The organism is Bradyrhizobium canariense, from assembly GCF_900105125.1.
Taxonomy (GTDB): Bacteria; Pseudomonadota; Alphaproteobacteria; order Rhizobiales; family Xanthobacteraceae; genus Bradyrhizobium; species Bradyrhizobium canariense_A.
In genome coordinates this window covers 561,441-617,746 of the sequence record NZ_LT629750.1, presented here as the reverse complement: position 1 = coordinate 617,746, position 56,306 = coordinate 561,441, and the positions used below count along the sequence as shown (strand labels likewise).

The 56,306-nt window shown below is 58.9% G+C and carries 59 protein-coding genes and 2 pseudogenes (2 of these 61 cut by a window edge); 22 read left to right on the top strand and 39 right to left on the bottom strand.

Annotated elements, in window-relative coordinates:
• Positions 1–633 carry the beginning of a TAXI family TRAP transporter solute-binding subunit gene (locus tag BLV09_RS03040; protein ID WP_146686276.1) on the bottom strand. Its footprint begins 852 nt before the window's first position, so 633 of the gene's 1,485 nt are visible here — the first part of the coding sequence; its start codon is at positions 631–633; the stop codon falls past the left edge of the window.
• Between the two features lie 227 nt (positions 634–860).
• A complete protein-coding gene (locus BLV09_RS36955; protein ID WP_167558610.1) occupies positions 861–1,025 on the bottom strand; it encodes a hypothetical protein in 165 nt (54 codons plus the stop codon).
• Positions 1,026–1,135: 110 nt separating this feature from the next.
• Here BLV09_RS36955 and BLV09_RS03035 point away from each other — a divergent pair, with 110 nt between their 5' ends.
• Complete coding sequence (locus BLV09_RS03035) at positions 1,136–1,915, top strand: enoyl-CoA hydratase/isomerase family protein (protein ID WP_167558609.1); 780 nt, start codon at positions 1,136–1,138, stop codon at positions 1,913–1,915.
• A 137-nt stretch (positions 1,916–2,052) separates the two neighbouring features.
• Here BLV09_RS03035 and BLV09_RS03030 read toward each other — a convergent pair whose 3' ends face one another.
• Positions 2,053–2,352, bottom strand: a complete 300-nt coding sequence (locus tag BLV09_RS03030; RefSeq protein WP_100382466.1) for a hypothetical protein — start codon at positions 2,350–2,352, stop codon at positions 2,053–2,055.
• Between the two features lie 220 nt (positions 2,353–2,572).
• Here BLV09_RS03030 and BLV09_RS03025 point away from each other — a divergent pair, with 220 nt between their 5' ends.
• Complete coding sequence (locus BLV09_RS03025; protein ID WP_100382467.1) at positions 2,573–3,244, top strand: helix-turn-helix domain-containing protein; 672 nt, start codon at positions 2,573–2,575, stop codon at positions 3,242–3,244.
• A gap of 109 nt (positions 3,245–3,353) precedes the next feature.
• Here the strand turns inward: BLV09_RS03025 and BLV09_RS37830 are convergent.
• The 11 genes and pseudogenes from BLV09_RS37830 to BLV09_RS02975 form a co-directional block, all read right to left on the bottom strand.
• A pseudogene (locus BLV09_RS37830) lies at positions 3,354–3,526 on the bottom strand (type III glutamate--ammonia ligase); the annotation flags it as partial.
• A 292-nt stretch (positions 3,527–3,818) separates the two neighbouring features.
• A complete protein-coding gene (locus BLV09_RS03020; protein ID WP_146686274.1) occupies positions 3,819–4,460 on the bottom strand; it encodes a tetratricopeptide repeat protein in 642 nt (213 codons plus the stop codon).
• A 10-nt stretch (positions 4,461–4,470) separates the two neighbouring features.
• Complete coding sequence (locus BLV09_RS03015) at positions 4,471–4,776, bottom strand: hypothetical protein (RefSeq protein ID WP_146686273.1); 306 nt, start codon at positions 4,774–4,776, stop codon at positions 4,471–4,473.
• Positions 4,777–4,789: 13 nt separating this feature from the next.
• Complete coding sequence (locus BLV09_RS03010) at positions 4,790–5,827, bottom strand: ring-hydroxylating oxygenase subunit alpha (protein WP_146686272.1); 1,038 nt, start codon at positions 5,825–5,827, stop codon at positions 4,790–4,792.
• 73 nt (positions 5,828–5,900) lie between these two features.
• Complete coding sequence (locus BLV09_RS03005; protein WP_100382471.1) at positions 5,901–8,300, bottom strand: N,N-dimethylformamidase beta subunit family domain-containing protein; 2,400 nt, start codon at positions 8,298–8,300, stop codon at positions 5,901–5,903.
• 42 nt (positions 8,301–8,342) lie between these two features.
• A complete protein-coding gene (locus BLV09_RS03000; RefSeq protein WP_146686271.1) occupies positions 8,343–8,783 on the bottom strand; it encodes a N,N-dimethylformamidase, small subunit in 441 nt (146 codons plus the stop codon).
• 18 nt (positions 8,784–8,801) lie between these two features.
• Positions 8,802–9,500 carry an ATP-binding cassette domain-containing protein gene (locus BLV09_RS02995; RefSeq protein ID WP_100382473.1) on the bottom strand — a complete coding sequence of 233 codons (699 nt, stop codon included), beginning with the start codon at positions 9,498–9,500 and terminating at the stop codon, positions 8,802–8,804.
• Between the two features lie 2 nt (positions 9,501–9,502).
• Positions 9,503–10,246 (bottom strand): urea ABC transporter ATP-binding protein UrtD, encoded by a 744-nt coding sequence (gene urtD / locus BLV09_RS02990; RefSeq protein ID WP_146686270.1) that lies wholly within the window; start codon positions 10,244–10,246, stop codon positions 9,503–9,505.
• Between the two features lie 9 nt (positions 10,247–10,255).
• Entirely contained in the window at positions 10,256–11,359 is a 1,104-nt protein-coding gene (urtC, locus tag BLV09_RS02985; protein ID WP_146686269.1) for an urea ABC transporter permease subunit UrtC, read from the bottom strand.
• Positions 11,360–11,391: 32 nt separating this feature from the next.
• A complete protein-coding gene (gene urtB, locus BLV09_RS02980) occupies positions 11,392–12,294 on the bottom strand; it encodes an urea ABC transporter permease subunit UrtB (RefSeq protein WP_100382476.1) in 903 nt (300 codons plus the stop codon).
• A 63-nt stretch (positions 12,295–12,357) separates the two neighbouring features.
• Positions 12,358–13,674, bottom strand: coding sequence for a transporter substrate-binding domain-containing protein (locus BLV09_RS02975; protein WP_146686268.1), 1,317 nt, complete (start codon positions 13,672–13,674; stop codon positions 12,358–12,360).
• 325 nt (positions 13,675–13,999) lie between these two features.
• On the opposite strand from BLV09_RS02975, the gene BLV09_RS02970 reads away from it, so the two are divergent.
• Positions 14,000–14,662 carry a helix-turn-helix domain-containing protein gene (locus tag BLV09_RS02970; protein ID WP_146686267.1) on the top strand — a complete coding sequence of 221 codons (663 nt, stop codon included), beginning with the start codon at positions 14,000–14,002 and terminating at the stop codon, positions 14,660–14,662.
• Positions 14,663–15,357: 695 nt separating this feature from the next.
• Here BLV09_RS02970 and glnT read toward each other — a convergent pair.
• The 11 genes from glnT to BLV09_RS02915 all read right to left on the bottom strand — a co-directional run bounded on the left by glnT (position 15,358) and on the right by BLV09_RS02915 (position 27,144).
• The gene (gene glnT, locus BLV09_RS02965; RefSeq protein WP_146686266.1) at positions 15,358–16,665 is read right to left on the bottom strand and encodes a type III glutamate--ammonia ligase; all 1,308 of its coding nucleotides are present in this window, start codon (positions 16,663–16,665) and stop codon (positions 15,358–15,360) included.
• 33 nt (positions 16,666–16,698) lie between these two features.
• Positions 16,699–18,021 (bottom strand): FMN-binding glutamate synthase family protein, encoded by a 1,323-nt coding sequence (locus BLV09_RS02960; protein ID WP_146686265.1) that lies wholly within the window; start codon positions 18,019–18,021, stop codon positions 16,699–16,701.
• A gap of 50 nt (positions 18,022–18,071) precedes the next feature.
• Positions 18,072–18,761: a GXGXG domain-containing protein gene (locus tag BLV09_RS02955; RefSeq protein ID WP_146686264.1), complete on the bottom strand. Its 690-nt coding sequence runs from the start codon at positions 18,759–18,761 to the stop codon at positions 18,072–18,074.
• Positions 18,762–18,763: 2 nt separating this feature from the next.
• Entirely contained in the window at positions 18,764–19,657 is an 894-nt protein-coding gene (locus tag BLV09_RS02950; protein ID WP_146686263.1) for a class II glutamine amidotransferase, read from the bottom strand.
• Positions 19,658–20,059: 402 nt separating this feature from the next.
• Positions 20,060–20,419, bottom strand: coding sequence for a dihydroneopterin aldolase (locus BLV09_RS02945; protein ID WP_167558607.1), 360 nt, complete (start codon positions 20,417–20,419; stop codon positions 20,060–20,062).
• A 10-nt stretch (positions 20,420–20,429) separates the two neighbouring features.
• Positions 20,430–21,293, bottom strand: a complete 864-nt coding sequence (folD, locus tag BLV09_RS02940; protein WP_146686261.1) for a bifunctional methylenetetrahydrofolate dehydrogenase/methenyltetrahydrofolate cyclohydrolase FolD — start codon at positions 21,291–21,293, stop codon at positions 20,430–20,432.
• Between the two features lie 3 nt (positions 21,294–21,296).
• The gene (purU, locus tag BLV09_RS02935) at positions 21,297–22,154 is read right to left on the bottom strand and encodes a formyltetrahydrofolate deformylase (protein ID WP_146686260.1); all 858 of its coding nucleotides are present in this window, start codon (positions 22,152–22,154) and stop codon (positions 21,297–21,299) included.
• A gap of 21 nt (positions 22,155–22,175) precedes the next feature.
• On the bottom strand, positions 22,176–22,676 hold the full coding sequence (locus BLV09_RS02930) for a sarcosine oxidase subunit gamma (RefSeq protein WP_146690963.1): 501 nt from the start codon (positions 22,674–22,676) through the stop codon (positions 22,176–22,178).
• The gene (locus BLV09_RS02925; protein WP_146686259.1) at positions 22,669–25,626 is read right to left on the bottom strand and encodes a sarcosine oxidase subunit alpha family protein; all 2,958 of its coding nucleotides are present in this window, start codon (positions 25,624–25,626) and stop codon (positions 22,669–22,671) included. Before BLV09_RS02925 ends, BLV09_RS02930 begins: the two co-directional genes overlap by 8 nt.
• Positions 25,623–25,874, bottom strand: a complete 252-nt coding sequence (locus BLV09_RS02920; protein ID WP_146686258.1) for a sarcosine oxidase subunit delta — start codon at positions 25,872–25,874, stop codon at positions 25,623–25,625. The genes BLV09_RS02925 and BLV09_RS02920 overlap by 4 nt, the downstream gene beginning before the upstream one ends.
• Positions 25,875–25,887: 13 nt before the next feature.
• Positions 25,888–27,144 carry a sarcosine oxidase subunit beta family protein gene (locus BLV09_RS02915; protein WP_146686257.1) on the bottom strand — a complete coding sequence of 419 codons (1,257 nt, stop codon included), beginning with the start codon at positions 27,142–27,144 and terminating at the stop codon, positions 25,888–25,890.
• 112 nt (positions 27,145–27,256) lie between these two features.
• Here BLV09_RS02915 and BLV09_RS02910 point away from each other — a divergent pair, with 112 nt between their 5' ends.
• The gene (locus BLV09_RS02910; RefSeq protein ID WP_146686256.1) at positions 27,257–28,210 is read left to right on the top strand and encodes a GlxA family transcriptional regulator; all 954 of its coding nucleotides are present in this window, start codon (positions 27,257–27,259) and stop codon (positions 28,208–28,210) included.
• A gap of 230 nt (positions 28,211–28,440) precedes the next feature.
• Here the strand turns inward: BLV09_RS02910 and BLV09_RS02905 are convergent, their stop codons facing one another.
• Together BLV09_RS02905 and BLV09_RS02900 are read right to left on the bottom strand one after the other, a co-directional pair.
• Positions 28,441–29,640: an adenylate/guanylate cyclase domain-containing protein gene (locus BLV09_RS02905; RefSeq protein WP_100386938.1), complete on the bottom strand. Its 1,200-nt coding sequence runs from the start codon at positions 29,638–29,640 to the stop codon at positions 28,441–28,443.
• 808 nt (positions 29,641–30,448) lie between these two features.
• Positions 30,449–31,483, bottom strand: coding sequence for an IS110 family transposase (locus tag BLV09_RS02900; protein WP_100381175.1), 1,035 nt, complete (start codon positions 31,481–31,483; stop codon positions 30,449–30,451).
• A gap of 694 nt (positions 31,484–32,177) precedes the next feature.
• On the opposite strand from BLV09_RS02900, the gene BLV09_RS02890 reads away from it, so the two are divergent.
• Positions 32,178–33,212 carry a MerR family transcriptional regulator gene (locus BLV09_RS02890; protein ID WP_146686254.1) on the top strand — a complete coding sequence of 345 codons (1,035 nt, stop codon included), beginning with the start codon at positions 32,178–32,180 and terminating at the stop codon, positions 33,210–33,212.
• A 77-nt stretch (positions 33,213–33,289) separates the two neighbouring features.
• Positions 33,290–33,625 carry a LysR family transcriptional regulator gene (locus BLV09_RS38700; RefSeq protein WP_146686253.1) on the top strand — a complete coding sequence of 112 codons (336 nt, stop codon included), beginning with the start codon at positions 33,290–33,292 and terminating at the stop codon, positions 33,623–33,625.
• Here the strand turns inward: BLV09_RS38700 and BLV09_RS02880 are convergent.
• The 7 genes from BLV09_RS02880 to BLV09_RS02850 all read right to left on the bottom strand — a co-directional run bounded on the left by BLV09_RS02880 (position 33,611) and on the right by BLV09_RS02850 (position 39,115).
• A protein-coding gene (locus BLV09_RS02880; RefSeq protein ID WP_244548950.1) for an IS5 family transposase occupies positions 33,611–34,365 on the bottom strand; the annotation gives its coding sequence in 2 pieces (ribosomal slippage) (positions 33,611–34,054 and positions 34,057–34,365; 753 coding nt in all). The genes BLV09_RS38700 and BLV09_RS02880 overlap by 15 nt on opposite strands.
• A gap of 78 nt (positions 34,366–34,443) precedes the next feature.
• On the bottom strand, positions 34,444–35,199 hold the full coding sequence (locus BLV09_RS02875) for an SDR family NAD(P)-dependent oxidoreductase (RefSeq protein WP_146686251.1): 756 nt from the start codon (positions 35,197–35,199) through the stop codon (positions 34,444–34,446).
• Between the two features lie 69 nt (positions 35,200–35,268).
• Positions 35,269–35,640: a nuclear transport factor 2 family protein gene (locus BLV09_RS02870; RefSeq protein WP_167558606.1), complete on the bottom strand. Its 372-nt coding sequence runs from the start codon at positions 35,638–35,640 to the stop codon at positions 35,269–35,271.
• Positions 35,641–35,686: 46 nt separating this feature from the next.
• Positions 35,687–36,400, bottom strand: coding sequence for a helix-turn-helix transcriptional regulator (locus BLV09_RS02865; RefSeq protein ID WP_146686249.1), 714 nt, complete (start codon positions 36,398–36,400; stop codon positions 35,687–35,689).
• A gap of 201 nt (positions 36,401–36,601) precedes the next feature.
• A complete protein-coding gene (locus BLV09_RS02860) occupies positions 36,602–37,714 on the bottom strand; it encodes an FAD-dependent monooxygenase (protein ID WP_197685019.1) in 1,113 nt (370 codons plus the stop codon).
• A 107-nt stretch (positions 37,715–37,821) separates the two neighbouring features.
• The gene (locus BLV09_RS02855) at positions 37,822–38,187 is read right to left on the bottom strand and encodes a nuclear transport factor 2 family protein (protein ID WP_167558605.1); all 366 of its coding nucleotides are present in this window, start codon (positions 38,185–38,187) and stop codon (positions 37,822–37,824) included.
• Between the two features lie 67 nt (positions 38,188–38,254).
• A complete protein-coding gene (locus BLV09_RS02850) occupies positions 38,255–39,115 on the bottom strand; it encodes a class I SAM-dependent methyltransferase (protein WP_146686247.1) in 861 nt (286 codons plus the stop codon).
• Positions 39,116–39,387: 272 nt separating this feature from the next.
• Here BLV09_RS02850 and BLV09_RS02845 point away from each other — a divergent pair, with 272 nt between their 5' ends.
• From BLV09_RS02845 to BLV09_RS02825, 5 genes and pseudogenes are all read left to right on the top strand, one after another.
• A complete protein-coding gene (locus BLV09_RS02845) occupies positions 39,388–40,404 on the top strand; it encodes a helix-turn-helix domain-containing protein (protein ID WP_146686246.1) in 1,017 nt (338 codons plus the stop codon).
• Positions 40,405–40,715: 311 nt separating this feature from the next.
• A complete protein-coding gene (locus BLV09_RS02840) occupies positions 40,716–41,687 on the top strand; it encodes a c-type cytochrome (protein WP_146686245.1) in 972 nt (323 codons plus the stop codon).
• A gap of 88 nt (positions 41,688–41,775) precedes the next feature.
• The gene (locus BLV09_RS02835) at positions 41,776–42,303 is read left to right on the top strand and encodes a VOC family protein (protein ID WP_167558604.1); all 528 of its coding nucleotides are present in this window, start codon (positions 41,776–41,778) and stop codon (positions 42,301–42,303) included.
• Positions 42,257–42,487 (top strand): hypothetical protein, encoded by a 231-nt coding sequence (locus tag BLV09_RS02830; RefSeq protein ID WP_146686243.1) that lies wholly within the window; start codon positions 42,257–42,259, stop codon positions 42,485–42,487. The genes BLV09_RS02835 and BLV09_RS02830 overlap by 47 nt, the downstream gene beginning before the upstream one ends.
• Positions 42,406–42,582 (top strand): annotated as a pseudogene (locus BLV09_RS02825) (TrbI/VirB10 family protein); the annotation flags it as partial. The gene BLV09_RS02830 and the pseudogene BLV09_RS02825, both read left to right, overlap by 82 nt.
• A 263-nt stretch (positions 42,583–42,845) precedes the next feature.
• Here BLV09_RS02825 and BLV09_RS02815 read toward each other — a convergent pair.
• The 3 genes from BLV09_RS02815 to BLV09_RS02805 all read right to left on the bottom strand — a co-directional run bounded on the left by BLV09_RS02815 (position 42,846) and on the right by BLV09_RS02805 (position 44,847).
• Positions 42,846–43,295, bottom strand: coding sequence for a CBS domain-containing protein (locus BLV09_RS02815; protein WP_100382501.1), 450 nt, complete (start codon positions 43,293–43,295; stop codon positions 42,846–42,848).
• 112 nt (positions 43,296–43,407) lie between these two features.
• On the bottom strand, positions 43,408–43,911 hold the full coding sequence (locus tag BLV09_RS02810) for an aminoacyl-tRNA deacylase (protein WP_146686242.1): 504 nt from the start codon (positions 43,909–43,911) through the stop codon (positions 43,408–43,410).
• A gap of 33 nt (positions 43,912–43,944) precedes the next feature.
• Positions 43,945–44,847, bottom strand: a complete 903-nt coding sequence (locus tag BLV09_RS02805; protein ID WP_146686241.1) for a DUF2189 domain-containing protein — start codon at positions 44,845–44,847, stop codon at positions 43,945–43,947.
• A 558-nt stretch (positions 44,848–45,405) separates the two neighbouring features.
• Here BLV09_RS02805 and coxB point away from each other — a divergent pair.
• The 7 genes from coxB to BLV09_RS02770 all read left to right on the top strand — a co-directional run bounded on the left by coxB (position 45,406) and on the right by BLV09_RS02770 (position 51,514).
• Positions 45,406–46,239: a cytochrome c oxidase subunit II gene (gene coxB / locus BLV09_RS02800; RefSeq protein WP_100382503.1), complete on the top strand. Its 834-nt coding sequence runs from the start codon at positions 45,406–45,408 to the stop codon at positions 46,237–46,239.
• 74 nt (positions 46,240–46,313) lie between these two features.
• Entirely contained in the window at positions 46,314–48,089 is a 1,776-nt protein-coding gene (ctaD, locus tag BLV09_RS02795) for a cytochrome c oxidase subunit I (protein WP_146686240.1), read from the top strand.
• The gene (locus tag BLV09_RS02790) at positions 48,086–48,790 is read left to right on the top strand and encodes a cytochrome c oxidase subunit 3 (RefSeq protein ID WP_146686239.1); all 705 of its coding nucleotides are present in this window, start codon (positions 48,086–48,088) and stop codon (positions 48,788–48,790) included. The genes ctaD and BLV09_RS02790 overlap by 4 nt, the downstream gene beginning before the upstream one ends.
• A 14-nt stretch (positions 48,791–48,804) precedes the next feature.
• Positions 48,805–49,527: a heme-copper oxidase subunit III family protein gene (locus BLV09_RS02785; protein WP_100382506.1), complete on the top strand. Its 723-nt coding sequence runs from the start codon at positions 48,805–48,807 to the stop codon at positions 49,525–49,527.
• 9 nt (positions 49,528–49,536) lie between these two features.
• Positions 49,537–49,938, top strand: a complete 402-nt coding sequence (locus BLV09_RS02780) for a cytochrome C oxidase subunit IV family protein (RefSeq protein ID WP_146686238.1) — start codon at positions 49,537–49,539, stop codon at positions 49,936–49,938.
• 106 nt (positions 49,939–50,044) lie between these two features.
• Positions 50,045–50,470 carry a c-type cytochrome gene (locus tag BLV09_RS02775; protein WP_146686237.1) on the top strand — a complete coding sequence of 142 codons (426 nt, stop codon included), beginning with the start codon at positions 50,045–50,047 and terminating at the stop codon, positions 50,468–50,470.
• A gap of 132 nt (positions 50,471–50,602) precedes the next feature.
• Entirely contained in the window at positions 50,603–51,514 is a 912-nt protein-coding gene (locus tag BLV09_RS02770; RefSeq protein WP_146686236.1) for a heme o synthase, read from the top strand.
• Between the two features lie 880 nt (positions 51,515–52,394).
• On the opposite strand, the gene BLV09_RS02765 is transcribed toward BLV09_RS02770, so the two are convergent.
• Complete coding sequence (locus BLV09_RS02765; RefSeq protein ID WP_074278830.1) at positions 52,395–52,598, bottom strand: cold-shock protein; 204 nt, start codon at positions 52,596–52,598, stop codon at positions 52,395–52,397.
• A gap of 549 nt (positions 52,599–53,147) precedes the next feature.
• On the opposite strand from BLV09_RS02765, the gene BLV09_RS02760 reads away from it, so the two are divergent.
• Positions 53,148–53,333, top strand: a complete 186-nt coding sequence (locus BLV09_RS02760; protein WP_146686235.1) for a hypothetical protein — start codon at positions 53,148–53,150, stop codon at positions 53,331–53,333.
• A 333-nt stretch (positions 53,334–53,666) separates the two neighbouring features.
• Here BLV09_RS02760 and BLV09_RS02755 read toward each other — a convergent pair whose 3' ends face one another.
• Positions 53,667–54,071: an SPW repeat protein gene (locus tag BLV09_RS02755; RefSeq protein ID WP_100382510.1), complete on the bottom strand. Its 405-nt coding sequence runs from the start codon at positions 54,069–54,071 to the stop codon at positions 53,667–53,669.
• A 584-nt stretch (positions 54,072–54,655) separates the two neighbouring features.
• Between BLV09_RS02755 and BLV09_RS02750 the strand changes: the two genes are divergently transcribed.
• The 3 genes from BLV09_RS02750 to BLV09_RS02740 all read left to right on the top strand — a co-directional run.
• Positions 54,656–55,024 carry a VOC family protein gene (locus BLV09_RS02750; protein WP_146686234.1) on the top strand — a complete coding sequence of 123 codons (369 nt, stop codon included), beginning with the start codon at positions 54,656–54,658 and terminating at the stop codon, positions 55,022–55,024.
• Positions 55,025–55,107: 83 nt separating this feature from the next.
• Entirely contained in the window at positions 55,108–55,857 is a 750-nt protein-coding gene (locus BLV09_RS02745; RefSeq protein ID WP_167558603.1) for a cupin domain-containing protein, read from the top strand.
• A gap of 243 nt (positions 55,858–56,100) precedes the next feature.
• Positions 56,101–56,306, top strand: the 5' end (the start) of a protein-coding gene (locus BLV09_RS02740) for a LysM peptidoglycan-binding domain-containing protein (RefSeq protein ID WP_146686232.1). Its footprint extends 682 nt past the window's final position; only the first 206 of its 888 coding nucleotides appear in the window; it begins with the start codon at positions 56,101–56,103; its stop codon lies off the right edge, out of view.

Below are 56,306 nucleotides of genomic sequence, written 5' to 3'. Positions count from 1 at the left end.
CAAATACCGCACGTCGCGGATGTTCCTCGGGCCGCCAATTCCAACGATCGGGAGAATGCGAAGGTTGTCGCCGTCGTTGAGCACGTCAGCCAGATCGTAGGCGATCTGCAGATAGGTATCGTCTGAATTCGGGCTGCCGGATATGAGGCCAATTGTATTTTCGTTGGGCTGCTCGTTTCTATATACGCCGACGCCGACGAAATAATTGCCCATCCGCTCGATCAAGGCCGATTTGTCTTCGATGGTTTTCGTGACCGGGTTGAGCCAGCGGTAATCGACCCAACCGCGCCCGGGAGCCGTGCTGGCCGTTTTGACGAACTGCTGGATCATGAATTTGCCGTCCTGATCCTTGAGATCGATCAGGTTTTTTCCCGTCACTGCCGGCGTGACCCCGTTGGCAACGCAAAGACCGGTCAACTCGGTGACGAACGGATAAAGATCGCGATCGACAAACCCTGGCGCTTTACTGTTGATGGCCCGGAAAGTCGCTTCGGGGCCGTCCTTCTTGAATTTGTCCTGCACGCGTTTGACCATCGCCGCCGCTTCATCCCTGGTCCCGAACTCGGCCGCGTCTGCAGGGACTGCCGCGATCAAAGCGAATATAACGGCAAAAACCGCAGCAACGCGCGACATTCAGTTTCTCCAGAGGCTGGGCGACGAGGTCGATGGGAGTTGGCAAGGTGAGCGATCGCGAATTACTTCGCCGTCGTGTTCGGTGGGATGAACGCGCTTAACAAAGTGTTTCTTTGACCACTCTCAGCCAAAAGTAGATCGCGAATGCGGCGATTTTCGGTTGGAGAAGCGCGCTTCGGATTCATCTTGAAGCAGCGAATAATCCAGTCATGACAATTTGTGTTTGATCAGGATCTTTTTGGCATGGCAGAAATCACGCCGAGATTTAAACCATCGGTGCCGCAATTTCCGGCAATGACCTTGGCAACCCGACCAGCGACGCCACCACGACTGCGTGAAAAATGCATGACACACACAACTTGATATAATTTGTCGGCCGAAAAATTCGGCATTGCGTTGTTTGTATCGCAGACAAGGCTTCAACGACGTGCCGGTTGAATGCGGGCAACCGGCCGAAAAGTGGTGCAATGGCGCAAATGCTTCAATGCAGGAGGGGCATAGGATGACCGGGCCAGATTTTCGGATCGAAGGAAGAATTGCGAAGATTGTGCTCGATCGCCCGGAGAGCCAGAATCTGCTGTCGCAGCATCTTCTGTCGTCACTGCGAACGATTGCCAACGATCTTGCGGCAAATCCCGACATCCAGGTCCTCACCATCACTGGCGAGGGCAACGAATGCTTTTCGACCGGCATTTTAACGCCTGCCTTGCGGGGCGAATTGGCCAAGGATCAGGTCCTGCAGTTGATCAGGCTGGCCAATGAGACCTTCGATGCGATCGAGGCGTTACCGCAAATCGTGATCGCAGGACTCAATGGCTACGTTCGCGCCGGCGCGGTCGAACTGATCCTCGCCTGCGACATCAGGATCGCGGGCGACCATGTCCGCCTCTCCTCTCCCGAGGCCAAATGGGGCGGCTTTCCCGGCGCCGGCGCTCCGGTTCGGCTTCCGGATATTATCGGCGTCGGCCGGACACTTGAATTGCTCTGCACTGGCCGGGAAATCGACGCCATCGAGATGGAGCGGATCGGTCTGGTCGAGCGCGTGGTGCCGAAAGACGGCGTCCATGCCGAGATCGATCGTCTCGCCCACGCCATCGCCGCCAACGGACCGTTGGCGACGCGTGGGACCAAGCGCATCGTCCGCTCCCGAAAGGAGTCAGGCTTTCGCGCAGCCCGCGAATTGTCCGACGCGCTTCGCGCTGCGCTGGAATGGACGCATGACGTCGATGAAGGCATCGCCGCCGTGCGGGAGGGCCGAAAGCCGCGTTTTACGGGGAAGTAAGCCCTGCGCGTACCGAAAATCTTGTCTGTGTTGATGAGGCGATGAGACCGCGTCGAGGCGGAAAATGCATCATCTGACCCGATGACCTCACCCCGGCACAAGCGAACAAATATGGTTCGCTTGCTGATAGTTCGGCGTCAGTCTTTCTTCTTTTTGACGGGCTTCTTCACTGGCTGCGCTTCGGCGGCCTTCTTCATTGACCGCAGGTAGCTATCGGCCGCATTTTCCGCCGTGACCTGCAGCCGCCTCGCCGCAGCGCCCGCCAGCAGCAACGTGTCCTTTGCGATTTGCTTGAATCGCGCCTTCTTCTCTTTATCCTTGGCCTTGACGGCCAGCCCCATAAATCGGCCGTGCCGCTTCTTGGCCGCGTCCATCAGGCTCTTGTGCTGCTTCTTCGCAATGGACCGAATGACAACGTCCAAGTCGGCCTCGGCCATTTTTTCTACCTCACGATTTGACATGCGCGATTCTGATACACTGGCTGGGTTTCCCAATCAATTTGTGAGTACCGCGCAGACGCGCCTGTCAGGCGCCAGGCTGCAACCGCTGGGGACGGCGCCACAATTCATATTTCCTTACAGGAAACAATAAGATAGCACATTGCGAGACATCAACGATGCAGCCGCATCCGGGACATTCGATTTTAGGGGAATACAGATGGTGAAGAAAGCCGTCGTTCAAAGTCGGAAAGCCGTTGTTGCGCCAAGAAAAAAAGACAGCGTGCTTCTGACGGGCTCGTCCGCGCCGAAAGAGGCGGCACCAACCCTCGAATCCGAAATCGGCGCCGAGGTCAGGCGGCTTCGAAAAAGCTTTGACCTGACCGTCTCGGAACTGGGTGCTGCTTCCGGCATCTCGACCGGAATGCTGTCGAAGATCGAGAACGGCTCGATCTCTCCTTCTCTCTCCACGCTGTCGGCCCTGGCAAAGGCTTTGAACGTTCCGATCGCCGGACTGTTTCGCGAGACCGGCGAGCAGCGCGACTGCTCCTTCGTCAAGGCGGGAGCGGGCGTGCGGATCGAACGGCGCGGCACCAAGGCTGGGCATATGTACGATCTGCTCGGGCACTCGCTCGGTGGCGAGATCATCGTGGAGCCCTATCTCATCACCCTCAAAGCCGATGCCGAGCCCTATATCGACTTCCGGCATGCTGGCGTCGAGTTCATCTACATGCTGACAGGCAAGGTCCGATATCGCCACGCTGACCGCAGTTACGTCCTGGATCCGGGAGATTCCCTGTTCTTCGATGCTGCCGGACGCCATGGCCCCGAAGAATTGATCAAGGCGCCCATGACATATCTGTCCATCATCATCTATCCGCGACGAAGCTGACTGTCTCCAGCGGCAAGTTGCGCGATCGCGCCATACTGCGCGCTGCGCTTCAACCGAAGACGGTTTCAGATGTCGAGCGTCCCTTTCCCATTGCGTGACGTGCGCGGTATAGCTGTTCCACTCCTGGTGCCTCAGACATCGCAAACATATCGAGATGCGCCAGCGTCATGTCGAGCCGGGTCGCGAAACCGGCAAAGTCGGCGCCGTTCTGCTGCATTTTCGATATCGCCGACGCGGGCACCAGCCTTCGCACGCTTGCGCCCCGAATAGGTCGGTGTGCACACAAGGCCATCGCGCGTCATCAGGAGGAGCGACATCGCAGCCGAGCTATTGACCTTCGGCAAAAGAAAAAGACTGCGAAAGAAGCGACAGGCCATCCTCGTCCATGGGGAGCCATTTGATCGCACATAAGTCGCCTATCGGGAGTTGCTCCCCGTGCGCTGATGACCTCCTCACTGGGACGGCGCCAGCTCGCTCAGGTCGTAGCCGGCCTTGGAGTAGCCGGCCTTGGACAAGGCATCGGCAGCTTTTGGCTCTGCCTGCACCAGCCGCTGCGTGAACGGGCGTGCGGCCGTCAGGCCGACAACCGCGTCGTCCCTTGAGATCCGAGCCGCTCGGCGAGGCGCCGCCGAGCTTCCAGCCTCTCTTCTTCGTCCATGGCTCGCACGATTTCCTCGAGTTCGGCCATTGCGAGCCCCACGCCGTGCCGCGCGGCGGCGCTGAGCCAGACAAACGCCTCGATACGATCGATCGCCGTGCCGAGGCCCTTGGCGTAGCAATAGCCAAGACGCGCCTGAGACGGATAGTGACCGCCCTGCGCAGCCTTACGGTACCACTCGACGGCCTGCGGCAGGTCGACGGTGATGCCGAGCCCCTTGGTCAAGGCGACCGCGTAGTTGAACTGGCCGAACGCATCGCCCTGTTCGGCGGCCCGGCGAAACCATGATGCGGCTTCAGCAGGATCGATCGCGACGCCGTCACCCTTGGCATACATCACCGCTACGTTGTTGGCCGCAAGCGGGTTGCCTTTTTCTGCTGCGCGCCGGTAAAGCGCAAAGGCGCGCGCCGCGTCCCGCTCGGTTCCAAGCCCGTTGGCATAAAGCGAGCCCAGCCATGCCTCGGCCTGGCCGCGCTCCGCTAGCGGTTCCCAGATCTCGCGCGCCTTCTCGTAATTGCGGTCGTTGAAGGCGGCCTCACCATCGGCGGTGGTCAACATCGCACTCTCCTCATTGCCGCGTATGCGTCGCCATCTTGAACAGATAGACGCAGTCGAAATCATTCGAGCTAGCCGCCGGCTGAATCCCCGCCGTCTTCAGATGCTCGACGAAATAGTCGTAGACGGTCCGCGCCGCACGATGGGTCAAGAGTTGCTTGTACAGCCAGGGATCCGCGTCATCGCGCACGCCATGCCGTTCAAACAGGGTTTGCTTCGGGGAATCGGAGATGCCGACGCACCAGTTGGAAAACGTCTCATCGAATTCCTTGATATAGGCGAGGAATTCGTACTTGACCTGTTGCACGCTGAGAATCATCGATTCTTCCCGCTCAAGCCCGCATCAATGGTGCATTCCAATAGGCGACATGGTGTTCCGCGATCCGTCCAATCAGCCTTTGATTGAATGACCAGCCCGCGCGGGTGCGCTCCGTGAGGTCCGATGCCAGCGACATCTCGATTTCCGACTGCAGCGACTTCGCAACCGCTGACGCCTGGTCGAGCAGGCCCAGCAGCTTGCCGCAGGCAACCTCATGCGTTGAATGCGAAAGCTCCGGCTGGGCAAAGAACGACAATCGCCAGAGCGTCCGATCCATCGCGGTCGGCTGCAACACCACTACGAGCGTGGCATGGCGTGACCGGACTAGGATGAGATTCGGGAAAGCCCATTCGGCACTGACGTAGTTGGTGGCGCCACCACCGCCGCTCAGGCAGGAACGCGCTACATCGACAATAGCCGCCCCAGCCAGCTTCCAGTTCGCCCGGTGTTCCTGCCAATGGCCTTCCAGACGCACCAAATTCTCGGTCCATTCCGGACCGTGCAGGGTTTGCTTTGTTCCAGGCGTTGGATCGATGTTGGCGAAAATCAGCGGTCCGCAGGTCTTGACCTTCACCGGCAGAAGACGCTCCGGGATGGCACCCAGAAATTGCCCCATCTGCGGCGTCATCTCGGAGAGGGATTCGCCGTGAATCACCTCGCTGTCACGGCTGTAACCACACGATGTGTAGGAACACTTGGTCTTCTTGCCGGTCCGGCATTGTGCCGGAATGGCGCGACAGCCGCCGTGCTGGGCCTTGTTGAAGCGTCCGATCAGTTCGCCATCCTCCGATCTCTGAACATGAATGGCATGCTGGCCGATCGTGTAGGGCAGAAGATCGAGAGGATTGGCAATTTCGGGCGCCGTGCCGATACAGACCCAATCCCGCGTCCAGACCTTCTCATTTTCGAGACGCTGAAACACCTCCGACGTGTAGGCGCGGCGGGGAAGAACCGTCGCCATCCCGAATGGGGCGCGACACGCCGAATAGAGTTGTGGATTGAGAAAATCGATGCCTTCGTCGATAAAGACCGTATCGGGATGAGCCAACATCGTCTGCCTCGTTTCCGGACGGGCGGCGATCGCGTATTGGTGCGATCGCCGCCTCCCGAGTTTCCGCCGCGCGCTACTTTCGAGCCTTGTTCATCGGCTGGTCGTAATCGGCACGACCGCGATGAATGATCGCCGCCGGACTCGGCGTCGGCAGCGGACCATCCTTCATGAAGCGGTTAAGCACGTTGCCGACCAGCGTCGAGATATTGTTGTCGCCGTTGTTCCACGGCAGCGCGCCGCAGAAGGCGATCGACGAGAAGGCAAACGAAGCGCCGCCGTTCGGCGTCTCGTGGTAGGCGATATCCGAGCGAACACGTGGATGCTGCGTTCCGTCCAGACCTTGCTGGTTGAAGCCATAATCCTCCATGACCAGCAGGTAGCCTTCGGTGTGCCGACCGGCCGAGGTTGCAACCACGAGAGTGTGGGGCGGACTGCCGAGCATGGTGTCGACGATGTCGAGCTCGGTGCCGGCGGCACCGCCGCCGACCAGACCGAAATTGCCGAGCTTCTCGTCGTAGGTAATGCCTTCAAAGGCCCAGGCCACGCGTTCGTCGTTGCTTTCCGGCGTGCGCGAGTAGTAACTGGAAATATCGAAGCCTTCCGACGACATACCAGTACCCGCGATTGTGTGCAGATAGCGGCCCCGGAAGCGCCACATGCCGCCGAGTTCGCCGGTTCCCTGGTGATAGTACTCGCCGGGATCGGCCCGCCAGGTACGGATGCCGGACTCGCAGCGCCTCATCTCGGTGACGATGCCGCGACCCAGACCGTCATAGCCGGGATGGTAGGAGTGAACCCAGTACCAGCCGTCGGCGCCCATATACATGAAGCGGCCGCCACGCTGCATGTAGTTGTGGAGCGCATCGAGCTGCGGTCCGCTGTTGTGCTCGGGATGCGACCCCGTGATGATGACGTTGTAGTTTTCGAGCCGCGCGAGGCCGTCATAGGTGACATCCTCATCGGTGATGATGTCGTACTCGTAGCCCTTCTTCTCCAGCCAGTAGATCATGTGCAGGTCCGCCGGATATTGCCAGGGCGCCTGCGCCAGGAAGTGATCGTATTTCGGCCGGATGCTGAGGATCGGCCGCAACCGCGAGGAAAGGCAGAGGCCGCTGCCGTCCGTGTGGGTATCGTAGATCGATCCGCCGTATTCACGGTGCTCCGACAGGAACATGTTCTGTTGCTGCATGATCGGCACGCGATAGACGAGAAGTTCCGCGCCGCCAGCATTGTTGGCAAGGTGCTCGTTGGCATAGGCCATGTAGCTGATGGTGGGGACCATGTAGGCGATCTTCGCGGTCTCCTCGCCAACCCGCGGCACCACCCAGAACGGGATGTAATCCTCCCCGCCATCCTTCGAGGTCAGTTTGGCGGCGTAGAACTTGCTGCTGGTCCCCTTCGGCACCGTCCATTCGAAGCTGGTGGCCCAGCGCGCGTCGTCGATATCGTCGTCGTGAAAATGGATGGCGCCATATTGTTCGGGCGCAGTCTTCCAGTCGAACACCTGGCCTTCCCAATTGTAGCCGGTCATGGCCCGCGTCGGACAATTGACGATGGTGGCGTGAAACAGATAGGGCCCCTTGTCCTTGCCGGCGAGGGTGTTGATGCCGTCCGAAAAGTCCCATGAGGCGACGATCGCCTCGGAGAGTTTGCCGGTCGGGCCGGAATTTCGTCGCTCGCTGAGCCCCGGCTGCGCGCCGAGCTTCATCGTCTCGATCTCGAGTCGGCTCAAGGCACGGTTGGAGATCCGCGGACTGTCGATCTTGCCGTTGTAATGCCCCTTGATGAGGATGCCGGCCGGCACCGACGCCTTGGCCTGCGGCGCGTCGCTCAACGCGCCGCAATAGCCGGCGATCACCGTCGGTGTGCCCGGCGTGTAGGCCAGCTTGGCGGCGAGCTTCTTCTTGACCGGCGGGATCTCCGGATCGAGTGCGTACACGATCTGCGGCTCGTGATAGAGAATAGCTTCGCCGGTCTTGGCGTCGAACGATGCCGCCACGAAATGCCAGGCATGATCGCGCAGCGGCGCACCCGTCGAGATGACCTGGTCATTGACGCGGAATTCAACGCATCCATCCTCATTGATGAAGAGGCCGTATCCCTTGCCATTGAGCCATTTTGTGACCAGGCCCTGCGCGCCGTGCTTCCAGTATTTGGGATGCGTCTTCGGCGTGGTCGGCCAGATCCAGCACTGTAGCGTCACGCTTTCGACGCAGAATTGCGGCTTGTCGGCTACGTAGCCATAGGAGCCGCTGTAGATCTCCTGCTTCATTCCCTTGTAGGTACCGTCGCACGTGGCCTTGATCGACTCCTCGATGAATCCAGGACCGCGCGGATTGGTGTCGGCGTGAATCATCTTGACGATTTCTGCCTGGTATTCGGCAGGCCCGTCGCAATTGACAAAAAACTTGATCGTATCCCCCGGATGGACGCTGAACTTGTCCGCATAGCCGGTAATCTTCATCCACGTCATGATTGTGCCCTCAGCGTTTGCTTTACTTTTTTCGTTAGGAAATCAGGTCACGGTCCACATATCATCCCGTCGCTTCCACCCCTCGCGGAAGTGCTCCGGAAAACCGTCGGTCTCGGCGAACTCTTCTAGCCGCATCAGGAAGATGTCGTGCTGGGGGTCCTGTTCGTTGTCATAGACCTTGTCGGTGGCGAACTCCGGAGGCACCCCCCGAATGCCCGAGAGCCGCGCGATGCGCCATTCCTTCTCGACCTTGGTGCACACGACGACGAGCTTGCCCTTGGCCGGCTGGGCGCGCATGCGCAGCAGAACGCGGTTGAGCTGAAAGTCCTCGTGAATGCCGCCGGTCACCGTGGTGGTATCGCCGGGCGTTGCGCATTTGAGCACGCTATTGCCGGCAACTCCCTTCATGGAATCGATGCACTCCTTGTGCTCGTCGATCATGCGCTTGGCATCGGGGGAAGACTTCCGTGGGATCGGAATCATGGGATTGCTCCATACTGGCTAGATGGTGAGGTATTTGTGGATGACGCCGTCGGTTAGTTCGGCCATCGGTCCGTTTGCGACCACGCGCCCGTTATCGACCATGAGGAACGTGTCTCCGAGCCGTCGCGCGACCCGGATGTGCTGTTCAGTCAACAGCAGCGTGATGCCGAACTTGCGATTGAGCGTAAGCAAGGTCTCGCCGATCTCGTGGACGATGTTCGGCTGGATGCCTTCGGTCGGCTCGTCGAGCAGAAGAATCTTCGGATCGACTGCAAGCGCACGGGCGATCGCGAGTTGCTGTTTTTGACCGCCGGACAGAAGACCTGCCCGGCGGTCGAGACTAACCTTCAGATCGGGGAACATCTGAAGGCAAATCTCGGGTATCTCCGAACGACCGTCGTGGCGCGCGAAGGTCCCCAGGAGAATGTTTTCCCGAACGGTAAATTCCGAAAGAATTCCCCGCCCCTGCGGAACGTAGCCGATCCCGAGCTTTGCCCGGAGATAGGTGGGAGATGAATTGATGTTTTGCCCTTCGATGGCGATGTCGCCGACGGAACGATCGGTCAGTCCCATGATCGTCCGCATCAGGGTGGTCTTGCCGACGCCATTACGGCCCAGCACACAAACGCATTTGCCTTGCTGGACCCCGAACGAAAAGTCCTTCAGGATAGGCGTTTTGCCATAATAGGAGGTGACGCGATCCATCGACAAAAGCATCGTCAAGCTTCTTCCGTCTCGCCGAGATAGACTTCCCGGACGCGCTCGTTGGTCTCGATCTCGCTGATCGGTCCCTGTGCGAGCAGGCTGCCCATATGCATCACGGTGACGACGTCGGCGATTTCGCGAACGAACGCCATGTCGTGCTCCACAACCAGGAGCGTATTGGTGCGCTTAAGATTGTTCAGGATCGCCACGGTCTTCTCAATCTCGGGCTCGGTCATGCCGGCGACAGGCTCGTCCAAAAGCAGAAGGCGCGGGTTCTGCATCAGCACCATCCCGATCTCGAGCCATTGGGTTTCGCCGTGCGACAGGATGCCCGCCTCGTCATTCAGCCGTCCGGAAAGCCCTGTAAGCGCCAGCACCTCATCCAGCTTGGCGGCGAATAACGGCTCCTTGAACCGAAACATGTTCTTCAACGGATGGGTGCTGCGGCTGTAGGCGACTTCGAGGTTCTGATGGACGGTCAGGTCGCGGAATACGGCGGGTACCTGGAACTTGCGGCCGATGCCGCGCCGGGCGATCTCGTGCTCGTCGAGACCCGTAATATCGTCTTCGCAGAACACAATCCGGCCCGATGTCGGCTTTTGTCGGCCGGTGATCAGGTCCATCGTCGTCGTCTTGCCGGCACCGTTCGGGCCGACCAGGCAACACAACGTCAACTCGACGAGCTCCATGCTGAAATCGTTGATCACTCCAACGGTATCGAAGCTCTTGCTGAGGTTATGGATCTCAAGAAAGCCCATGATCGCCCCCTATTCGCCCGGCTGCGGGAAGAGACGATGGGCCGATACGCCGTTGCCGCCCTTCTTTGAGCCGGCCGACAGGCGCGCCAGAGCGCTCTCCAGCAAACCGATCAGACCCTTGGGGAGGAAGCGGACTACCAGGATGAAGAAGGCGCCGAGCACCAACAGCCAGGTGTTGAGGAATGTGTCGCCCAGATAGCTCTGCGCCGATTGGATGAGGAACGCGCCGAGAATGGACCCCAGCAGCGACATCCGGCCGCCGATGCCGGCCCAGATCACCATCGACAGGCTGAAGGTGGTATCGAATTGCGCGGGCGAGACGTATTGCGTCATCATGACCCAGCAGCAGCCCGCCACCGCGGCGAAGAAGCCGGAGACAGTATAAATCGCCGTCTCATAACCTGCGACGTTGTAGCCGAGAAAGCGCACGCGCTCGGCGTCGTTGCGAATGGCCTGCACGACAAGACCGAACCGGCTGCGGGTCATCAGCTTGGCCGCCACCGTCGCCCCGGCCAGGAGAGCGAGCACCAGCCAATAGGCGCCGGCGCTGTAGGGGTCGATCGCGAGATCACCCAGTTTCAAGGGCGCCGGCGGCGTAATACCGTTGACGCCGTTGGTGTAGGGCTGAATGTCGAGGATCAGTGTGTACCATGCGCTCAGCATCGCGAGCGTCATGATGGCAAAAAACGGCCCCGATACCCGGGCGCGGAACATGAGACTACCGAAAATCGCGCAGAACAGTGTCGGCACCACCAGGGAAAGCACGATGCCCACCGTCGTGTTGCCAAACGGCACCCATAGCAACGGGAGATGATCCAGACTGTTGTTGAGCATAAAGGGCGGCATCGGGTTCGCCGCATCCTGCGACTGCATCTGCATGGTCATGGCCATGCCGTAGGCGCCAAGACCAAAGGGAATGCCCTGCCCCAGGTTAAGAATGCCGCCGAAACCCCAGCACAGGCTTATCGACAGCGCGAGCATGCCAAACACGCCGTAGGTCGCAAGCTGGTTGAGAAGGAACATGTCACTCACCGCCAGCGGCACCGCCGCGAGGACTACGAAGAACACCAGATAAGCCAACCATTGGGCGCTCACCTTGTGATAGAGGTTCATCTTCTCGTCCCTTTTCGATCGTACTGACGCTGCTAGCGACGCTTTGCAGCCGGCGTGAATAGCCCCTGAGGCCGGATCCGCAGGAACACCACGATCAGCACGAACAGAACGAAACGAGCGAAGGTGTCGTTGGTGAAATAGGCGAAGATCGATTGCAACTCGCCGGTCGCGCCACCCGCAGCGACGCTGCCGGCAAGCGTTCCGCCGCCGACCACGACGACCAGAAAGGCCTGCACGACATAAGCCGTCCCCATCGTCGGAAGGACGATGTTGAGGACGCCGAACAGCGAGCCCGCGAGTCCCGCAAGCCCGGCGCCGAGCGCAAAGGTCAGCATGTAGATGCGGTCCGCATTGACCCCAAAGGACGCCGCCATCTCCTTGTCCTGCATGACGGCTCGCACCTGTACGCCAAAGCGCGTGCGGTAGAACAGCGCCCACAACGCCGTGACGATCGCGATCGTCACGAGCAGAACCACGAGACGGAACACCGAGATGTTCACGAAAGCGAACTGAATGTTGCTGGAAAAGATCGGCGGCACCGCGATGTATTTCGGATCGCTGCCGAAGATCAGCCGCACACCCTGCATCAGCACGAGCGAGACACCGAAAGTGGCCAGCAGCGTATCCAGCGGGCGCTTGTACAGATAGCGGATCAGGCCGCGTTCGAGCACCAGCCCCACCGCCGCCACGATCAGAAATGAAGCCGGAACGCAGAACACAAACGGCAGCCCCAGGAAGCTCTGCAGCATGTAGGAGCTGTACGCCCCCAGCATGATGAATTCGCCATGCGCCATGTTGATGACACCGGCCGCGCCATAGATGATCGTCAGCCCCAGCGCCGCAATCAGCCAAATGCTGGCGATGCTGACTCCGAGAATGAGCGCATTGATGAATGCGCTCCATTCGAAGGTCGTGAAGAACGATCCGATCGCCATTACCCGCTCCGTCGCAAGCCGATTGCGGCCGTGATGCCAGGACATGGCATCACGGTCCGAACTTCAGATCACGCTCTTGCGCACCTTGCCGTCCGCCGCCTTGAGGCCGTCAGCGGTACATTTGCCAAGATCCGGGTAGATCGAATAGGGATCCGGCGCGACGTGCTCGGCCGAGGCCTTGACGATCTTGAAGCTACCGTCGGCCTGGCACTGACCAATCTTCGGCTTCAGCCAGGTGTTGAAGTTCTGATCATCGATCCAGACCAGGCCTTCCGGAGAAATCGCATCCTCGACACGGACGCCGCCGCTGTGGTCCCGGATCGAGCGTGGCGTCACCGCTTCGATGCCGCCTGCCGCGATCGCTTTTTCGAGACCGTATTTGAACACGTAGGCGGAAAGATAGGTTTCTTCCATGTTGTAGTGGGTTGTGCCGTTCTTGCCGTATTTACTCTTGAGGAAACCCTCGACAAACTTGTGGTTGGTCGGATTGTCGAGGCCCTGGAAATACGGCGCGGACAGGAAATGGCCGGCGCCGAACTCGTTGCCCATCGCGCGGGTTTCGATCTCGCCGGTCGTCAGCGAGGCGATCGGCATCGAATCCACCTTGAAGCCTTCCTGCTTGAACTGCTTGTGGAAGGCGATATCGGACGCCCCCACCACGGTGGAGAAGATGAAGCTGGGCTTGGCTTCGCGGATCTTGTTCAGCACGGGGCCGAATTCCGAACTGCCGAGCGGAATGTATTCTTCGCCAAGCAACTCACCGCCGGCCTTCTCCAGCCAGACCTTGGCGTTCTTGTTCGACTCCTTCGGCCACACATAGTTGGAGCCGACGAAGAATACCTTCTTGCCGAACTGCTCGACCATGAAGGGAATGAGATCCCTGGAATGCTGGTTGGCCAACGGCCCGGTGCAGATCGTGTTCTGCGTGCACTCGGCGCCCTCGTAACAGGTCGGATAATAAAGCAGATGGTTCTGCGCCATCACGGTGGGCAGGATCGCCTTGCGGCTTGCCGAGGTGTAGCAGCCGAAGATCGCGACCACCCGGTTACGGAGGATCAGCTCCTTGGTTTTTTCCGAGTAGACGTTGAAATCGGACTTGGCGTCGACAATGACGGGCTCGATCGGCGAGCCGGCGATGCCGCCATTCTTGTTGATCTCGTCAATCGCGTATTGCATGACGAGGGTCGAGTCCTCCTCCGGCACGGCCAAGCCGCCGGAGAGTGAGAACAGCAGACCGATCTTGATGGGCTCGCCCTTCTTCAGCCACGACTGCGCGCCCCACGCCTGATTGATGGTCTTCACGAATCCGTACGGCGCGGCAACGGCGGCCGCCGCGCCAAGAGTTGCAGCCTTCATAAAGGATCGACGATCTGCCCGCATAACAACCTCTCTCTGGTGACAATTTTTCTTGAGACGAAATCTATTTTCTATACGATTACATTCGATTATTTTTTTCTCAAGAGTAAAATTTGTGCACTGACAGGATCTATACAGAGCAGAGGTTTAAGCAGACCCGACAGCACGTTCCGAACAGCGTCCTCACCTGTTGCTGAGCAATCGTCCACCACTATCCTAAGTTGTTGCATGCGTCGGTCGGGAACGAGCAAGACGCAGGAGCGTGCGCAGTGGCTGTGGGAAAACTTTTTGTTGCAGGCCTCGCACGCTGCCGTGTTACGACTCGCACGGACAGACGAGAAGGCAAACGATGAAGAGGAAGATTCCGGAGGACGTGCATGAAACTGTCGTCGAGAAGACCGAATATCGCACGAGCTCGAACGCGCCGGTCGAAGCCAATCGAAGCCTGGAGCGCGCGCTCGGCGCCAAGATCAGAGACACTCGTCGCGAGCTGGATCTTTCGGTTCTCGATCTTTCCAATGCAGCGAGCATCTCCGCCGGCATGCTTTCGAAGATTGAAAATGGCCAGATTTCGCCGTCACTTTCTACGCTTCAGTCGATCGCGAATGCGCTCACCATTCCCCTCAGTTTATTGTTTGCTGCATCCGAAGAGCGCCGCGACTGTTCATTCGTCCGCGACAAGCAAGGCGTCGTAATCGAACGTCGGGGCACAAAAGTGGGACACGTCTATCAACTGCTCGGACATGTCCACGGTGACGACGTCGGCGTTGAACCGTACCTCATCGAGATCAAGGAAGAGGCCGAGACTTATACCGGCTTTCAGCACGCCGGCACCGAATTCATCTATATGCTTACCGGCGAGGTCGTCTATCGCCACGGCAACAAGAACTACCGGCTGCGCCCGGGCGACTCCATGCTGTTCGACTCTAGCGCGTTGCATGGACCTGAATTGCTGGTGAAACGGCCGATGACGTACCTCTCGATTATCATTTATCCGCGACGCCGGGCCTAATCTTGTTGCACACATCAGCCATTTCTTATCAGGAAACATTATTTTTCGATTTCCTGTCAGTCACACCACCCTGTCGGCCGCAGTGACGAAGTTCACGCCCAAGACCACGACGTCGTCGGGGCACAAACATGCCTGAGGTCGCCGCTCAGCTGAAATCGCGGTACCGGATAACTTCGACACAAACGGCCTTTGCAACCGCCTCTTCTAGCGTCGAGCAATCCAGCTACTCGCGCGACGCACAGATATGGATGCACTGCCCGCCCACCCGAAGATCGTCCGCAACCTGGTGCGGCGAGTGTAAGTCCAATCGTCCCCCCGGCGTCGTCGACGTGCAGAATAATGACCCCGTCGGCCCCGATATTGATGGCGTACTGAACGCCCTTCGGATCCATATCTGGCAACCGGACCAAGACGTTCACACCCCAGCCTGCGCCGCAGACCGACAACGACTGAGTCTATCGCGCTCGAAATCGCTGTGCTCCGCGTCGATCACGACGAGATCCACCGATGTCAGGCCGAACGCTTCGTTACTGGTTAAGCGCGATAATATACCGAAAAGCAGATCCCCGCGGCGCCATCGCGCCTTGAAAGATATCTTCTGGCTTTTCAATGGATCAGCTCTGCAAATGTTCAGTGCAGCGTCCAAGTGTCGGCTCGATCACCCGTCCAGCATTTTCATTCTGCAAAACGATCCATCAAATATCCAGCGTCGCGTCTCGCTCCCATTGGGTGAAGTGAGATGTATAGCTGTTCCACTCCTGCAGCTTCATCTTGACATAGGAGCTCGAGAATTCGTTGCCCAGGGCGGCCTTGAGGCTTTCATCCTTGTCGAATGCACGCAGCGCATCCAGCAGATTGAGGGGTAATTTGGGCGCATTCGTCACCGTGTGGCCAAGCTGATACATGTCGATATCGTAGCGCTTGCCGGGATCCGCCTTGGACGCGATGCCTTCCAGACCGACCGCGATCAATACCGCCTGCAACAGATAGGGGTTGGCCGCGCCATCCGGCAGACGAAGTTCGAATCTTCCCTTGCCGGGAACGCGCACCATGTGCGTGCGATTGTTGCCTGTCCAGGTGACGGTGTTGGGCGACCAGGTCGCGCCTGACACCGTGCGCGGCGCATTGATGCGCTTGTAGCTATTGACGGTCGGATTGGTAATCGCGGCGATAGCTTCGGCATGCTTCATGATTCCGCCGAGGAAGCCATAGCCCTGCTTGGAAAGCCCCATCTCGTCGGCATCGTCGTGAAACCTGTTGGTCGTTCCGGCCTGATCCCAGACCGAGACGTGCACGTGGCACCCCGATCCGGTCAACGCCGGGAACGGTTTTGGCATGAAGGTGGCGCGCAAGCCATGTTTCTCGGCGACCGATCGCACCATGAACTTGAAGAAGGAGTGGCGATCCGCGGTAACGAGCGCGTCGTCAAAAGCCCAGTTCATTTCAAACTGGCCGTTAGCGTCTTCATGGTCGTTTTGATAGGGCTGCCACCCCATCTCGAGCATGTAATCGCAAATCTCGGAAATGATATCGTAGCGACGCATCAAGGCTTGCTGGTCGTAGCACGGCTTGGTCGCATTGTCCTTGGCATCCGAAATCACGCCGCCATCGGCATCGATCAGGAAAAACTCGGCCTCGACGCCAGTCTTGATCCGCAACCCCTGCTTGGCCGCCTCGGCGACAAGGTTCTTGAGCACGACGCGCGGCGCCTGCAGGACCGGCTTGTCCTCCATCACGCAATCGGCCGGTACCCACGCCACATCCTTGCGCCACGGCAACTGGATGAACGATGAGGGATCGGGAACCCCGAAAAGATCGGGATGTGCGGGCGTCATATCGAGCCAGGTTGCGAATCCCGCAAAGCCTGCGCCATCTCTCTGCATCTCGGCGATTGCCGCGGCGGGAACCAACTTCGCGCGTTGGGCGCCAAACAGGTCCGTGTACGAGATCATGAAATAACGAATACCGCGTTGTTTGGCGATCTCTGCTAGATTTTGCGACACGAATCTATCTCTCTGCTAATGTTTCGGCAGTTGTCAAAATCTTCCGGGTATCCAGTCGGTGCCGGCGAGCGGCACACGCGCCATTGCCGCCGCCTCGACCGTCAGAGCGCACAGATCTTCGGGCTCCAGATTGTGCAAATGGTTCTTTCCGCAGGCACGAGCGACGGTTTGCGCTTCCAGCGTCATGACCTTCAGATAATTGGCTAGACGCCGGCCCGCGAGCACGGGATCGAGCCGCGCCGTCAGTGAAGGTTCCTGCGTCGTAATGCCGGCCGGATCCTTGCCCTCGTGCCAATCATCATAGGCGCCGGCCGTGGTGCCGAGCGCGGCGTATTCCTGCTCGTGGACCGGATCGTTGTCGCCTAACGCCACCAGCGCGGCAGTGCCGATGGAAACCGCATCCGCGCCGAGCGCGAGCGCTTTGGCGACATCCGCGCCATTGCGGATGCCGCCAGAAATGATCAGTTGCACCTTCCGGTGCACGCCCAGATCCTGCAGCGCCTGGACCGCGGGACGTATACAGGCCAGGGTCGGCATGCCGACATTTTCGATGAACACTTCCTGCGTCGCCGCGGTGCCGCCCTGCATGCCATCGACAACGACGACGTCGGCGCCGGCTTTGACCGCGAGCGCGACATCATAGTACGGTCGCGCTCCACCCACTTTGATGAAGATCGGCTTTTGCCAATCGGTGATTTCTCGAAGCTCGAGAATCTTGATTTCAAGATCATCCGGCCCGGTCCAATCCGGATGGCGCGACGCGGAACGCTGGTCGATGCCCTTTGGCAGGGTGCGCATTCCGGCGATGCGATCGGTAATTTTCTGGCCGAGCAGCATGCCGCCGCCGCCAGGCTTGGCCCCCTGCCCGATCACGATCTCGATGGCGTCCGCTTTCAACAGGTCTTCCGGATTCATGCCATAGCGCGATGGCAGGTATTGATAGACGAGCGTCTTGGACTGGCCACGTTCCTCGACCGACATGCCGCCGTCCCCGGTCGTCGTCGATGTGCCCGCAGCCGTAGCACCGCGTCCCAAAGCCTCCTTGGCGTTGGCCGAGAGAGAGCCGAAGCTCATCCCTGCAATCGTGATCGGAATCTTCAGATGAAGCGGCTTTTTTGCAAACCGCGCGCCCAACACGACATCGGTATCGCAGCGCTCGCGATAGCCTTCCAGCGGGTATCGCGAAATCGATGCGCCAAGAAAAAGCAAGTCGTCGAAGTGCGGCAGCTTGCGCTTCGCGCCCGCGCCACGAATATCGTAGATGCCGGTCGACGCCGCGCGCCTGATCTCGGACAAAGTATAATCGTCAAACGTCGCAGACTTGCGGGGAACTGTCGGTGGATTGGCGTAAGACATTTCGGAAAGCACCTATTCAAGCCAGGATGAAACACGAACTGATTGATCGGCTAGCCATAGGCGTCTGCATGATCGATGCTGAAATTGTACAGCTTGCGGGCGGAACCGTAGCGTTTGAAATCTTTCGGGGTGAGATTGGTAATTCCCGCACGATGCAGCAGATTGCCCAGGACTTCGGTGTGCTCGGGCCGCATTTCCTTTTCGATGCAATCCGCGCCCAGGCTCTTTACGGAGCCCCTCACAAAGAGTTTCGCTTCGTAAATCGAATCTCCCAACGCATCTCCGGCGTCACCACAGACCACGAGATTGCCGGCTTGCGCCATGAAAGCGGACATGTGCCCGATATTGCCCCTGACGACGATATCGATGCCTTTCATCGAAATGCCGCAGCGGGAAGAGGCGTTACCCTCGATGACGAGAAGGCCGCCCTTGCCGGTTGCGCCGGCGTACTGGCTGGCGTCCCCCTTCACGATGATTTCGCCGGACATCATGTTTTCAGCTACTCCCGGTCCCGCAGAACCGTTCACGGTAATTTTCGCTAAACGGTTCATGCCGCCACAATAGTAGCCGACGCTGCCGCGAATGGTGACATCGATCGGAGCATTGACCCCGACCGCAACGGCGTGGGATCCGCGAGGGTTGGTTATCTGCCATTCTGTTTCGTTGGTGCCCTCGCTCAACTCATGCAAGGCCTGATTCAGGTTGCGCAGTTCAGTGGTTGAAAGATCGACTGTCCGCATGATTATCGCCCCCAGAAATAGACCGTGGCCGGCTCCGGTTCCCACACTCTGGCCGATTCGATGTCAGGAAGGCCAACAAGGGCACGATATTCAGAGCCGAACGCGACGTAGCGATCCGTCTCGGCAAGAACGGCGGGCTTGCACGCAACCGGATCGCGCAAGACGCCGAAGCCGTCACGCGTGCCGACCACAAACGTATAGAACCCGTCGAGGTCGCCGAGGCTCTTCTCCAAGGAGGCGCCGAGGCTGAGACCTTTGTCCATTTGCGCCGAAAGATACGCAGCCGCCACCTCGGTGTCATTTTCGGTCTCGAACGTTCGCCCCTCATGTTTGAGTTCGCGACGCAAATTATTGTGGTTGGACAGCGATCCGTTGTGCACTAGGCATTGATCTGATCCAGTCGAAAACGGATGGGCGCCGATGCTCGTCACAGCAGATTCCGTCGCCATTCTGGTGTGACCGATGCCGTGCGTTCCGCGCATGTTCGCCAGACCAAAGCGGCCCGCTACATCGGTCGGGTATCCAACCTCTTTGTAGATTTCGATCCGTTCACCAACCGCCATGACTCGAAATTGGGGAAATTGATCGCGCAACACCTCCCGCGTCGTGTCAAAAATGTCGTGATCGACACGGAGGATCGCATGCGTATCCTTGCTGGTAACGGCAACCGACCTTCCGAGTATCTTGGAGAGCTTCGTCTGCAGACTGTTGAACTGGGCCGGATCAGCCGACTGTAATGTGACCTTGACCACCCCGTTTTCGGGAGATCCATAGACTGCAAATCCGGCGCTGTCCGGGCCGCGATCGCACATCGTGCCGAGCATTCCAGAGAGCATTTCACCAAGGTTCGGCTCCAGAGACTCGTCTTTGATGAATAGCCCTACGATCCCGCACATGTTTGTTACCCTCTTTCGACTTCGCTACCCGGTCAGCAATAACAAGGTCTTCCGCCGGTTTCAACTACCAAGAAACAACTTTTCCTGATGAGAATTTGACCATGAGCCCGGCTGGACGACGCTTCAGTCGCTACCGGACACTGCCGCGTTACGAGAACGCGCGTGTCATCTGCCCGACTTTGTCGTACGCACGGGATGGCGCGATCAATTATTGCCTATATATTTCGCGGTCTGAATGTCTCCATCAAATCGGAGACGCCGCCGCCTCGGACCATGAGCATTCCGCGGCGAGGTTCAAATCATCGTCGGGATTGGAAATTGTGCCTGAAACCATTTGGGCACGAAGTTATCGGGCAAGGGCCTTGGTGGAATGGTGGTGGTCGCCTAAGATCGAATGAAAATCTATCGAGATTCAGACCAGACAATTCCAGCAGAACGAGCCAGCTTCAGCGCGCTCGGCTTTGTTATCCTGACATTGATTTGTTTTACTCTGTGATCTTCGAAGAGCTCTGCGCATACGCGCTTCGCGATAGTCTCCAGCAGCAAATGATGACCTTTCGCTAGCACGTCTTGGACAATCCGAACGATTTTGTCGTAGTCAACTGTCGAAGAAATTCCCTCGTCACCTGCCCCATTTAATGTCACCTCGACATCGAAGATAAGGGGTTGCGTATGACCATGCTCATGATCGTACAGGCCGACATGTGCCGGGAGGTCGAGCTCCCGCACAAAGATCACCAAACGGGAACTATCTGGTTTCAAGCAGACCATTTCAGGCGCGACGAGCAGTCGCAGCCCGCAAGGTGTTCTGAAGCAGACAGGATATCGTCATCGGGCCAACGCCACCCGGAACCGGGGTGATTGCGGCCGCCCGGTCCAGACATTCCCCAAATGCTACATCACCGACAAGCTTCGATTTTCCGTCCGGCGCGGCAACACGGTTGATGCCGACATCGATCACGACTGATCCGGGTTTAACCCACGTCCCTCGGACCATCTCGGGCCGGCCAACTGCGGCTACCAGGATGTCGGCAGCCCCGACAACCGCGGGCAGATCCGCGGTGCGGGAATGCGCGATCGTGACGGTGCAGCTCTCCTGCAGCAAAAGCTGCGCCATTGGCTTTCCGACAATGTTGGATCGACCCACAATAACCGCATTCAAGCCAGCGATATTGTCACGAACTGATTTGATCAGGATCATCGACCCAAGCGGGGTGCATGGCACCATTCCACCGGATCCTGTCGCGACGAGTCCAACATTTAAAGGATGAAAGCCGTCCACGTCCTTTGCGGGTGCGATGGCTCTCAAAACCTTCTCTGCATTGATATGATGAGGGAGAGGAAGTTGAACCAAGATACCGTCCACGCGTTCGTCGTTGTTGAGCGTCGCGACGAGATCGAGAAGTTGGTGTTCAGAAGCGCTGGCGGGTAATTGGTATTCAAATGACTCCATCCCCACTTCGATCGTCTGTTTCGCCTTCGATCTGACATATACATGGCTCGCCGGATCGTCTCCGACGACAATAACCGCCAGCCCCGGTTTCGGCATATGTCTGACCAGATTTGAAACTTCCTTTGCAAGTCCGGCTCGCATTTTTTCGGAAATAGCTTTTCCGTCGATTATCTTCGCCACCATGGATCAACCCCTAAAGACCACCGTTTTGTGGCCATTCATCAGCGCGCGACCTTCCAGATGAAACGTTACCGCGCGCGCAAGCACGCGTCGTTCTATATCGCGTCCTTTGCGCACAAGATCGTCGACACTGTCCCGGTGACTGATGCGTTCGACGTCCTGTTCGATGATCGGCCCTTCATCGAGTTCCGCAGTAACGTAATGCGCCGTCGCGCCGATCAATTTCACGCCACGGCCATGCGCTTGATGGTAAGGCTTGGCTCCCTTGAACCCCGGAAGAAAGCTGTGATGGATGTTGATGCAGCGGCCCGAGAGAAAGGACGTCATGTCATCCGACAAGATTTGCATATAGCGGGCCAGAACGACGAGTTCCGCCTCGGTCGCGTTGACGATGTTCTTGACCTGCGCTTCCTGCGCGGTCTTGGTGTCCCGGGTGACTGGAAGAAAATGAAAGGGAATTTCGCCGAAATCGGAATTGGTGTAAGTCTCCCGCGGGTGGTTGGAAATGATGCCGACGACATCCATCTTCAACTCATCGGTGCGGACACGATAGAGAAGGTCCACAAGGCAATGATCGAATTTAGAGGCCATGAGCAACACCTTGCTTCGTACGTCCCTGGGACGAATGGTCCACTCCATCCCGTAATGTCGAGCAATCGGCTCGAACCTCGCTCTCAGTGCGCTTTCCCTGATCTCTTTTGAGAAATTGCAGACGATACGGGTGAAGAACTTGCCGGTTTCGATATCGTCATATTGATGAGCTTCCAGGATGTCGCCTCCCTGGGAAAACAGTTCGGAGGTTACCCGTGCGACGATCCCCGGCTGATTTAGGCATGACAGGGCAAGAATAAACGCGTTGGACACATCGACCTCCGTAGATTGCAGTTATCGAGTTGCGACGGACTCGAGCCATTCGCGGAAACTGCGGGAGAGGCTTCGGAACAGCGCGGCCTCAAAAGTGGGGGCCGCATCCACCTGCCAAAGCGTTACGCCGATATGGGCCACGACGGTTGTCGCAACCGATCCTGCTCCGAACACCGATGGATCGAGATCGATGAACACGCCTTTTTGCAATGTTGACCGCGCCGACGGCCCGGAAATCCGAAAAATGACGTAACCGCCGGACTGATCGGAAACCGATGCGATCCCGGTCAGCCTGGTGCGCAACCCATCCACCCAGTCCGCACCGGCCGTGTCGGCGATCGCCATCCACATGCCGGGGCCCGTACCGATCAGTCTCAATTGACCGTTGCTCGCCGATGTGGGACCGCGTGGCGCGTCCAACCCGAGCGCCGCGCCGATGGCCGGTGCCGTGACGCCCTTTCGGGCCATCACAGTGGCCAGCCCAAGGCCGTCGCGTTCGACGATGTCGAGATCATTAGCCACGGACACGAACCCCTTCAGGATCGACAAACACGGGATTGCAGACCTCCACTTCGGTGTCGGTGCCACGCAAGGGATCGTAAACCCGAACAATCTCGCCGTGACGTTGCGAACCCAACTTCAGCAGTGCGAGGCCAATCGAATGGCCCAGCGTCGGAGAAAATGCGACTGAGGTGACGTAGCCCTGATCGTTGCCGGCGCGCGCCGCCGCGCCCTTTTCGAGTAAATGCCCGCCGCCCCGCAACTGGACGTTCGCGCCGGTCGGCTTGATTCCCACCAGGGCCGGACGATCAGTTGCAACAAGACCGGGGCGAGAGGCCATCACGCGTCCGATGAAGTCTTTCTTCTTCGACACCATTCTGGCCATGCCGAGGTCGCCGGCCGTCGTCTGTCCGTTCAGTTCGTTGCCGGCCGGGTGTCCTTTTTCGATGCGCATCACGCTGAGCGCTTCGGTTCCGTACGGCACCACCGCGAACGCGCTACCGGCCTCGAACAGCGCACGGATCAGCGCGTCGCCCAAATTGGCGGGAACGCTGACCTCGTAGGCAAGCTCTCCGGAAAAAGACAGCCGGAAAATTCGGGCGGTCGCGTTGCGCCAGCGAAACTGGGTCGCAGCCATATAGGGAAATTTGGCGTTCGACAGATCGAGCTCCGGAAACATCGTTTGCAGCAAACCCCGTGAATGTGGGCCTGCGACCGAATAGGTCGACCATTGCTCGGTAACCGAGGTGGCCTGAACATCTAGGTCGGGCCACAACACCTGACGCGCGTAATCGATGTGCTGCATGATCTTGGCGGCGTTGGCCGTGGTGGTCGTCACGAAGAAATAGTCGTCGGCCAAGCGCGTCGCGGTTCCGTCGTCCAACACAAAACCGTCTTCCCGCAACATCAGGCCGTAACGCGCTTTTCCGACCGGAAGAGTGGAGAACATGTTGACGTAGAGGCGATCGAGCAGGACCGCGGCGTCAGGCCCGTGAACGTCGATTTTCCCCAGGGTCGAAACGTCGCAAATCCCGACCCCTTCCCGCGTCGCCCTCACTTCGCGATTCACCGTCTCCAGCCAGCTCTGCTCGCCGGGCCTGGTGTACCATTGCGCGCGCTTCCACTGTCCCGCATCGACGAAATTGGCCGAGCGCGAGATCGCCCATTCGTGACTGGCCGTTCGTCTTTCGGGACGAAAATGTTCCTCGCGGTGATGACCCGCGAACACGCCGATCGCAACCGGCTGGTACGGCGGTCGCGACAGCACCGTCCCCGCCTCCGCGATGGTCCTCCCGGTTGCCGCGGCAAGAAGGGCGTGACCGTTCAATTGGCCCGTCTTGCCTTGATCGGTGGCCATGCCCAAGGTCGTATAGCGCTTGAGATGTTCGATGGAGACAAAACCCTCACGCGCGGCGAGATCAATGTCGGCATCGGTCACGTCATGCTGGAAATCGACGAAGGCTTTGGTCCTGCGTGTGGCGACGTGCCAGAGCGGTGCAACCTCGGCAAGATCCTCGCTTGAGGTCGGCGCGGTTCCGCGATCTCGCGCAAAGCCCAGATCGGCTATCGCCGTCGCGGCCGCGGCCCAGCCGCTTGCAATCGCCTTGCCCAGCGAGAGATTACCCGCCGCAGCACCTGCGGCCTGCATGCCCGATGGCATCGTGCCAGGCACGAAGCTGTGAATCTCGTCCGACCAGTTTGGACGGCCTCCCAGATTGCTCGCAATGCCAATCGATGGATTCCAGCCCCCCGACACCGCAACGAAGTCGGCGTCGATGCGCCGCCCGCTGCCATCGGCTGCAACAATCTCGACGGCCCTCACGGTGTTGCCCCGAACATCCCGGATGACGGCGCCCGCAAAAATTTCGATGCCGGCGGAACGAACGCGCTCGGCAGCGACCGGCAATGTCTTGCGGGCTTCGACGACGGCTGCGACCTCGACGCCGGCGCTGATGAGATCCGCAACCGTCGCCCAGCCACTATCGGTCGTGGTGAACACTACCGCTCTGCGGCCGGGAGCCGCCGCGAAGCGATTGACATAGGTCGACACCGCCGAAGCCATCATCACGCCGGGCCGGTCATTTCCTCCGAACACGATCGGGCGTTCGATCGCGCCCGTCGCCAGCAGCGCGCGCTTCGCGATGATCTTCCAGAGCCTTTGCCGCGGCTGTCCTGAGGTTGCCTGCGCCAGATGATCCGACACGCGTTCGAACGCGCCATATTCATGGCTGTCGTACACCCCGAATACCGTCGTGCGATTGAGCAGCCTGACCGCCGGCATCGAATTCAGCTCGGCCGTCGCGAGCTTCACCCAATCGCTCCCCGGCACGCCATCGACTTCATGCCGTTCCGAGAGCAGGCGGCCTCCGAGAGCGTTGTCCTCTTCAACCAAGATCACACGTAGCCCAGCACGCCCCGCGGACAGCGCCGCCGTGAGACCCGCAGGTCCGCCGCCGATCACGAGCAGGTCGCAAAACGCGTGATTGCGATCGTAGCGGTCGGGATCCGGCAGCGTGGACAGCGCCCCCAATCCGGCCGCCTTCCGAATGAGCGGCTCGTAGAGCTTCTCCCAGAACTTGGCGGGCCACATAAAAGTCTTGTAGTAAAATCCTGCGACGAAGATCGGCGCCGCAAGCTGATTGACCGCCATCAGGTCGAATTGAAGGTTCGGCCAGCGATTCTGGCTTACCGCTTCGAGGCCGGCAAACAATTGCACGATCGTGGCCCGCGTGTTTGGCTCGGCGAAAGCGCCCGACCGTAACGTGACAAGGGCATTCGGTTCTTCGCTGCCAGCCGTCAATATGCCGCGGGGCCGATGATATTTGAACGATCTGCCGACGATCTTGACATCGTTGGCGACCAAGGCCGACGCGAGTGTATCGCCTTCATAGCCGCGATAAGATTTTCCGTCGAACGTGAAAGGCAGCTCGCGCGTGCGATCGACCGCGCCTCCAGATAACAGCCGGCTCATTGCGCTTGCTCTTTTGCGAGGATGGAGCCCACAATGACGTGATTCCTTGTATCGCGCCTCACCACGATCCAGTTGCGGCAGCCTTGCGCGTGATACCAATGTTCTCGTATTTCGCCGGCCGGATTATCGCGCAGATAAACGTAGTCATAGAATTCCTCGTCCGATTGAGGACGCTTGGGCGCGGCGTCGCCGCGGTAGACGAATTCGTGGACGTCACGATCACCGCAATATGGACATGGAACGCGCATACGCTGGTCGCCCTCAGTGCAGATTAGGTTGGGCACCCTGCCCCTTTTCGTCGATCAGGTGACCTGTCGCGAAGCGATCAAGGCGATAGGCGGCGGCCGCCTGGTAGGGCCGATCCGTCGCCAGAAGATGGGCGAAGCACCAGCCCGCGGCCGGCGTGGCCTTGAACCCGCCGTAGCACCAACCGCCGTTCAGATAGAGGCCGTCGATCGGCGTGCGATCGATAATCGGCGAGCCGTCCATCGACATATCGCATATTCCGCCCCAGCTCCGCAGCATGCGCGCTCGGCCGATCATGGGCATGATCGCCATGCCGCCTTCGCAGACATCTTCCACGGTCGGCAGGTTGCCGCGGCTTGCATAGCTGTTGTATCCGTCGATATCGCCGCCAAACACGAGCCCGCCCTTGTCGGATTGGCTGATGTAGAAATGGCCCGCGCCGAAAGTGATCACGCCTGGAATGACGGGCTTGAGCGCCTCGCTGACGAACGCCTGCAAGACATGGCTCTCGATCGGCAGACGCAAGCCGGCCAAGGCCGCGACACGCGATGAACTGCCCGCCACGGACAAGCCGATCTTCTTTGCCTTGATCTGGCCGCGCGTCGTATCAACACCGATGGCTGCACCTTGATGATCGCGCAAGATGCCGGTCACTTCGCAATTCTGAACGATGTCGACGCCAAGATCGGACGCGCCGCGCGCGTATCCCCACACCACGGCGTCGTGCCGGGCGGTTCCCCCGCGTCGTTGCAGCAACCCGCCCATGATCGGGAAGCGCGCCTGTTCGTAATTAAGGAACGGTGCTATTTTTTGTACCGCTTCCGCGTCCAGCAATTCGGCGTCCGCACCGTTGAGACGCATCGTAATCCCCCGACGCACGAACGCGTCGCGTTGTGCATCAGAGTGATAGAGGTTGAGCACACCGCGCTGGCTCACCATGGTGTTGTAGTTGAGCTCCTGCTCCAGGCCTTCCCAGAGCTTCATTGACCATTCGTAAAATTCGGTATTGCCGTCCAAACCGTAGTTCGAACGAATGATCGTGGTGTTACGGCCGGCGTTGCCGCCGCCGATCCAGCCCTTTTCGACCACGGCGACGTTACGCAGACCGTGGACTTTCGCGAGATAGTAGGCGGTCGCAAGTCCGTGGCCACCGCCGCCGACGACGATGATGTCGTACGATGACCGAGGCGATGCATCCCGCCAGGTCGGCGTCCACCGGCGGTGCCCGGACAGTGCATTCCGGACCAGGCTCAAGATCGAAAACCGCGTCATCTGCCTTACCGAGCTTACGTTTCTCAGGAAAACTACTTGCCTGAGAAGAAGTATATCGGTTAAAGCAACCCGAATTTTACCCCAAGCGACAAAATCAGGTCCGATAGCGACAATGGCGAAGGCATCCGAATCCCGGACCATCGGCCTTCTCCTGATCAACGATTTTGCCCTGATGTCGTACGCATCGATCGTTGAGCCGTTCCGGGCCGCCAATACACTTACTGGACAGCCGCTCTATCGCTGGGTCCACATTTCGACCGATGGCAAACCCGTTCGCGCTTCCAATGGCGCCATGATTCTCGCCGACCAAAGCGTCTCGCAACCGCTCCAGTGTGAAATGCTGTTTGTGTTCGCAGCCGGCGATCCGACAGCCTTTCAGGAAGCCAGGACGTTCGCTTGGTTAAGGCGGCAAGCCTTGAAGAACACCGTGCTGGTCGGCGTTTCCGGAGGGCCGTTCCTGTTGGCGCGCGCGGGTCTGCTGGAGGGTCACAGTGTCACCATCCACTGGGACCACAGGCCAACGTTCGTAGAGATGTTTCCCACGCTTCACGTCGAATCGAGCCTCTACGTCATCGACCGCCGCCGCGTGACCTGCGCCGGCGGCATCGCGGGCCTCGACCTCGCCATCGAACTGATCGAACGCGAACAAGGAAACGCGCTGGCGAATAAGGTGAGCGAATGGTTCATCCGAGCCGAGCCCCGCCCCGCCAATGAGCCGCAACGGTTGAGTCTTCGGGAGCGTTATGGCGTCAGCGATGACAGGGTACTCAAGGTTTTGGCTAGAATGGAAGCAACAGTGGAAGAACCAATTTCGCGAGTCAAACTTGCCAAGATTGCCGGCGTATCGGTTCGCTCGCTTGAACGGCTATTTATCAAACATAGCGCACGAACCTTGAACGAAGCCTACCTGCAGATACGATTGAACCAAGCCCATCAGCTTGTGCACAAGACCAATATGACCATGACCAATATCGCGTTGGCCTGCGGCTTTCAAAGCAGCAGCCACTTTTCGCGCGCATTCAAGGATCGCTTTGGCTCTGCTCCTAGTCGTGCCCGCGGAGCGTAACAGCATTAGACAATCGGCTATGAGACCAGCCGCCAGAGGGCGAACTCATCGGCATCTGCCGCCCATCTGGCTTGACGGTCGACGCGGGGACCAACCATTGCAAGCGCCACCTACGCTCGGTGAATACTCGAAAGAAATCCTGAAACCAGCTTTCCCTGCTAGACGAATTGGGCGAAAGCGCTGCGCTCGCCCTCGATCGCGTGGCTCTTCACCTGATGATGGGGCGGCATTCAGCCGTGATACGCAAACAGCTCGATCGGATCGTTGAAGCCACGCACCGGATATTCGCCGACGCGTTCGAGATCGAAATCGCTTTCGACGAAGTCGGCGAACGCGCGAGACAGCAGCACCGTTCTCCCTAATTGTTTGGTGAGTGTTTCGAGACGCGAAGCCATGTTGACCGCAGGACCGATGACGGTGAAGTCGAGCCGGGTGTGTGACCCGATATTGCCGTACATGACGTCGCCGACGTGTACGCCGATACCGTAATTCAGCGGTGCACGACCGGTTTCACTGTTCTTTTCGTTCAGGGCAACCATGGCCTGACGGGCTTCGGCCACGGCAAGCAGCAGATTTGCGCAGGCCGACGGCTGGCTGAGCGGAAAAATGGCGAGCAGACCGTCGCCGATGAATTTCAGTATTTCCCCGCCATGTCGCGCAATCGGTTCCGACATCGCGTCGAAATAGCCGTTCAGAAGATCAATCACGTCATCGCGCGGCCAGTTGTCGGAGATCCGGGTGAAATCACGCAGATCGCAGATCATAATGGCGGCGCGTACCGTCGTGCCGCTTCCGCGCCTGGTGGCGCCGGCCAGAATGAGCTCGCCGGCATGCGACCCGACATAGGTTTCGAGCAGTGTTCGCGCCAGCCGGTTCTTGATGCGGATTTCGCTGACCAGCGCGAGAACCGGCAACAGTTTCAGCAGGTCGGCAATATGCGCGTCGCCGAAACCTCCGGGCCGGTCGGTTGCAAAGGTCACGAGATGCCGCTTGCCGAGCGTATGGTACAGCGGCCACGCCACATAGTCGGTCAGCCCTTTCGCCCGCATCTCGTCATAGACGGCGTGCTTGCGGCCCACCGAGGGATCGCGTTCGAGATTCTCGCGCACCACGGTGGCACCGTCATGGATTTCGTTGGCGGGACTATCGATGTATTCCGATCGCTCCCTGACATCGTAGTCGACTCTCGCAATCTCGGCCTCGCGCATCCCGTCGGCCCACATGATCCGGGCGCCAAGCCACTGCGGATGGTGGATCAGGATATGAAGCGACGCCCGCTTCACGGGAATGCCCGCTCGCTGGAGCCGGACACACAGCTCGGCGAAAATATTGTCAATGAAGCGCTCATCGCGCGTGTCGTTGGTCAGCCAGTGCACAACATCGTTGTCAGGATGCGCGGTGACGGGATCAATGGTTGGCGGCGCGTTCATTTCTTGCTCCTGAGCGGTGATCTCGACCGACCGAACAGGATATGTCGTGTCCCCGATTGACGGCGTCAACGTGTACAATAGGGCATCCGGTACATAAAGACTCCCACGATGCTTTGAAACGCGCAACCAAGCCAGGCAGCGAAGTACGAGATGACGCCGATAGAAGCGGCCTGACCCTCAATTTGCATCCGGGAAGTGCCAGTCTATCTATGAGTCCCGACGCGCAACACGCTTGCGCGATGCAGCGTTTGATACTGCTGACCTATCCACCCACTCAAACCGACAACACTCCTCGCCCGTACCCAACGCTGGTTGCTCGTTGCGATGACGGGTTCTGGCCACCTGGCTCGATGGAAATACCCTTGTAGGCTTACGCTCGGCTCGCGCGGGCCGGCGCTGAGCATCGATCGGCCGTACATCGGGATTTAGCTTAGCCAGGGATTCCACGCGCGTTTGATCCGTCGTCTCATCGGGCAGGCGCGCGACCGACTGCTCGGTCGGCGCTACCTCGATGGACGGTGGCGGGATCGTCGGCTGACTAACCCATGTACACATCTGTGGACGCCCCGCCGGATGCAAGCGGTATTTGAAGAAGATTGGCACGTAGTCGGATGCTGCCATCTGTCCGGCCTCTGATGCAGCGATGGAGCTGCGGGCCCGTATGGGAGTTCGCGGACCGGAACCAAATCATAAATGCGTGCTCCAGGCACGATGAGTACATCTGGTTCTTCCGGCCCCGTCTCGCCGACTGTTGCGCCATACCCTCCTTCGACCGACTACACCCGCGACGACCTCAGGCCCGCCAGGCTCACGCCTTGGCGGCGACCGGAGCTCTGTAGTTTTCCTGCTTTACGAGTAGCGCCCAGACGATCCGCGCCATCTTGTTGGCGAGCGCGACGGTTACCAGCATGCGCGGTTTGCGAGCCAGCATCTGTTCGAGCCACGAACCCCTTGGCGCACCGCGTTTGCTCGCCTGTTGTACGACCGCGCTACTGCCGATGATGAGGAGACGCCTGAGCGTGCGTTCGCCCATCTTGGATGTCGCACCGAGCTTCTGTTTGCCGCCTGTCGATCTTTGAAGAGGCGTGAGGCCGAGCCAGGCCGCGAAGTCACGGCCTTTGGCAAAGGTCTCGGCCGGCGGTGCTAGAGCGGCGATCGCGGTGGCGGAGATTGGGCCAATGCCGGGAACGGTCATTAGCCTGCGCGATACTTCGTCCTCGCGAGCACGTCGCGCGATCTCCTTGTCGAGATCCGCGATCTTGCCATTGAGGCCGGCCAGCAGGTCTAACATCAATCGGAACATGGCGTGGGTCGCTTTGGGAAGCGAGCTGGCCATCGCTTCTTCCTCGATCAGGTCGGCAAGCATCGCCACATGCGACGGCCCCTTGGGTGCGACCCAACCATATTCAGCGAGGTGTCCCCGGATCGCGTTGATGAGCTGCGTTCGCTGCCGCACTAACAGGTCACGGGTCCGAAACACCAGACCCGCCGCCTGCTGCTGTTCGCTCTTCACGGCCACGAACCGCATGCTCGGCCGCTGCGCTGCTTCGCAAATCGCCTCGGCATCGATCGCGTCGTTCTTTTGCCGCTTCACGAACGGTTTTACATAGGCGGGCGGGATCAGCCGAACTTCATGACCAAGCCGGGTGAGCTGACGGGCCCAGTGATGGGCTCCACCACATGCCTCCAGCGCTACCGTGCAACTTGGCTGGGCAGCGAAGAAATCCAGCAGCTTCCCTCGGCTGATCCGCTTACTGAATATCGCTTGACCACGCTCATCCGCTCCGTGAGCGTGAAAAACATGTTTGGCGATATCCAAACCAATTATGATAACCTCTGACACGGACGCCTCCCTTAAGTGGTGCTCAACACCTCCACTTTGGCACATCGATGCCGTCGGCGGGGCGTCCACCCCATCATAAGGCGCAGTGCTTGGGTAAGGCGCACCTAATGTTCGCCTGTCGGCCGATAGCAGAGGTCGCTAGGAACCCGCAGTGACCACAGCGGACACAGAGCCAATGAACAATTCAATAAACGGGTGCGCGAACTCATCGTTCGCGCCCAGGCTGGCTTGCTTTCGGTGGCACGACGATGGCGCCAGCGTTGGGGTGATGATCGTCGGTGAGCGCTCCCTGCCGGACGCCATCACCTCGCATTCGTCCATCAAATAGGAACGGCCGTGCTCCATTCGCGCTGGCAACGGCCGGCGTATGCGATTGTCCAGACTTAGTATCTTGCGCGTTGGCCGCGGTCGCGGCCAGTGCCAACACAAACGCGATTGCTAGTTTCGACATGACGGGCTTCTCCTCTTGCGCGCGGGACCAACGCGCGGCGACACGACTCTGTTTCGGTCACCGTCGGGGAGGAACCGGGCGCCAGGATGGCGGCCATCTAGACGGCCCGCCGAGCCTTGGCTAGCTCTGCGCCGCCGCGGCCATGGCGGGACCTTGCTGGGCATCCGCTGCCAATAAAAGCCCTTGACCCGGCCCTTGGGGCTGCCTCGATAAGAGATGCGGTCAGCAAAAGCGGGGTGAGTCGTGGGCTTTTCCGCCGTATTCTTGAATGCATCAGAGGCTGCCAGCCGGCTTGGCATCTCCGTCAAAGCTCTGCGAGTCTACGAGCAGCGCGGTCTTATAATGCCGGCTCGAACTGCGGCCGGATGGCGAATCTATGGCCCGGACGAAATGAGCCGGGCCGCAGAAATTATCTCATTACGGGCGCTTGGCTTCAGCCTCGCGCAAGTTGCACGAGTGTTGAGAGGCGATCCCAAGGGCCTGGAACTTGCTCTGGCAGCTCATCAAGTGACGCTTGAAGGACAAATCAGCCAGCTCGCCTCTAAGGTGGAAAAAGTTCGCGGGCTCAGGAGTGATCTCGCCGGCGGTCAGACGCCGACAATCGGCGATTTGGCGCGGCTGTTGACACCTGCAGCCGAGTTTCGTGTCGCGTTCGATCTCCCCTGGCCGTGGGGGGCTGAACGCTTCGAACTGCACGATATCCGGTCGCTAAATTACATTACCGGCCCCTTGGGCAGCGGCAAGACGCGGCTTGCGATGCGCTTGGCTGAAGCATTGCCCGACGCCGCTTTCATAGGCTTAGAGCGGTTGGGGGACGGAGGTGCAATGGCCCGGGCGCGGTTAGACGCCGATCAAGTCCTCAAGTCGCGCGTCGATCAGGCCCTTGCCTGGCTCGTTGAGGATGGCGGCACTGTGTCAGAGGCTTTGATCGCGCTACTCGCGGGATTGGAAGCGGAAAGCCCGTCCATTCTGGTGATTGATATGTTGGAAGAAGGGCTGGACAAGGTTACCCAAGAGGCTCTGATCGCTCATCTTCGTCGCCGTGGACCTGGCGCTCGCCCGCTCTTCTTCCTCACACGCTCTACCGCCATCCTGGATTTAGATTCTGTCGGCTCGGACGAGGCAATTATTTTCTGCCCCGCTAACCACAGCGCGCCGTTGCGCGTCGCACCTTATCCAGGCGGCCCTGGTTATGAGGCAGTCGCCTCGTGCTTGGCATCGCCCGAAGTTCGAGCGCGAACCGCTGGTGTCATCGCTTGGCGGCCCAAGGTGGCATGATAGCCAATTCTGGATGACGGGGACCCAAATGGAAATTGGCGGTGATTGGATAACCATCCCTAAGAGTGCCGTTTGAAATGGATCTTCGCCGCTTGCGTCATTTCGTTGTCGCGGCGGAAGAGTCGAACTTCCGTCGTGCGGCACTTCGGTTGGACACCAATCAATCCATTATCTCGCGACATGTCCGCGACATCGAAGAAGAATTGGGCGCTGACCTTTTCCTCCGTGAGCCGGGCCATGGCGCGCGGCCAAGGGAAGTCGGCCGTGCGTTTCTCCGCGACGTGCGTGAGATGTTCGACAACTTAGCTTCGTCTCCGAAATTTGAGTCAGCGACAAATTCGCCAAAAATAATCCAGCGCTGGCGTAGATTCTGCGTCCGCACTAGGTGGTGTGGACATTTACCGCAGCCATAGGGCAATGGCGGCGAGAGTAACGACGGCCCGATAATTTCGTGCCGTTTTCTCGAAGCGTGTTGCGACGCGGCGGAACTGTTTGAGTTTTGAGAAGCAGCATTCCACGAGATGGCGCTGGGCATAGAGATGCTTGTCGAGCGGATATTTGAGCGCACGTGACGGGTTGTTGGGGATGACAGCGAGCGCCCCCTTGGCGGCGATGGCTTGGCGCAAGTGATCGGCATCATAGGCCGCATCGGCCATGACGACCTCGGCGGGTAATCCCTCGATCAATGCGGCGGCTTGCGGTGCATCGCCCTTCTGACCCGCGGTAAGCGTGAACCGCACGGGACATCCCAAGCCGCGAACGGCCATATGTATCTTGGTGCTCAGGCCACCGCGCGAGCGGCCGAGCGCCTGATCTTCAGACCCCCTTTTTTCGCCCCGGCCGCGTGCTGATGCGCCCGAACGATGGTGGAGTCGATGACCAGATATTCGAAGTCCGGATCATCGGACATCGCCTCGAAGATCCGCCACCAAACACCCTTGATGCTCCATCGACTGAAGCGCCGGAATACGCTGTTCCAATCCCCGAACGTCTCCGGAAGATCACGCCAGGGAGAGCCCGTACGCACGATCCACAGCACGCCCTCCACGAACATCCGGTTGTCGCGTCCAGTCGACCCTTTCTGGTCGGGCCGACCTATGATCAGCGGCGCCATCCGCTCCCACGCCGCGTCGCTCAAAACCAAACGGTCCATCACACCCAAGGCTGCCTCCCAAAAAGCAGCCTTGAATCTGATTTGCTCCTAAAAGGGAATCCTTAGAGTCCACACCACCTAGCGCAGGCCACCGGAAACCGTCAGGATTTCTCCGGTCATCCAGGACGAAGCCGCCGATGCCAGGAACAGGGCCACCGGGCTAAGGTCTGAAGGGCGGCCAGCTCGTTTTTCCAGCGGCGTCGCAGCCATCAGTCGGGCTTCGGCTTCCGAGCCCGGCATGCCGAAAGAGCGAGCTCCCTCGGTATCGTAATATCCGGGCATGATGGCGTTGACGCGGATTTTCCGCCCGGCCAGCTCCAGCGCCAGCACCTTGGTGATGGTGTTCACTGCGGCCTTGGACGATGCGTAGACGGCTTGGCCCGCCCCGTTTCCTGCGGCGGAAAGGGAGCTGATATTGATCACGCTGCCGCCGGCCGGATCGAAGTTGGCGATAGCTATTTTGGTCATCATCAGGAGGCCGAGCACGTTTGTGTCGAAAATGCTGCGGACATGCGCCTCGGTGATCTCCGCCAAAGCCTTGTACTCGAACACACCGGCGTTGTTGACGAGGATATGGATCGGGCCGAATGCCGCCACTGTCCTGGCGACCATTGCCTCGATGTCAGCCGTGCGCGTCAGATCGCCCTGCAGCGCCAAGGCGTGCCCGCCGGCCGCCTCGATCTCCGCGACGACGCGCCGCGCGCCGGCCTCGTCGCGGCCATAGGCTACCGCCACATGGCCGCCGGCCTGACCCAGCGCCTTGGCGATGCCGGCGCCGATCCCCTTCGATGCGCCGGTCACGAGGGCGACCTTGCCTGAAAACTCGTCGTTCATAATCTCTCTTTCTCTCGATGGGTCGATGGGTGGTTGCATCGGACGGCCACGGCGGCCGCCCGTATCGCGTCAGATCGCGACGGCCTTGTTATGCAGGATGATGAGCTGGGTGATGCGGTCGTCCTGGACGGCGAAATAGTAAGTGAGGATCAAGGGGTCTGGCAGGTTCGACTTGTCGAAGTCGCCATCGACGCGGAAGCGGACGATCGTGTTTCCGAAGTGCTCGAAGGCCGCCTCGGTCTCCAGCGTCACCTTGGGGCCGAAGATCTCCTTGTCCGCCCAGGCGCGGATCGCCGGATGCCCGAGAAATTCGCGCTGAATGTCGTTGATGAGCGCATCGGGCGCCAGCGTCGCCATGAACGCCTCGGCGTCGTGGCGCCGATAGGCGGCCACGTGGTCCAGGATGACCTGGGGCAATGCGTCGGCCGATACGTTCCGCATGACTTCCATCTCCGTTGTGATGGAAGGATGCTAATCGGTGCCCCTGTCAAATTCTGTCAGGAGCATCGCGACGATGCTGCTCATCCCGCAGCTGGGCTTGAAAATCGCGCAACAGGTCTGTCCGCCGCGCCGGGTAACGGTCGCGCAGCTCGGCCGAGAGGATCCGGTCGGTTCTGAAGAATCGGAATGCCTTGCGCAGTTCGCACCGGGCTGTCAGCACGCGTGCGCTGTCCATGAAGCCGAGCTGGATCGGCCATACGACACGCCCGGTACGACGTTCCTGCTCGTCAACATATTCGATGGCCAGCCGTTTCTGTGTCCGGATCGCGGACCGCAGGAGGGCCAGGGGCACCCTGTTCTCCGGAAACTCTTTGCCGCCGGGTCCCGGGATCGACAGCGGCGTGTTTGCGGTCGCCTGCATCTCTCGGGATAATACGGCCGTGATCTTGGCACGGACACCCTCGGCAGCTTTCGCCAACACGTCGTCGCCGCGCTGATCGACATAGCGCAGTCCAAGCAGAACGGCCTCGGTCTCGTCTTCGGTCAGCATGAGCGGCGGCAGAAACAGCCCGGGACCAAGGATATAGCCGACGCCGGCTTCACCCTGGATCGGCGCGCCCTGGGCCGCCAGTTCCGATAGGTCGCGATAGATCGTGCGCTCGGAAACCTCCAGCTCCCGAGCGAGCGTCGCGGCCGTCACCGGATGACGGCGGCCCCGAAGCGCTTGCAGCAAAGCAAGAAGGCGGGTGGAACGGCCCATGCAGACTCCCGGCTGGATGCGAGGCTACCTTAAGGCCCTGACAGAAATTGTCAGCAGCACAGCTTCGCGAACTGCAAGCGAGCGACCGGCCCCCTCATTAACAGAATCCGGCACACACAGCGCGTCCGGCGACGCTCCGTCCTGGCGATTTGCCAGTTACTGAGCTCGCGCTTATGGGCGATCATCGTACTCAAGGAGAGATCAAAAAGACTTGAGCAACGGCGAGTAGCTGCGCTTGTAAAGTGAAGTCCCAAATAATCGCAGCACGGCAGCTCTCGGCAAAGCTGGCAGCGAGCGCATTTTATCGCGCGCGCGACATTGGTTCTGTACCCAATCGACTCTGGGTCTTCGTCTTTCCATATACGCGCGAAGAGCCTTCGTGATGTCCGTGCCACGAGACAACTCCTCCGCCAAAACAAGAGCATCCTCCATCGCCATGCCTGCGCCTTCTGCCATATTTGGCGAACAGCCGTGCGCAGCATCGCCCAACAGAACGACGCGGCCGTTTATCCAATCCTTCAGCCGCACCTCCTCAATGGGCCCATAATGGATGGGCGTCTCCGCGGATAAGCCGTCGATCAGCGGAAATACCGGTCCGGAAAAATCCTTAAACAGCGATCGAAGAGGTGAATCTGGCGGCAGGTCGGGGGCCCCGTCACCGGGGATAGCGATATCTGCATAAACATAAACATCCGTTCGGTTGACCGGGATCGCCAGCAAGGTGCGGCCACTTCCGAGCATCGCGGTCCAACAATCGATACCAGAGGTGTTTTTGGCGATGAACCGCCAGCACACCGTGCCCACATAACGCGCTGATCCGCCCAATGAGACCAGCTCTCGAACTTTCGAGTGCATCCCATCGGCGCCAACGACAAAATCATATTTAGCAGCCGCGCCATCGTCGAAGGTGACTAAACATCCAGCGGAATCCTGGACCAGGCTCGCGATGGATCTGCCGAAGGCAGTGGTCGAACGCCTGAGAGAGGCCTTCAGAACGTCCTGCATCTCCTTGCGTGGCAGCGAGAGGCAAGGTCCGCAGCCACGCCAAAAGTCTTCTGTCTCGATCGTGTTCAGGACTTTGCCGCCAGCGTCAAAGATGAGTTGACGCTTGATCGGGACCGCTTTTACGGCGACGTCTTCAAACAGCCCAAGCTGCTCGATCGCCCGGACTGCATTTCCAGGCAGAAACAGCCCAGCTCCAGCGGTCTGCACCTCTCGCTGGCGCTCGATCAACTGCGCCTCCATCCCCCGCTGCTCCATGGCCTTTGCCAGGGCGAGACCGGCAATGCCAGCCCCCACAATCAGAATTCGCATTTCACCTCGTTTCAGACGGAGACTTCGACGTATGCCGGGCGACTTACGCCACAAGCACGGGAGAAAGATACATCATGCATGTGCGCAGTTCAGGCGAGACAGCTATCTCAGGTCTTGCCGAGCGGCGTCGGATCGAACACGACGCGGATCGAATTGATCCTGTCGCTATCGATGGTGAACCATCCACAGCCGAAAAGCCTGATTTCCGGTTTTGCGGGCAATGAAAGCTCGTAAAAACAAGCAACATCGTCGTGTTCTGCAAGACATTTCAATATCGTCTGTTGGGCGCCAAGGCGCCCCATGGCGTCCAGATAGACATCCGCTCCTTCGAGCGTCGGGCCGAAGACGCCAATAAAATGTAGATCATCCGTCAAGTAGCTCCTCGCGCGCATCAAATCGTGATCGTTGAGGGCGTTCGCCAAACCGCAGACCAGGTTTTTATTGAAGTCTTCTCTACTCATTTCTCTGCTCATTTCTCTATTCACTTCCGCTCTCCGCAAGGCCTACATGCCGGATGGTGAGGAATATTTCGCAATCAGTTTATACGGTGGCCCATGCACAAACCTGTAGCCAGGCTGTCACATGGCTTCCTGCGTTCTGCATTGCGTCCCGCGATCCTTGCTCGAGCGTGGATGGATCGAGTGCCGCTTCATCTGCGACTGCCCTTGCTTTGGCAAGGGGGAGGAAGGCACGTACCGAACTGGCGACCCACTCGATGAGCGGCGACCGGGCATTCTGTGCGACGGGAAGTTCATAATAGACTTCACCTTGCTGAAGGCCGGCCTTTTCAAGGGTTTGATGCATGCCCTCACAGGCATCGACGCCCGGCAGATGGACCGCAGCCTCGTGCAGAAAGATGCCGATCTCTTCCCACAGCGCGAGCGGCGGACTCGACCACAGAGTAAACCGGGGATACACCTCGTGGCACACGATCAAACCGCCGGGCTTGACGCATTTTGCGATATCCCGGAGGAAAGCGACCGGGTCCGATTGATGGACCAGCACATAACGGCCGATGGCCACGTCGAAATCCTTCGGGCCTGCCAGATCCGGCAGTGTTGCGACCTCGAAGCTGACATTGCCGAAGTTCCTCTCATCTGCTCTTCGGCGCGCAAGGCTGACGGTTTCCTCGCTCTGATCCACTCCGACGACAGAACCGGTTGGCCCCACGATGGCGGCCGCGAGCATCGCCACGTCCCCCGTACCGCATCCCATGTCCAGAACCCGCATCCCTTCGCGGAGGTCGGCTCGCCGCAGAAGCCGCTCCGTTATCGGCCGCAACATCTCTGCCTGCAGCAGAAGGCGTCGAATCTCGGTGTCGGAATGGCCGAGCGAATAGGGTCTCGGGTCCTGAAGGCACGAAAGCTGATTTGGATTTTCGACTGTTTCGCCATCCGGCATTTTTATTCCCCTTACACATATTTGTTATCCGCAACGCAAACCGCGCGGGAAGCCACATAAAATCCCGGTTCGTCACGATGGTTCGTGACGCGAAGTATAGGCTTGGATGAAATCGGATTTTAGAATGGGTGCGCCATGAAGGTTGTCCATTTACGCACTACGTTGACCCGTCACGATTCACGGCCAGTCCTTCGCTCTGTTTTGAAAGACTCCTGAAAAATCGCCGGGCTCATGACGATTTGCCCGATCAATTCCATCAGAGGACGAAAAAATTGCATAGAAGAATCAATTTTTCCGACAACAGCCTGATAAGAACGGCGGGCGAAGCCGGAACAGATCAAGCCCTTAGAAGACTAACAAGTGACGAGTGGGCGTCATCGCTGAAACAGGCATGTGCAAATGATCTCGTGGGGATCGATCCAAAAGCATTCGTGGGCTGGTTTAGCCCCTTCCAGGTGCACGGGCTGAAGGCAATCAACGCTGGCAGCAATATTGGCAGAGTCAACCGCACTTCACAGCACGCCCGTCGTGATGGTCTTGAGGATTACAGCCTGATCTTTCAGCTAACAGGCAGATCGGCGATAGATCACAACGACAAGCTTCTTGAGCTGGACACTGGCGATTTGATACTCGTCGATCCCACGCGCCCGATAACCGTCTTTAATGAGCCGGGCGGCGTTCGCCATATGGCACTTCATCTGCCGCGCCGGCAGCTTGTCGCTCATTTGGGCTTTGAACCAAAGGGCGTGCTCCATCGGGGCGGGACTGCCGCCAACCGCTTGCTCCTGCAGCTCATGATCGAAGCCTCTCGAGGAAACGGCCCCTCCGACGCTTTGCCGGCAGCCCAAATGCAGCTGGTCGTCTATGATTTGCTCGCCGCCCTTTTTGCGCCATCGGGCGACGAACGTGGCTCGGCTCATACTGACAAGCTGTTCGCCGGTATCTGCAGCATGATCGAAGCGCAGTTGGCTGATCCCGAGCTGACCCCGTCCGTCGTCGCCGCCGAAGCCCGGATCTCGGTTCGCTATCTTCAAAAACTCTTCAGCGCGCGCGGCACGACCTGTAGCCACTTCATTCATTCGCTCCGCCTTGATCACGCGTCGCGCCTGCTTCAGCGCCGCGCACTCTCCAGGAGCGAGGAGCCTCTCAGCGAGATTGCGTTCGCGTGCGGCTTTCTCGACTATGCACATTTTTCGCGCAAATTTCGCGAGCGCTTCGGTCATCCTCCAAGCACGCATTCGGCCATCGCCGTGCGCAAATCGACAAGCGACATGGCGCTGCCTGACTAAAGGTCGGGTCTGATCGGCGCCTATACTGCGCCTCGCGTAGCAATGGTGCCGCGCAATTCACCTTGCCGGACCGAGGATGCATGTCACATTCGTCAATTTTATCAGCGTTCAAGCTGGGCTCCGTCGCTGGAGACCCCAAAGTTGTACATGGGGAGCTTGATCACGGGTCATTTGAAGACCCAACCTCTCTATCGCGCTGATGACCATATCTATGTCTGCGCAAGCGACGGCCGCGCAGCGCGATCCGGTTCACAATCATTGATCCCAATAACCGAAGCCTTTTAGACGGGCGGATAGCTCACGGGGGCATCATGTTGAATGCGCTCTGCTTAACGATCCTTGTCGTCCTCTCTGCGACCCTGGCCTTTGGGGCCATTCGGGCCCGACGGTTGAAATACCCGATTCTCAGATGGGGATGCGTAAGCCTGGCGGGACTGGCGGCCGCTGCGTTTGCCCTGCCCGCTATCTTGATGGCCGCGGGGCTTTACAGATCGCACGCCCGCCACGCCCCGCTGCCTGACATAAAGGTCGCCATGACATCCGAGCGAATTCACCGCGGGCAAGCGATCGCTTCCGCCTATTGTGGCGCCTGTCACTCGAGCGCGGGCACGCTGACGGGTGGGAGAGACCTTGGTGCGCATCTGCCCATGCAGGTAGGCCGCTTCATCGCGGCCAACCTGACCCCGGTCGGGCAACTGAGCCGGTGGTCGGACGGCGAAATCTTCCGGGCGATCCGTAATGGTGTCGACGCCGACGGACATTGGCTCATGGTCATGTCGCTCACCAATGTCAGCAAACTGAGTGATGATGATATTCAAGCTCTCGTTGCCTATATCCGCAGCGTGCCCGCCGCAGGCCGGCCGACGCCAAATCCGCCGGATGCGTTGAACCCGCTGGGGCTCGTGATGTTGGGCGCCGGGCAACTGCCGACCGGCAAGCCCGTCTTCACCGGTGCCATCACCGCTCCGCCCAAAGCGGCGACCGCCGGATACGGCGCCTACATCCTCTCCTACCATGACTGCCGCACCTGTCATGGCGCCGATCTACTCGGCGGCATGCCCGGGCAGATTGGTACGATCGGACCCGGTCTCACTGTGGTGAAGGACTGGAAGCTCGAGCAATTCATCGCCACCCTGCGTACCGGCATCGATCCCAATGGCTATCACCTTGACGGCGATCGGATGCCCTGGCGTGCGATCGGCAAGATGGACGATGAAGAACTGGGCGCAATCTACGCCTATCTCAAAGATCTGCCGGATTCCCCAAATGCCGCCACACACTGAATCGAACAAGACGGCGAAGAGAGCGATGTGGTCGCAGAGCGATCTCAGCATACGGGTTGAATTTGCAATCGGACTTCAGGAGCCAACTATGCCGAACGTCGATGTCATATCCGTCCATCACGTCTGTCTCGTCGTGCAAGATCGGGAAGCCGCCGATGCGTTCTATATCGGGGTTCTCGGCTTTCAACCGCATCACGGAGTGAAATCATGGCTGGTCCTGAACGACACCAGCACGCTGCACCTGGTCGCCATTCCCGGTACCGCACCAAGGAATGCGTCCCCGCACCGTCCTATCCAGCATTTCGCCCTGCAGGTCTCCAATCTTGCGAACGTACTCACAATCCTTCTGCAAGCAGGACAGAAGCCATTCCAGATGGATGGCAAGATGAAGGAACACTTTTTGGTCGATCCCGGCGATCCTCTGACTTTCGGGACTGGAACCCTTTTTGTGCGCGATCCGGACGGCAACCTCATCGAGTTTATCGAGGAGGGAAAGGGACTTTTCTCGGTTGAGATGCGGCCAAGATTGGAAATAGTTGAGTCCAACCCTGACCAAAGCAGCGGCAACCATGGCTCAGTTGAAGGATTCTCCTCCTCGCTCGGCGCGCCAGGATAACGGCACCGAACTCTACAGCACCGATCACAAGACCACCGCCGACGGCCTTCAGACGCTGCCGAAGGATTACGCCGGATTGCCGCGTGACACCACGCCGCCGCGGTACCGGCGGGCGCCGTCATTTCAGCGGCGCCGATTACCGGCATCCGTTCCGATCTGCCCGGCGAGATCACCGCGCAAGTGACGGAAAATGTCTATGACAGTCCGATCGGAAAATATCTGCTGGTGCCGCAAGGCGCACGGCTGATCGGGCAATATGACAGCCAGATTTCGTTCGGATAGTCGCGCGTGCTGCTGGCCTGGAATCGGATCATGCGGCACGGCGCGATTCGGCGCGCAATCAAACTTGAATCGCTAAGGTTGCCAATCCGGATCGCGAGATCCAGCCTTCTTCAGCGAGATCGATCGAACGATCGTTGAGGCCAAGCTCAACGGTCGTGTAAGGATGCTGATTAGCAAATCCCCTGAGCAGTGGGGCTATCCACCGCGCGGTAATGTTCGGCCGTAATGCTTCCGAGCACTGCGGTCGTTCGCGATCGTATTCAACCGTCCACAATGGCCCGTTCACCGTGGATGTACTGCTCGAGCTGAACAATGACGAACTTCTGATCACCGATTATGCTTTTGACGAGATCGCCGATTGAAACAATGCCGATTGGCTTATTTCCCTCAAAGACGGGCAGATGGCGCACGCGCTTCTCACTCATGACGGCCATGCATTGGTCAACGGATTGTTCTGGCTGTGCAATGACGACGTGTCTTTCCATGATGTCCCGCACGGGTGTTGCGGGAGACGTCTTACCCTTGAGAACAACATTCCGCGCATAGTCCCTTTCGGTGATGATGCCAACGAGTTCCTCGCCTTCCATCACTACCAACGATCCAATGTCTTTGTCAGCCATTTTCGCGACGGCATCGAAGACGGTAGCGTCCGGGTGAATAGACCAAATGTTCCTGCCCTTCTGATCAAGCAACTGTCGCACCGTAGTCATTTGGATCCTCCTTCGGACACAAGCTCCGGCAATTTTTTAACAGCAATCTGTCAAATTTCCATTGTCGCGGCTTCGAAATGAACGGCGATTGTGACGCGGCCGCAAGGGCACCTTACCCCCACACAATCGAGCTGCTTATCCTGTGCGGCAGCTTCTCGCTAAAGCGGCCGTGTCGTGCATTTCCCATCAAGCGAGCAAACTGCGCATGACTTATACGGAGCAGCGTCTCGTGATCGCCCGCCTCCATATAGATTTCTGGCTGCGCCTCGATGCTGTCGTCCACGATGAGAGGCAGCGCGTAACAGTGACCGAGGGGTGGAACAGCCCCGTGCGAGCAATCCGGGAACAGCGGATCGATCTCGGGTTCCTCGGCCATTTCAACATTATCGCCAAGCTGGTCCCTCAAATCCGAAAGGCGAAGGTGATGCGACGCTGGCAGGACGGCAAGTACATAGCCGGCATTGCGCCGCAACACGATTGCCTTGGCCAAACGATCCCCCGAAATCCGACAAGCCTCGGCGGTACGTGCGGATGACATGGTAGGGTCATGCGAGATCACATCGTATTGGATGTTTTCCGCAGTCAAGTATCGCTGGAGTGTGGGAGCTATGGACATGATCGACCTCCGCTGCGGCTTACAAGCTTCTCATCACTTGCTCTCACGGCTCCAGGGAAAGAGAGAAGCCGGGAAATCTGCCGCATAGCGGCGACCTATTGGCGGGCGGGGCTGTTCTTCTGGGGGATTCGGGTCAGGCTCGATCACCTTCCGATAAAGGTGCCAGGTGGCATGACCGAGCACCGGAAGAACGACAGCGAGGCCGACGAAGAGCGGTAGCGAACCGATCACCAGCAGTACCGCAACAATCAGCCCCCATTCGGCCATCGCAAATGGATTCTCCATCACGGCCCGCAGCGACGTCCGGATTGCGTCTATCGCAGACGCATGCCGGTCGAGCATCAACGGAAACGACACAACACTGACGCAGAGGGCCACGACGGCGAACAGGAAGCCGACGCCGCAGCCGACGATGATCAGCGACCAACCTTCTGGCGTCGTCAACACGCGCCTTGCGAAATCAGGGATGCTTGCAGCGGGAGCATGGCCGAAGGTTGCAACGTAGATAGTGTCCGCAATGGCGATCCAAGTCAGGAACAAAGCGAGCAGGAGCGTGCCGAGTCCGAGAATGGCGCCGAAAGACGGCGCGCGCAGCACGTGTACTACGTGCCACGCTGCGGCTTCCTCGCCGCGCTCGCGGCGGCGGCTGAGCTCGTAGAGGCCGAGCGCGGCAAAAGGACCGATCAACGTAAAACCGGCGGCCAGCGGAAAGAGCAGCGGCAGCACGGAATAGCCAAGGACCAGTCTGAACAGAACAAGCCCGAGAACGGGATAAATCGCGCACAGGACAACGGCGTGAGTTGGTATGGCCTGGAAGTCTTCCCAGCCAAGGCGCAGCGCGTCGCGCAAGTCGGAAATGCTGATTTTGCGAACGACATACGCAGCGGAGACGCCGAACCATTGTAGTTTAGGTCTTGCGAAATACTGTGTGGCCATGACCCCGGTCTCCTTGCTCGTGGTCGCAGGAGGGAACGGCGCGCCCTCAAATCGCGCGCAATCAGCCTCATGCGCGAAAATCGCGATTGAGTCCGGCAAACCAAGTTCAACGAGAAGGAGCTTTGCCGGACGACACCTGTCGCGACCGGTGCAGTGACCTTAGCGCGATGGCAGCAAGATAGCACTCACGGTTGGGTGAATTGTGCATCCGCAGACATCGTTTGTTGCGTTGCATCACCAAACGATGTGCGCGACGGATGCTCGCCGGATTGCGCATTGCACGCGCCAGATCAGGATGTGACATGGCCCTCTATTGAGTATTGAGCTATTGACGTCAGGCGCGGCAGGTACCATCTTGAAATTCCAGACGCCCCCAGCTCCGACGAGACGAGCGGCCGTGACGCGTACTTTGTGTGTTGTTTTGACGTCGTGACCGGTTGAATGGGCGAGGCAAGAGGCACGACGATGGCGAAAGTGAAGTCCGCCATCGCGACAGACGTGAGCTCCGCCCTCTAATTTTTCGTATCCGCAGCCTTTGATGGCAAGGATGCATAAGAGATGGCTGTAGCGCTCATACTGCTTTTGGTAGCGGTCGCCTCGGTGCTGTTTCACCTCTTCAGCCCGTGGTGGTGGACACCGCTCGCCTCAAACTGGGGCTACATCGACGACACGATTACCCTGACGTTTTGGATCACGGGGGCGGTTTTCTCCGCAGTCGTTGTGTTCATGGCTTATTGTGTCTTCCGCTTTCGTCACAAGGAGGGAAGGCAGGCAGCCTACAATCCCGAAAACAAAAAGCTCGAATGGTGGCTCAGCATCGGAACCGCAATCGGCGTCGCAGCCATGTTGGCGCCCGGCTTGGTTGTCTGGCACCAGTTCGTCACGGTTCCTGCCGACGCGACCGAGGTCGAGGTCATGGGACAGCAGTGGATGTGGAGCTATCGGCTTCCCGGAAAGGACGGCAAGCTCGGTTCTACCGATGCCCGCAAGATCAGTTCCGACAATCCTATGGGATTGAATCCTGACGATCCAAACGGACAAGACGACGTCGTCGTTCAAAACGACGACCTGCACCTGCCGGTTGGGAAACCAGTGAAGGTGTTGCTCCGCTCAATTGACGTCCTGCATGATTTCTATGTGCCCGAGTTCCGGGCGAAGATGGATATGATTCCGGGCTCGGTTACATATTACTGGTTCACGCCCACCCGCACCGGAACATTCGAGGTTCTCTGTGCGGAACTCTGCGGTGTCGCGCATGCGCAGATGCGGAGCAAGGTCATCGTTCAGGAAGAGAAAGATTATCACGCGTGGCTGGAGAAGCAGCAGACGTTCGCCGAGCTATCGGGGCCGCGCAACGTCGCGAAGGCGGCTTATAAGACAGAAAGCGAATGAAAATACCGACAAGGAGACGCCGCTTATCGTAAGGCGAACTCCTCGCTGAACAGGAGACCAAGGAGGGTATTCCGATGGTCGATATCCCGTTTGACACAGTCGCAGGCATCCCGCCGGCCGAAGTGGGTGAGGTCGAGCTCTATCATCCGAAAAGCTGGTGGACGAGGTACGTCTTTTCGCAGGACGCCAAGGTTATCGCCATCCAGTACTCGATCACGGCGTTGTCCATCGGAATGGTTGCGCTGGTGCTGTCGTGGCTGATGCGGCTGCAACTCGGATTCCCCGGCACGTTTTCGTTTATCGATCCGAACCAATATCTTCAGCTTATCACCATGCACGGCATGATCATGGTGATCTATCTTCTCACCGCGCTGTTTCTGGGAGGTTTCGGAAACTACCTCATCCCGCTGATGGTCGGCGCCCGGGACATGGTTTTCCCCTATGTCAACATGCTGAGCTACTGGGTCTACCTGCTCGCGGTCGTGGTGCTGGTCTCGACCTTTTTCGTGCCCGGCGGGCCCACTGGCGCCGGCTGGACGCTGTACCCACCTCAGGCGATTCTCTCCGGCTCCCCCGGGCAGGATTGGGGCATCATCCTCATGCTGGCCTCTCTGATCCTGTTCATCATCGGCTTCACCATGGGCGGGCTGAATTACGTGGTGACGGTGCTCCAGGCGCGCACACGCGGCATGACGTTGATGCGTTTGCCCTTGACGGTGTGGGGCATTTTCACGGCCACCGTCATGGCGCTGCTGGCCTTCCCGGCGCTGTTCGTCGCCTCGGTGATGCTGCTGCTCGATCGCATTTTGGGAACCAGCTTCTTCATGCCCACACTGGTCGAGATGGGCCAGCTGACGAAGTATGGAGGTGGCAGCCCGATCCTGTTCCAGCACCTTTTCTGGTTCTTCGGCCATCCCGAAGTCTACATCGTCGCCTTGCCGGCCTTCGGCATCATTTCCGATCTGATCAGCATCCATGCGCGGAAGAACATCTTCGGCTATCGCATGATGGTTTGGGCTATCGTGGCAATCGGCGCCCTCAGCTTTGTCGTATGGGCGCACCACATGTATGTGAGCGGCATGAACCCGTATTTCGGGTTCTTCTTCGCCACCACGACGCTTATCATCGCCATCCCGACCGCCATCAAGGTTTACAACTGGGTGCTAACCCTGTGGCGCGGCGATATTCATCTCACCGTTCCGATGCTGTTCGCCCTCGCGTTCATCGTCACGTTCGTGAACGGCGGCCTGACCGGCCTGTTCCTCGGCAACGTGGTTGTGGACGTACCGCTGTCCGACACCATGTTCGTTGTCGCGCACTTTCACATGGTGATGGGCATTGCGCCGATCATGGCCGTGTTTGGCGGGATCTATCATTGGTATCCAAAAGTCACCGGACGAATGCTCAATGAGGCGCTTGGACGATTCCACTTCTGGGTCTCGTTCCTCGGGGCCTATGCGATTTTCTTCCCCATGCACTATCTGGGCCTGCTGGGCGTGCCCCGCCGCTATTACGAAATTGGCGAAACGGCCTTCGTCCCGGCATCCGCCCATGACCTCAATGCGTTCATGAGCGTGGCGGCCCTGATTGTCGGCTTCGCCCAGCTTGTGTTCCTGTTCAATCTGATCTGGAGCCTGTTCAAAGGAAAAGAGGCTGGCGGCAATCCCTGGGGAGCCGCGTCGCTGGAATGGCAAACCCCGCAGACCCCGCCGGGGCATGGCAACTGGGGCAAGGAGCTCCCGATCGTCTATCGCTGGGCCTACGATTACAGCGTACCCGGCGCCATCAGGGATTTCGTGCCGCAAAATGAACCGCCGACCACATTATCGGCGCAGGGGGCCCACCCGTGAGCGCCATTATCCTGTTCATGGCTGGAATAGCGGCGATTGCCGGATGGTGGCTCTCGCAGCAACGGCTAGGAGCCAAACCCTGGCTGGAGGAAGGAGTAATCGCCGATTGGCGCGAGGAGAGCCCTTCGTCCCTGCCGCCGGCGAAAATCGGATTGGGCGTGTTTCTCGCGGTCGTCGGTTCATTGTTCGCACTCTTCATCAGCGCTTACTCCATGCGCATGAACATGGTGGACTGGCGGCCGCTGCCCGTGCCCAAGCTGCTGTGGTTCAACACGGGCGTTCTGATCACGAGCAGTATCGCGCTGCAATGGGCGTACTTGGCCGCGCGCCGGAACGACATGGACGGCGTAATTATCGGCATGTGCACAGGCGGAGCATCCGCCGTTACATTCTTGATTGGGCAGCTCCTGGCGTGGCAACAGCTGAGCGTCGCGGGGTATTTCGTGGCGTCCAATCCAGCCAATTCGTTCTTCTACCTGATCACCGCGATGCACGGGCTGCATCTGATGGGCGGTCTCGTGGCCCTCGGCAGAACGACAGCCAAGGTGTGGCGTGGCACTGAGGTAGCCCAGGTGCGCCTGAGTGTGGAACTCTGCGCTATCTATTGGCATTTCCTGCTGTTGGTCTGGCTGGTCTTACTCGGCCTGCTGACAGGCTGGACAGAAGACTTCGTCGACATCTGTCGCCAGTTGCTCACCTAGGAGGTTGAGACGCCATGGCAGAGACCGCGCTGACAGACACCGCAGCATCGACCACACGGCCTGCGGGCTGGCGAGGCATCGCCGCCGACTGGTCCTCGGATCAGCGCGCCTTCAAGAATGTTTCCTGGGGGAAGGCGATGATGTGGATCTTCCTCCTCAGCGACACCTTCATCTTCAGCTGTTTTCTGCTGTCGTACATGACGACGCGAATGTCCACGACCGTGCCGTGGCCGAACCCCAGCGAAGTCTTCGCCCTCACGATCGGAGAGAAGAAAATCCCGCTCATCCTGATCGCCATCATGACCTTCATCTTGATCAGCAGCAGCGGGACGATGGCGATGGCCGTCAATTTCGGTTATCGCCGCGATCGCGTGAAAACTGCAGCCTTGATGCTGGCCACGGCGGCATTCGGCGCAACGTTCGTCGGAATGCAGGCCTTCGAATGGACCAAGTTGATCATGGAGGGCGTCCGGCCCTGGGGTAACCCCTGGGGCGCGGAGCAGTTTGGTTCAAGCTTTTTCATGATCACGGGCTTCCATGGCACGCACGTGACGATCGGCGTGATTTTCCTGATCGCCATTGCGCGAAAGGTTTGGCGGGGAGACTTCGATGTCGAAAGGCGCGGTTTTTTCACGAGCCGGAAAGGGCACTACGAGATCGTCGAAATCACCGGCCTATACTGGCACTTCGTCGATCTTGTGTGGGTGTTCATCTTTGCCCTTTTTTATCTCTGGTGAGGTCGTCGCATGACAAACGCCGCGGTACATTTAGAAGGACAGCAGCATTCGCTGCAGGCTCCCGTGCATGAGGCGCTCGCATCAGGAACCACGCACGCAAAGGGCCAGCAGCATCCGATCAAGCTTTATCTCGCGGTCTGGGGATGGTTGTTCGTTCTCAGCACCTGCTCCTATCTCGTCGACTTCTTTGGCCTCCATGGCTATCTCAGATGGTCGCTGATCCTGCTGTTTATGGTGTTGAAGGCTGGTCTGATCGTCGCTGTCTTCATGCACATGGCCTGGGAGCGGCTGGCCTTGGCCTACGCCATCCTGCTACCGCCGGTGCTGGTGTTGGTATTCGTGGCGATCATGGTGTTCGAATCCGACTACACGCATCTCCTCCGGGTCATATTTTTCGTGCCAACGACGTAGCTACCATTGCCTCGCACCTGGGCGATTGAATCGTTTTAACTACGCAGCCGAAATAGTCACTGCGGTTTGCGCTGGCATATTCCTTATCGGCCATGGAGACAGTCGGATGCGCAGTTCCGTTCTCGTACTCGGAGCCGGAATATTCGCAATCGTCCCTGGGTATGCCCAGGATGCGGCTTCGGGCGAGAAGATTTTCGTCCAATGCAGGGCGTGTCACCAAATTGGGGAGAACGCGAAGAACGCAGTTGGCCCGGTGCTCAACGGCCTGTTCGGGCGAAAGGCCGGGATAATCGAAGGCTACAGCTATTCTCCTGCGAACAAGAATTCCGGCATCACCTGGGATGAAGCAACCTTCCGCGAATACATCAAGGATCCGCGGGCCAAGATACCTGGTACCAAAATGACTTTTCCAGGTTTGAAAGATCCGAAGCAAATTGACGATATCGTCGCCTACCTCAAACAGTTCGATTCTACGGGAAAGAAGAAAGCGGGGATCGTCCCTGCCGGAAGAAAGCTCGCGAAGGTGCAGTAGCAGCGCAGTCGGCGAAATCGGGTCTGCCGCCTTTCGGAGACTGCCTGACAAGAGTGTTCCACAACCGATGGCTTTTTGAGTATCAGACTGAAAGACGTCGCCGTATCGCTTGCAAGCCGAGGTATTAATCTCATGCAAATCAACCGTTCAATTCTCCTTCGCGGAAGCTATGCTAACATCGGAGACTATGTCGCGCTGACGAAACCACGCGTTATGTCACTGGTCGTCTTTACCGCATTAGTCGGTCTCATGGTCGCACCAGGCGGCATCGATCCCTTCGCCGGTGTTGTTGCTCTTCTTTGCATAGCTGCCGGAGCTGGCGCCGCAGGTGCGCTCAATATGTGGTACGACGCCGACATCGATGCGGTGATGGCGCGTACCGCGATGCGTCCAATTCCTAGCGGCCGTGTATCGCGCTCGGAAGCATTAGCTTTCGGACTTGTGCTTGGCGTGTGCGCCATTCTGGCCCTCGGCATGTTGCTGAACGTAGCCGCGGCCGCGCTGCTTGCTTTCACAATATTCTTTTATGTCGTCGTCTACACGATGTGGCTCAAACGCCGAACACCGCAAAATATCGTCATTGGTGGTGCGGCTGGCGCACTCCCTCCGGTGATCGGCTGGGTTGCGGTCGCCGGAAATGTTGGGCTCGAACCGCTCATCCTGTTCCTGATCATCTTCCTTTGGACGCCACCCCACTTCTGGGCACTGTCGCTCAATCTTGCCGGAGAATACGCTCGCGCCGGCGTGCCGATGTTGCCGGTCGTCGCCGGCAGGGCCGAAACAAAGCGCCAGATTCTTCTCTATAGCGTTCTTCTGGTTCCGATCTCATTGCTACCCTGGGCACTCGGGTTCGCGGGGGCCATCTATGGCTCGGCTGCGGCGATGCTTGGAGCGATCATGATTTTTCTCTCATGGCAAGTACGTCGCAGCAATGACAGGGAAAGGCGGCCTGCTCGTCGCCTATTCGTGTTTTCGATGCTCTATCTGGTCCTTCTTTTTGGTGTGCTGCTGATGAATGCTGCACCCTATGCTCAGTCCCGCTAGAGCGAAGTCCACCGCTTCGTTTCGCGGTGCTTTCTGCAAGCGACAAAAATTCGTGGCACGTTGGCCGAGTCAGTCACGTGCCGCGGACCTTGGCCGGCTGCTCTTCTCGATGCTCGCTCCCCAATTGCTGCGCGCTCGTGATTGCGCCAGCGCGCAAGACCGCGTCGATAACGACTTGAGCACCCTGGGCAGCAGGGGTCATTTGCCTTCCGCAATCCTCCGCCTGCCAGCGTTCGTCAGTCGAAGTCCGCCCGACAATTCCTGTATGTACCCTAGTTGGATCAGTCGGTCTTTGTGTTCGGCTGGGATTGTCCGGTGCATCAAACCCTTAGCGCAGTCCCGCAACGAGACGAATTCTTCGTGGGTCAATGGCGCAGACAAATCGGGGTTCATTTTCCAAATATGCGCCTCCGGCTCTGCCGTTCAAGCCAGTCATCCTGCCACAATCAAACTGACCCACTACCGGCCTTTCCGTCTGGATGTTTGACCAGCTCGAATGTGGCAACGTGGGTGCTTTCCAACCAAGACTCTAGCGTGGCCCCGCAGACTTTACAGGATGCGTGACCCGTGTGCGGTACTAAGAACTTCGCTTCAGTGCGTTTGTACTCAGCGCCGCAATTGCATCGGACAATTGTCGCCATTGTGGGAATATGCACCTGCGGCACTCCGAAACAAGCGGAAACCCTCCGCCACAATCAAACTGATCCACTACCGGCGTTTGGGTGCGAAGCCCCAGGAATCATCCGCCAGTGCCGGATATCTCGGCATACAATGCCTTCAAAGGTTCCAAAGCCTCGATGCGACGTGCAATTGGGACTACAGATACCTCGCAGCCGCGAACCGCGCCCCCCCTGGCAGGCTTTGCCATGCCCTTCCGAAGTCACCCGACCCTCAAATTCTCCGCCGAAGTCTTCCCCTTGTTGGGCACTTCCTCATAGCTCACCTTTGCACCCTCATTGAGTGTGCTGAGCCCAGCTTTTTCAACCGCGGAGATGTGCACGAACACATCCTTGCTGCCGTTATCAGGCTGAATGAATCCATAGCCCTTTGTCGCGTTGAACCACTTCACCGTTCCAGTTGCCACCTTGATCGTCTCCCATATCCGATAGGACCTAGAAACAACCTCATGCCGATTTGGAAAGCAAACAAAACCCGCCGGGGTGAGCCGGCGGGCCCGGAGTATGGGCTGGTGCCTACCTTCCTTCCACATATTCGAGAATTAACTCGCGTTTGAGATCCCTGGAGGCGTACACTTACACAATCACCGCTCCGCCTCCCAGGCATTACCGGTGACAGAGAGTGTTGCGCTCCCGCCTATTCGAGGGAAGCATCATGCCCCAGTCTCAACGCCTGTCGTCCGTCATTCCGTTCATTGCAATTGAGCGTCCCGCTTGTCCAAAGTGCAAGGCCGCGATGATGCAAGTCAGTATCGAGCCAGCACGCGCGGGCGTCGACTTGCATACGTTTGAATGCGCTATCTGCAATCACGTACTTACGACCCTCGCTGCGTACGAAGACCCCATGAGGTCCAAGGGTCTTGGACGCTGGCTTCAAGGCGATTTGCACCCGCCGAAGTAAGGCGCGCGCCGGACGTGAACGAGCGAAATCACCTCTCCTGGTCCGAAAGACGGCCATGCAACCCGTCAAACAGGATCAGTTTTGGTATGTTCTTCGCGACGGCGAATGGCGCCGCGCGCGCGTCATCAACGCGATTTCCGACCGGGTGAACCTTCATCTTTTCAAGGACGACAATTCGGCGACGGGAAACACGGCAATGGTCACGCTGGGCGAGATGACGGATTCCTTGATAGGAGCCTGAAACCAGCGCCGAAATGTGCTCCCGTTGTGCGTCCGCAAAAGGTCCGTTCAAAATCTTGTCGGCGGACATGCGTTGGAAGGGAGGGGCACCCTGCTTCGAACCTCTCACCGATCGCCGGGCGCACTCGGAGCCATTCCAATTGTTATGATCCGATAGGGAATTTGACCGAGATTTGTTCTCATGAGCGCCCAGGTCGCGAACATCAACGTGAACAAACATATCACTGCGATCAAACCCATGTAATTCGGGCCCCGGCTGCCGCTTACGGGCGGTTTTTCATAAGTGTGCATATCCTCACTCCTTTACGGATGCCAACGAACCCGGTGTTGGCCATTATCGCCCGTGCTTAAGCATCTCCTGATCACTGAGGTCCCAGTCCTGCCACAACTGCAGTGTCGCGAGCAGCACCACCAGTCCGCCTAGACTGGGATGCCAGAATCTGAGCAAGCCGTCGTCGAAGTAACCGAAGATGTAAGGCGAGGCGATTAGCCAGAGGCCGAGCAAGATCTCGCATCCCTCTTGCCAACGCTGCAACGCAACATATTCGAGCTGGGCAAGACCGAACACCAAGACGCCGATCGTAATCGTATTCAAAACCACGAAGCCACGGTCTCCACCAACAAGCTCGTGGCTTGTTTGCGCGGGAAACCAGGACGACAACGCAATCAGCATGCCAAGCAGCATGCCGCACCAGTCTTCCCATGTTCGATGTGTGTGAAAAAACCGAAAGTCCGACATTGTAAACCTCCCTTGTAAAGAGGCATACGTCAGCGGCTGACGGGCGCGACACTCCCACTGTCCATCGACCAATCTGGCCGCATCGGGGGCGTATGTCAGTCATTTAGGTAACAACCACGTCGACTTCTGCAAGGCCGCGTCAGGGTTTTTTGCAGCGCACGGTCTGAAGTCAGCGCCCGACGGACAGAAGCGAGCGGCATTTTCCTGCACGCCGGGGCTCCGCCCGAAACGACGTTAGCCGGAGTAAGTCGCGGCTATTCCATCCCCCATCTTGAAAAGAAAATTTGGTTTAAGCTTACTGGCTCGACGGTGTTTTACTTGCGTCCGGTGGGGCCCAAGCAACTTGGCGGTCTTGAGGTTGATCATCGTTCGAACTTGGAAGGTTGCCCAATTGTCAGGTCGGAAGGTTTGGCACCTTTCAAAATGCGATCGAGCTATGGAACTCCATTGCGGATATTTCTGATCCAGCCGATCTATGATGAGGCGGAGGTCAGCCTGCGCGTCACGCAGTCGGCTTCGTTCTGACCGGTAGAGAACTGTCGATTACAAACAGCGCAGGGAAATAAAACAGGAGAGTTCTGTCCATGATCGAGGGGATCAGCGCGGTCACACTGGGCACCCACGAAATGCCACGAGCTGTCCGATTCTACCGCGCGCTGGGGTTTGAGGTCCTGCATGGCGGCGAAGAATCGTCATTCACCAGCTTTCGAGCGGGGACCAGCTATCTCAACCTCGTCGTCCAGCCCGCCGAGCGGCACTGGTCCTGGTGGGGGCGAGTAATCTTCTACGTCGCCGATGTTGACGCACTTTACGACCGTGCGCTCGCGGCGGGATACCAGCCAGTTACCGTGCCCCGCGACGCCGAATGGGGTGAGCGCTTCTTCCACCTATTTGACCCCGACGGCCACGAACTGAGTTTCGCCCGGCCCTTGCTCCCGCCTTCTGTCCAATAGCAGCCCGAAGCGGCCTGCCATTCCAAGAGGCGCTGGGAGAGCGTATGGTGCTCCGATTATCCTTCCGAACCTGGGAGGCAATCGTGCAGTTCAGGACGACCGGACTACTGTTGCTCGGCGCGATGGCGCTTCCCGCCTCCGCGACCGCGCAAACTCCCCCTGCTCCACCGGCAATTACGCGAACAGTGGTCGCCGCAACCAAACTGCCGACCGTCACCGACGTGCCGCTCCATTTCAAAGCGGTGAGCATCACTCTTCAGCCGCACGAGAAGAGCGACGTCTCGGCGGCCAACGGTATCCTCTACCAGATGTCAGGATCGACCGAGGTCGCGCTCGATGGCGAGACCAAAGTGCTGAACCCCGGAGAGGGACTGTTCATTGCCGGCGGAAAGACCGCGGCGCTAACGGCGGGCAGCGGAGAGTCATCTACTTTCCTCCACTTCTTCCTTGTTCCCGCTGTGGACTTGGGTCGGCCTGCTGAGACGGCAGCTGCCGTGAGAGAATTATATCGCACAGCGAATCCGATCCCCGACTTGAAGCCAGGCGGTTATGATCTCAATCTTACGCGGGTTACATTTCCGGTGCGGACGCCTTCCAACCCGCCACACCATCGGTCAGGCGCGGCTCTATACTTTGTCATCTCCGGCACCGGGGCCAACACGGTCGACGGTAAGACAGAAGCAAGGGGACCGGGTTCCCTGATCTATGAACCGTACGCCCTCGTGCACCAATGGGGAAACCCAGGCGACGAGCCGTTGATATTCTTGGCCTTCAACATCAATCCGGAAGGTGTGGCAGCCGTGCTTCCGGGCGCACCAGCAAAGAATCAATAGCTAACGGCGGGCGCGGCCCACCGCATCCATAATATCGTCCTCCACACGTAATTCGCGCCTTCGGGGCGCAGGACATTTCAGTGTGCCCTGTCACTTCCGGTCGAAAGCGTCTGCGTTGCACCGCGATGTGCATTGGTCAGCGCGACTGACCGATGGGATACGGACTTGAGGACCGGCACAAATCGGCGCAGGCTCAACCCGGGGCTGCTGACGAGCCGACGGTCTAGCCAAGGGTCGCGTATTATGACCGCCACATCGATAAGCCGAATAGTCATACCGTTTTTGGCACTTGTTGCGGCTTGTGGTGCAGCCCTTGTCTTCGGCATCACGCCCGTACAGCGCGAGCCGCCGGTTGAAATCAGAGCCGTTGCCGCTGCGCCGGCGGTTTCGCCCCCTGCATCAGGCGATCGAGACGAAGGCTCGGCTGTACCTGCCGTATCGCCGCACTC

Excerpts from the sequence above, each read along its gene's own strand:
- BLV09_RS02815 (WP_100382501.1), bottom strand. The coding sequence starts at position 43,295 with ATGACTACGGTGCGACAGTTGCTTGATCAGAAGGGCAGGAACATTTGG.
- BLV09_RS02785 (WP_100382506.1), top strand. The coding sequence starts at position 48,805 with ATGGCAGAGACCGCGCTGACAGACACCGCAGCATCGACCACACGGCCT.
- BLV09_RS02850 (WP_146686247.1), bottom strand. The coding sequence starts at position 39,115 with ATGCCGGATGGCGAAACAGTCGAAAATCCAAATCAGCTTTCGTGCCTT.
- BLV09_RS02860 (WP_197685019.1), bottom strand. The coding sequence starts at position 37,714 with ATGCGAATTCTGATTGTGGGGGCTGGCATTGCCGGTCTCGCCCTGGCA.
- BLV09_RS02865 (WP_146686249.1), bottom strand. The coding sequence starts at position 36,400 with ATGGGCCGTTCCACCCGCCTTCTTGCTTTGCTGCAAGCGCTTCGGGGC.
- BLV09_RS03000 (WP_146686271.1), bottom strand. The coding sequence starts at position 8,783 with ATGATTCCGATCCCACGGAAGTCTTCCCCCGATGCCAAGCGCATGATC.
- BLV09_RS02970 (WP_146686267.1), top strand. The coding sequence starts at position 14,000 with ATGAAGAGGAAGATTCCGGAGGACGTGCATGAAACTGTCGTCGAGAAG.
- BLV09_RS03010 (WP_146686272.1), bottom strand. The coding sequence starts at position 5,827 with ATGTTGGCTCATCCCGATACGGTCTTTATCGACGAAGGCATCGATTTT.
- BLV09_RS02905 (WP_100386938.1), bottom strand. The coding sequence starts at position 29,640 with ATGAACGCGCCGCCAACCATTGATCCCGTCACCGCGCATCCTGACAAC.
- urtB (WP_100382476.1), bottom strand. The coding sequence starts at position 12,294 with ATGGCGATCGGATCGTTCTTCACGACCTTCGAATGGAGCGCATTCATC.
- BLV09_RS02870 (WP_167558606.1), bottom strand. The coding sequence starts at position 35,640 with ATGCGGAACGTATCGGCCGACGCATTGCCCCAGGTCATCCTGGACCAC.
- coxB (WP_100382503.1), top strand. The coding sequence starts at position 45,406 with ATGGCTGTAGCGCTCATACTGCTTTTGGTAGCGGTCGCCTCGGTGCTG.
- BLV09_RS02875 (WP_146686251.1), bottom strand. The coding sequence starts at position 35,199 with ATGAACGACGAGTTTTCAGGCAAGGTCGCCCTCGTGACCGGCGCATCG.
- BLV09_RS03020 (WP_146686274.1), bottom strand. The coding sequence starts at position 4,460 with ATGTTGACCACCGCCGATGGTGAGGCCGCCTTCAACGACCGCAATTAC.
- BLV09_RS03035 (WP_167558609.1), top strand. The coding sequence starts at position 1,136 with ATGACCGGGCCAGATTTTCGGATCGAAGGAAGAATTGCGAAGATTGTG.
- BLV09_RS02755 (WP_100382510.1), bottom strand. The coding sequence starts at position 54,071 with ATGTCGGACTTTCGGTTTTTTCACACACATCGAACATGGGAAGACTGG.
- BLV09_RS02960 (WP_146686265.1), bottom strand. The coding sequence starts at position 18,021 with ATGTCTTACGCCAATCCACCGACAGTTCCCCGCAAGTCTGCGACGTTT.
- folD (WP_146686261.1), bottom strand. The coding sequence starts at position 21,293 with ATGGTGGCGAAGATAATCGACGGAAAAGCTATTTCCGAAAAAATGCGA.
- BLV09_RS02840 (WP_146686245.1), top strand. The coding sequence starts at position 40,716 with ATGTTGAATGCGCTCTGCTTAACGATCCTTGTCGTCCTCTCTGCGACC.
- BLV09_RS02805 (WP_146686241.1), bottom strand. The coding sequence starts at position 44,847 with ATGGCCACACAGTATTTCGCAAGACCTAAACTACAATGGTTCGGCGTC.
- BLV09_RS36955 (WP_167558610.1), bottom strand. The coding sequence starts at position 1,025 with ATGCCGAATTTTTCGGCCGACAAATTATATCAAGTTGTGTGTGTCATG.
- BLV09_RS02780 (WP_146686238.1), top strand. The coding sequence starts at position 49,537 with ATGACAAACGCCGCGGTACATTTAGAAGGACAGCAGCATTCGCTGCAG.
- BLV09_RS02835 (WP_167558604.1), top strand. The coding sequence starts at position 41,776 with ATGCCGAACGTCGATGTCATATCCGTCCATCACGTCTGTCTCGTCGTG.
- urtD (WP_146686270.1), bottom strand. The coding sequence starts at position 10,246 with ATGGGCTTTCTTGAGATCCATAACCTCAGCAAGAGCTTCGATACCGTT.
- BLV09_RS02910 (WP_146686256.1), top strand. The coding sequence starts at position 27,257 with ATGGCGAAGGCATCCGAATCCCGGACCATCGGCCTTCTCCTGATCAAC.
- BLV09_RS02830 (WP_146686243.1), top strand. The coding sequence starts at position 42,257 with ATGGCTCAGTTGAAGGATTCTCCTCCTCGCTCGGCGCGCCAGGATAAC.
- BLV09_RS02995 (WP_100382473.1), bottom strand. The coding sequence starts at position 9,500 with ATGCTTTTGTCGATGGATCGCGTCACCTCCTATTATGGCAAAACGCCT.
- BLV09_RS02955 (WP_146686264.1), bottom strand. The coding sequence starts at position 18,761 with ATGCGGACAGTCGATCTTTCAACCACTGAACTGCGCAACCTGAATCAG.
- BLV09_RS02920 (WP_146686258.1), bottom strand. The coding sequence starts at position 25,874 with ATGCGCGTTCCATGTCCATATTGCGGTGATCGTGACGTCCACGAATTC.
- BLV09_RS02855 (WP_167558605.1), bottom strand. The coding sequence starts at position 38,187 with ATGAGCAGAGAAATGAGTAGAGAAGACTTCAATAAAAACCTGGTCTGC.
- BLV09_RS02760 (WP_146686235.1), top strand. The coding sequence starts at position 53,148 with ATGCAACCCGTCAAACAGGATCAGTTTTGGTATGTTCTTCGCGACGGC.
- BLV09_RS03030 (WP_100382466.1), bottom strand. The coding sequence starts at position 2,352 with ATGGCCGAGGCCGACTTGGACGTTGTCATTCGGTCCATTGCGAAGAAG.
- BLV09_RS02810 (WP_146686242.1), bottom strand. The coding sequence starts at position 43,911 with ATGTCCATAGCTCCCACACTCCAGCGATACTTGACTGCGGAAAACATC.
- urtC (WP_146686269.1), bottom strand. The coding sequence starts at position 11,359 with ATGAACCTCTATCACAAGGTGAGCGCCCAATGGTTGGCTTATCTGGTG.
- BLV09_RS03015 (WP_146686273.1), bottom strand. The coding sequence starts at position 4,776 with ATGATTCTCAGCGTGCAACAGGTCAAGTACGAATTCCTCGCCTATATC.
- BLV09_RS02950 (WP_146686263.1), bottom strand. The coding sequence starts at position 19,657 with ATGTGCGGGATCGTAGGGCTATTCATCAAAGACGAGTCTCTGGAGCCG.
- BLV09_RS02770 (WP_146686236.1), top strand. The coding sequence starts at position 50,603 with ATGCAAATCAACCGTTCAATTCTCCTTCGCGGAAGCTATGCTAACATC.
- BLV09_RS03005 (WP_100382471.1), bottom strand. The coding sequence starts at position 8,300 with ATGACGTGGATGAAGATTACCGGCTATGCGGACAAGTTCAGCGTCCAT.
- BLV09_RS03025 (WP_100382467.1), top strand. The coding sequence starts at position 2,573 with ATGGTGAAGAAAGCCGTCGTTCAAAGTCGGAAAGCCGTTGTTGCGCCA.
- BLV09_RS02915 (WP_146686257.1), bottom strand. The coding sequence starts at position 27,144 with ATGACGCGGTTTTCGATCTTGAGCCTGGTCCGGAATGCACTGTCCGGG.
- BLV09_RS02750 (WP_146686234.1), top strand. The coding sequence starts at position 54,656 with ATGATCGAGGGGATCAGCGCGGTCACACTGGGCACCCACGAAATGCCA.
- BLV09_RS38700 (WP_146686253.1), top strand. The coding sequence starts at position 33,290 with ATGGATCTTCGCCGCTTGCGTCATTTCGTTGTCGCGGCGGAAGAGTCG.
- BLV09_RS02925 (WP_146686259.1), bottom strand. The coding sequence starts at position 25,626 with ATGAGCCGGCTGTTATCTGGAGGCGCGGTCGATCGCACGCGCGAGCTG.
- ctaD (WP_146686240.1), top strand. The coding sequence starts at position 46,314 with ATGGTCGATATCCCGTTTGACACAGTCGCAGGCATCCCGCCGGCCGAA.
- BLV09_RS02975 (WP_146686268.1), bottom strand. The coding sequence starts at position 13,674 with ATGCGGGCAGATCGTCGATCCTTTATGAAGGCTGCAACTCTTGGCGCG.
- BLV09_RS02775 (WP_146686237.1), top strand. The coding sequence starts at position 50,045 with ATGCGCAGTTCCGTTCTCGTACTCGGAGCCGGAATATTCGCAATCGTC.